Annotated in this window: 54 protein-coding genes, 1 tRNA gene and 1 other RNA gene (1 of these 56 only partly in view); 16 read left to right on the plus strand and 40 right to left on the minus strand. The window is 55.7% G+C overall.

Annotation, left to right across the window (positions count from 1 at the left end):
* From GSQ86_RS22925 to GSQ86_RS03325, 3 genes are all read left to right on the plus strand, one after another.
* On the plus strand, positions 1–192 hold a 192-nt coding region (locus GSQ86_RS22925; RefSeq protein WP_216840994.1), incomplete at its 5' end, for a hypothetical protein.
* Positions 185–706: a hypothetical protein gene (locus GSQ86_RS03315; RefSeq protein ID WP_158748546.1), complete on the plus strand. Its 522-nt coding sequence runs from the start codon at positions 185–187 to the stop codon at positions 704–706. The genes GSQ86_RS22925 and GSQ86_RS03315, both read left to right, overlap by 8 nt.
* Positions 707–1,524: 818 nt before the next feature.
* Positions 1,525–2,556: a hypothetical protein gene (locus GSQ86_RS03325; RefSeq protein ID WP_174239936.1), complete on the plus strand. Its 1,032-nt coding sequence runs from the start codon at positions 1,525–1,527 to the stop codon at positions 2,554–2,556.
* Positions 2,557–3,053: 497 nt separating this feature from the next.
* Here the strand turns inward: GSQ86_RS03325 and GSQ86_RS03330 are convergent, their stop codons facing one another.
* Positions 3,054–3,872 carry a hypothetical protein gene (locus GSQ86_RS03330; RefSeq protein WP_158748549.1) on the minus strand — a complete coding sequence of 273 codons (819 nt, stop codon included), beginning with the start codon at positions 3,870–3,872 and terminating at the stop codon, positions 3,054–3,056.
* A gap of 141 nt (positions 3,873–4,013) precedes the next feature.
* On the opposite strand from GSQ86_RS03330, the gene GSQ86_RS03335 reads away from it, so the two are divergent.
* Positions 4,014–5,231: a glycine C-acetyltransferase gene (locus GSQ86_RS03335; protein WP_158748550.1), complete on the plus strand. Its 1,218-nt coding sequence runs from the start codon at positions 4,014–4,016 to the stop codon at positions 5,229–5,231.
* A gap of 91 nt (positions 5,232–5,322) precedes the next feature.
* On the opposite strand, the gene GSQ86_RS03340 is transcribed toward GSQ86_RS03335, so the two are convergent.
* Complete coding sequence (locus tag GSQ86_RS03340) at positions 5,323–5,694, minus strand: nuclear transport factor 2 family protein (RefSeq protein WP_158748551.1); 372 nt, start codon at positions 5,692–5,694, stop codon at positions 5,323–5,325.
* Positions 5,695–5,869: 175 nt separating this feature from the next.
* Between GSQ86_RS03340 and GSQ86_RS03345 the strand changes: the two genes are divergently transcribed.
* From GSQ86_RS03345 to GSQ86_RS03365, 5 genes are all read left to right on the plus strand, one after another.
* The gene (locus GSQ86_RS03345; RefSeq protein WP_158748552.1) at positions 5,870–6,253 is read left to right on the plus strand and encodes a VOC family protein; all 384 of its coding nucleotides are present in this window, start codon (positions 5,870–5,872) and stop codon (positions 6,251–6,253) included.
* Positions 6,254–6,603: 350 nt separating this feature from the next.
* The gene (locus tag GSQ86_RS03350) at positions 6,604–7,404 is read left to right on the plus strand and encodes a tetratricopeptide repeat protein (RefSeq protein WP_158748553.1); all 801 of its coding nucleotides are present in this window, start codon (positions 6,604–6,606) and stop codon (positions 7,402–7,404) included.
* A gap of 97 nt (positions 7,405–7,501) precedes the next feature.
* Positions 7,502–10,555 (plus strand): sensor histidine kinase, encoded by a 3,054-nt coding sequence (locus GSQ86_RS03355; RefSeq protein ID WP_158748554.1) that lies wholly within the window; start codon positions 7,502–7,504, stop codon positions 10,553–10,555.
* Between the two features lie 11 nt (positions 10,556–10,566).
* Positions 10,567–11,193, plus strand: a complete 627-nt coding sequence (locus GSQ86_RS03360) for a response regulator transcription factor (protein WP_158748555.1) — start codon at positions 10,567–10,569, stop codon at positions 11,191–11,193.
* A 22-nt stretch (positions 11,194–11,215) separates the two neighbouring features.
* A complete protein-coding gene (locus GSQ86_RS03365) occupies positions 11,216–11,722 on the plus strand; it encodes a hypothetical protein (protein ID WP_254062104.1) in 507 nt (168 codons plus the stop codon).
* Positions 11,723–11,766: 44 nt separating this feature from the next.
* Here GSQ86_RS03365 and GSQ86_RS03370 read toward each other — a convergent pair whose 3' ends face one another.
* The 8 genes from GSQ86_RS03370 to trpC all read right to left on the minus strand — a co-directional run bounded on the left by GSQ86_RS03370 (position 11,767) and on the right by trpC (position 19,605).
* Positions 11,767–13,680, minus strand: coding sequence for a CocE/NonD family hydrolase (locus tag GSQ86_RS03370; RefSeq protein WP_158748556.1), 1,914 nt, complete (start codon positions 13,678–13,680; stop codon positions 11,767–11,769).
* Between the two features lie 141 nt (positions 13,681–13,821).
* Positions 13,822–14,703 carry a prephenate dehydrogenase gene (locus GSQ86_RS03375; RefSeq protein WP_158748557.1) on the minus strand — a complete coding sequence of 294 codons (882 nt, stop codon included), beginning with the start codon at positions 14,701–14,703 and terminating at the stop codon, positions 13,822–13,824.
* 2 nt (positions 14,704–14,705) lie between these two features.
* Entirely contained in the window at positions 14,706–15,725 is a 1,020-nt protein-coding gene (aroF, locus tag GSQ86_RS03380; RefSeq protein WP_158748558.1) for a 3-deoxy-7-phosphoheptulonate synthase, read from the minus strand.
* Positions 15,722–16,051: a chorismate mutase gene (pheA, locus tag GSQ86_RS03385; protein ID WP_158748559.1), complete on the minus strand. Its 330-nt coding sequence runs from the start codon at positions 16,049–16,051 to the stop codon at positions 15,722–15,724. Before pheA ends, aroF begins: the two co-directional genes overlap by 4 nt.
* 74 nt (positions 16,052–16,125) lie before the next feature.
* A complete protein-coding gene (gene trpA, locus GSQ86_RS03390; RefSeq protein WP_158748560.1) occupies positions 16,126–16,905 on the minus strand; it encodes a tryptophan synthase subunit alpha in 780 nt (259 codons plus the stop codon).
* A gap of 4 nt (positions 16,906–16,909) precedes the next feature.
* Complete coding sequence (trpB, locus tag GSQ86_RS03395; RefSeq protein ID WP_158748561.1) at positions 16,910–18,118, minus strand: tryptophan synthase subunit beta; 1,209 nt, start codon at positions 18,116–18,118, stop codon at positions 16,910–16,912.
* A gap of 19 nt (positions 18,119–18,137) precedes the next feature.
* Positions 18,138–18,806 (minus strand): phosphoribosylanthranilate isomerase, encoded by a 669-nt coding sequence (locus GSQ86_RS03400; protein ID WP_158748562.1) that lies wholly within the window; start codon positions 18,804–18,806, stop codon positions 18,138–18,140.
* Positions 18,807–18,810: 4 nt separating this feature from the next.
* Positions 18,811–19,605 carry an indole-3-glycerol phosphate synthase TrpC gene (trpC, locus tag GSQ86_RS03405; RefSeq protein WP_174239937.1) on the minus strand — a complete coding sequence of 265 codons (795 nt, stop codon included), beginning with the start codon at positions 19,603–19,605 and terminating at the stop codon, positions 18,811–18,813.
* A 58-nt stretch (positions 19,606–19,663) separates the two neighbouring features.
* Between trpC and GSQ86_RS03410 the strand changes: the two genes are divergently transcribed.
* A complete protein-coding gene (locus GSQ86_RS03410) occupies positions 19,664–21,544 on the plus strand; it encodes a M61 family metallopeptidase (RefSeq protein WP_158748564.1) in 1,881 nt (626 codons plus the stop codon).
* A 20-nt stretch (positions 21,545–21,564) separates the two neighbouring features.
* Here the strand turns inward: GSQ86_RS03410 and GSQ86_RS23790 are convergent, their stop codons facing one another.
* Positions 21,565–22,485, minus strand: coding sequence for a hypothetical protein (locus GSQ86_RS23790; protein WP_158748565.1), 921 nt, complete (start codon positions 22,483–22,485; stop codon positions 21,565–21,567).
* Positions 22,486–22,722: 237 nt separating this feature from the next.
* A tRNA-Leu gene (locus GSQ86_RS03420) sits at positions 22,723–22,809 on the minus strand.
* Between the two features lie 144 nt (positions 22,810–22,953).
* Between GSQ86_RS03420 and GSQ86_RS03425 the strand changes: the two genes are divergently transcribed.
* Positions 22,954–23,202, plus strand: a complete 249-nt coding sequence (locus GSQ86_RS03425) for a hypothetical protein (protein WP_158748566.1) — start codon at positions 22,954–22,956, stop codon at positions 23,200–23,202.
* A 30-nt stretch (positions 23,203–23,232) separates the two neighbouring features.
* Here GSQ86_RS03425 and GSQ86_RS03430 read toward each other — a convergent pair whose 3' ends face one another.
* From GSQ86_RS03430 to GSQ86_RS03505, 17 genes are all read right to left on the minus strand, one after another.
* On the minus strand, positions 23,233–23,661 hold the full coding sequence (locus GSQ86_RS03430) for an OsmC family protein (RefSeq protein WP_158748567.1): 429 nt from the start codon (positions 23,659–23,661) through the stop codon (positions 23,233–23,235).
* A 331-nt stretch (positions 23,662–23,992) separates the two neighbouring features.
* Entirely contained in the window at positions 23,993–24,217 is a 225-nt protein-coding gene (locus GSQ86_RS03435; RefSeq protein ID WP_158748568.1) for a hypothetical protein, read from the minus strand.
* Positions 24,186–24,788 carry a PadR family transcriptional regulator gene (locus tag GSQ86_RS03440; protein WP_158748569.1) on the minus strand — a complete coding sequence of 201 codons (603 nt, stop codon included), beginning with the start codon at positions 24,786–24,788 and terminating at the stop codon, positions 24,186–24,188. The genes GSQ86_RS03435 and GSQ86_RS03440 overlap by 32 nt, the downstream gene beginning before the upstream one ends.
* Positions 24,789–25,129: 341 nt before the next feature.
* On the minus strand, positions 25,130–25,618 hold the full coding sequence (locus GSQ86_RS03445) for a hypothetical protein (protein WP_158748570.1): 489 nt from the start codon (positions 25,616–25,618) through the stop codon (positions 25,130–25,132).
* A 55-nt stretch (positions 25,619–25,673) separates the two neighbouring features.
* Positions 25,674–27,341: a M28 family peptidase gene (locus GSQ86_RS03450; protein ID WP_158748571.1), complete on the minus strand. Its 1,668-nt coding sequence runs from the start codon at positions 27,339–27,341 to the stop codon at positions 25,674–25,676.
* Positions 27,342–27,414: 73 nt separating this feature from the next.
* The gene (locus GSQ86_RS03455) at positions 27,415–28,002 is read right to left on the minus strand and encodes a thioesterase family protein (RefSeq protein ID WP_158748572.1); all 588 of its coding nucleotides are present in this window, start codon (positions 28,000–28,002) and stop codon (positions 27,415–27,417) included.
* A 188-nt stretch (positions 28,003–28,190) separates the two neighbouring features.
* The gene (locus tag GSQ86_RS03460) at positions 28,191–28,340 is read right to left on the minus strand and encodes a hypothetical protein (protein WP_158748573.1); all 150 of its coding nucleotides are present in this window, start codon (positions 28,338–28,340) and stop codon (positions 28,191–28,193) included.
* On the minus strand, positions 28,337–29,134 hold the full coding sequence (locus GSQ86_RS03465) for a prolipoprotein diacylglyceryl transferase (protein WP_158748574.1): 798 nt from the start codon (positions 29,132–29,134) through the stop codon (positions 28,337–28,339). Before GSQ86_RS03465 ends, GSQ86_RS03460 begins: the two co-directional genes overlap by 4 nt.
* 74 nt (positions 29,135–29,208) lie before the next feature.
* A non-coding RNA gene (ssrS, locus tag GSQ86_RS03470) (6S RNA) lies at positions 29,209–29,399 on the minus strand.
* A gap of 81 nt (positions 29,400–29,480) precedes the next feature.
* A complete protein-coding gene (locus GSQ86_RS03475) occupies positions 29,481–29,819 on the minus strand; it encodes a cell division protein ZapA (protein ID WP_158748575.1) in 339 nt (112 codons plus the stop codon).
* Between the two features lie 28 nt (positions 29,820–29,847).
* A complete protein-coding gene (locus GSQ86_RS03480) occupies positions 29,848–30,129 on the minus strand; it encodes a hypothetical protein (protein ID WP_158748576.1) in 282 nt (93 codons plus the stop codon).
* Between the two features lie 257 nt (positions 30,130–30,386).
* A complete protein-coding gene (locus GSQ86_RS03485) occupies positions 30,387–32,552 on the minus strand; it encodes a phenylalanine--tRNA ligase subunit beta (RefSeq protein WP_158748577.1) in 2,166 nt (721 codons plus the stop codon).
* On the minus strand, positions 32,549–33,652 hold the full coding sequence (gene pheS, locus GSQ86_RS03490) for a phenylalanine--tRNA ligase subunit alpha (protein ID WP_158748578.1): 1,104 nt from the start codon (positions 33,650–33,652) through the stop codon (positions 32,549–32,551). Before pheS ends, GSQ86_RS03485 begins: the two co-directional genes overlap by 4 nt.
* Positions 33,653–33,711: 59 nt before the next feature.
* The gene (gene tdh, locus GSQ86_RS03495; RefSeq protein WP_158748579.1) at positions 33,712–34,752 is read right to left on the minus strand and encodes an L-threonine 3-dehydrogenase; all 1,041 of its coding nucleotides are present in this window, start codon (positions 34,750–34,752) and stop codon (positions 33,712–33,714) included.
* A 72-nt stretch (positions 34,753–34,824) separates the two neighbouring features.
* On the minus strand, positions 34,825–35,760 hold the full coding sequence (miaA, locus tag GSQ86_RS03500) for a tRNA (adenosine(37)-N6)-dimethylallyltransferase MiaA (RefSeq protein WP_371720110.1): 936 nt from the start codon (positions 35,758–35,760) through the stop codon (positions 34,825–34,827).
* Positions 35,745–35,879 (minus strand): hypothetical protein, encoded by a 135-nt coding sequence (locus tag GSQ86_RS23645; RefSeq protein WP_256366815.1) that lies wholly within the window; start codon positions 35,877–35,879, stop codon positions 35,745–35,747. Before GSQ86_RS23645 ends, miaA begins: the two co-directional genes overlap by 16 nt.
* Positions 35,872–36,969, minus strand: a complete 1,098-nt coding sequence (locus GSQ86_RS03505) for a cell envelope integrity protein TolA (protein WP_158748581.1) — start codon at positions 36,967–36,969, stop codon at positions 35,872–35,874. The genes GSQ86_RS23645 and GSQ86_RS03505 overlap by 8 nt, the downstream gene beginning before the upstream one ends.
* A 160-nt stretch (positions 36,970–37,129) precedes the next feature.
* On the opposite strand from GSQ86_RS03505, the gene GSQ86_RS03510 reads away from it, so the two are divergent.
* Both GSQ86_RS03510 and GSQ86_RS03515 read left to right on the plus strand, forming a co-directional pair.
* Positions 37,130–37,633: a molybdenum cofactor biosynthesis protein B gene (locus tag GSQ86_RS03510; protein WP_158748582.1), complete on the plus strand. Its 504-nt coding sequence runs from the start codon at positions 37,130–37,132 to the stop codon at positions 37,631–37,633.
* A 31-nt stretch (positions 37,634–37,664) separates the two neighbouring features.
* Positions 37,665–38,300: a YqaA family protein gene (locus GSQ86_RS03515; RefSeq protein ID WP_254062106.1), complete on the plus strand. Its 636-nt coding sequence runs from the start codon at positions 37,665–37,667 to the stop codon at positions 38,298–38,300.
* Between the two features lie 66 nt (positions 38,301–38,366).
* Here GSQ86_RS03515 and GSQ86_RS03520 read toward each other — a convergent pair whose 3' ends face one another.
* A complete protein-coding gene (locus GSQ86_RS03520; RefSeq protein WP_158748583.1) occupies positions 38,367–38,972 on the minus strand; it encodes a TetR/AcrR family transcriptional regulator in 606 nt (201 codons plus the stop codon).
* A gap of 102 nt (positions 38,973–39,074) precedes the next feature.
* On the opposite strand from GSQ86_RS03520, the gene GSQ86_RS03525 reads away from it, so the two are divergent.
* Positions 39,075–40,124 carry a trans-acting enoyl reductase family protein gene (locus GSQ86_RS03525; RefSeq protein ID WP_158748584.1) on the plus strand — a complete coding sequence of 350 codons (1,050 nt, stop codon included), beginning with the start codon at positions 39,075–39,077 and terminating at the stop codon, positions 40,122–40,124.
* Between the two features lie 79 nt (positions 40,125–40,203).
* Here GSQ86_RS03525 and GSQ86_RS03530 read toward each other — a convergent pair whose 3' ends face one another.
* From GSQ86_RS03530 to GSQ86_RS03575, 10 genes are all read right to left on the minus strand, one after another.
* Complete coding sequence (locus GSQ86_RS03530; RefSeq protein WP_158748585.1) at positions 40,204–40,752, minus strand: DUF6580 family putative transport protein; 549 nt, start codon at positions 40,750–40,752, stop codon at positions 40,204–40,206.
* Between the two features lie 57 nt (positions 40,753–40,809).
* Positions 40,810–41,229, minus strand: a complete 420-nt coding sequence (locus GSQ86_RS03535; protein ID WP_158748586.1) for a hypothetical protein — start codon at positions 41,227–41,229, stop codon at positions 40,810–40,812.
* A gap of 86 nt (positions 41,230–41,315) precedes the next feature.
* Complete coding sequence (locus GSQ86_RS03540) at positions 41,316–42,374, minus strand: metal-dependent hydrolase (RefSeq protein WP_158748587.1); 1,059 nt, start codon at positions 42,372–42,374, stop codon at positions 41,316–41,318.
* Positions 42,375–42,510: 136 nt separating this feature from the next.
* Positions 42,511–42,753 (minus strand): hypothetical protein, encoded by a 243-nt coding sequence (locus tag GSQ86_RS03545; protein ID WP_158748588.1) that lies wholly within the window; start codon positions 42,751–42,753, stop codon positions 42,511–42,513.
* A 131-nt stretch (positions 42,754–42,884) separates the two neighbouring features.
* Positions 42,885–44,639, minus strand: coding sequence for an alpha-glucan family phosphorylase (glgP, locus tag GSQ86_RS03550; RefSeq protein ID WP_158748589.1), 1,755 nt, complete (start codon positions 44,637–44,639; stop codon positions 42,885–42,887).
* A 187-nt stretch (positions 44,640–44,826) separates the two neighbouring features.
* Positions 44,827–45,996: a galactokinase gene (gene galK / locus GSQ86_RS03555; RefSeq protein WP_158748590.1), complete on the minus strand. Its 1,170-nt coding sequence runs from the start codon at positions 45,994–45,996 to the stop codon at positions 44,827–44,829.
* A 38-nt stretch (positions 45,997–46,034) separates the two neighbouring features.
* Positions 46,035–47,024 carry an aldose epimerase gene (locus GSQ86_RS03560; RefSeq protein WP_216840996.1) on the minus strand — a complete coding sequence of 330 codons (990 nt, stop codon included), beginning with the start codon at positions 47,022–47,024 and terminating at the stop codon, positions 46,035–46,037.
* A gap of 127 nt (positions 47,025–47,151) precedes the next feature.
* On the minus strand, positions 47,152–47,415 hold the full coding sequence (locus GSQ86_RS03565; RefSeq protein ID WP_158748592.1) for a UBP-type zinc finger domain-containing protein: 264 nt from the start codon (positions 47,413–47,415) through the stop codon (positions 47,152–47,154).
* 20 nt (positions 47,416–47,435) lie between these two features.
* Complete coding sequence (gene mnmG / locus GSQ86_RS03570) at positions 47,436–49,688, minus strand: tRNA uridine-5-carboxymethylaminomethyl(34) synthesis enzyme MnmG (RefSeq protein WP_158748593.1); 2,253 nt, start codon at positions 49,686–49,688, stop codon at positions 47,436–47,438.
* Between the two features lie 606 nt (positions 49,689–50,294).
* A complete protein-coding gene (locus GSQ86_RS03575) occupies positions 50,295–53,678 on the minus strand; it encodes a TonB-dependent receptor (RefSeq protein WP_158748594.1) in 3,384 nt (1,127 codons plus the stop codon).
* A 400-nt stretch (positions 53,679–54,078) separates the two neighbouring features.
* On the opposite strand from GSQ86_RS03575, the gene GSQ86_RS03580 reads away from it, so the two are divergent.
* Together GSQ86_RS03580 and GSQ86_RS03585 are read left to right on the plus strand one after the other, a co-directional pair.
* Positions 54,079–56,568, plus strand: a complete 2,490-nt coding sequence (locus GSQ86_RS03580; RefSeq protein ID WP_158748595.1) for an ABC transporter permease — start codon at positions 54,079–54,081, stop codon at positions 56,566–56,568.
* Between the two features lie 71 nt (positions 56,569–56,639).
* A protein-coding gene (locus tag GSQ86_RS03585; RefSeq protein ID WP_158748596.1) for a PadR family transcriptional regulator crosses the window boundary here: on the plus strand, positions 56,640–56,877 show its 5' portion. Its footprint extends 104 nt past the window's final position; only the first 238 of its 342 coding nucleotides appear in the window; the start codon lies at positions 56,640–56,642; the stop codon falls past the right edge of the window.

The raw sequence follows: 56,877 nt of genomic DNA on the forward strand, positions 1-56,877 counted from the left end.
TTCATGGGAATAGTCTCTCTCCGTTCCGGAAGACCTGCTCATCCACATTTATCAGGACCTGAGAGCCAATATGTTTCAGGTTGCGGCTGCCGCGATCTTGAAATCATTTCTGTGTATGCGAGACAATCGCTGAGGTATCGCGATTGTGATCATACGGGCAATCCGAAAGGCTGGATAACGCAAGATGGATAAAGATGACGCTCTTGCGCTGGTGGAACGCTTGGCAGTTGAAGTGCCAAAGATCGCCAGGGTTTACACGAATGGTGCGTGGACCGAAGCGGTATATCAGAGCCTTACAGACTTCAAGCAAGAGAAGGGATGGAAGATCTTCTCGTCCGTCAAATGTTATCTCGGCGAGTATCACTGTGACTTCATGCTCTTCGAGGATGGCTACGGATGTCGACTCGCCTGCGAGTCTCAGTGGCAAACGTTCAGATCTAATGCCAACGAGTTGAAGTGGGCTTTTGACAAGCTGCGTGGCGTCAAGTCAGATGTGAAGCTGTTCGTTTTCGAGGGACCCGACACGTGGAAAGACGATATCCGCGAGTATCTGGAGGACTACGCGCAACTCGATCCGGTCGAGACCTTCGTGTTCATGCGTTGGAACTACAAACAATGGGAATGCTCTTGGTGGAAACCATCGGTGGCTGGAGTACAGACGGAAGCATTCAATCCCATTGCGTTTTTAGGGCAACGGATACCGTAATGGTGCTTTTGGCACACATTGGTGGTAACAATTCGCTCAAGCACGAAACGAGCTATCGGGAAGTCGGCATATAGGAAGTGGTCATCAGATGATGAGAAGTGCGTTTATGAGGACTACGCGGCATACTCCCCTTTAGGATTTATTGATGCCGCAATCCCCGATCTACGAATTCACATATCTCGGATGCATTCACTGAGCACGATTGGTGACGCCAGCTCGATGCCGAACTTCAAACAAGAGCCGGCTTACCGAGAACTTGACGAACGCGGGCTAACGGCATTCCCGAATCCGGGTGCCTCCGCATTGGGTGAGTTTTTTATTCGGTTAGATCGCAGATGGATGGGGAATCCATTCGAACGTGGATTCCAAGAGCTCATTCCCATTTCCCGAGCCGCAGCTCGACCAGGTTCACTCTCAGCCTTTACGGGTGCGGGTGCCCAACCCATGCATACAGATGCGGCCTACTTCGCGAGCCCTCCACGTTATATAGTTTTCGAGTGTCTTAACCCCGGAGAGGTCTCTTGCAGAACGGAAGTGTGGGTGACAAACCAGGCAAAATTGCTTGAGGAGGCCGCGCCTTCTGACTGATCCTAAATGGGTGTTCCTAGGGGGAGGGCGGTCGAGATTTTACTCTCCCGTGTTGGATACGGTACTAGGGATAGCAAGAATTCGCTTCGATCCGTGCTGCATGTCAGTAGCTTACGGAGACGAAGCAGGGCTAGGTGAGGTTTCCAGACTTCTCGCCAGCTATACCCGACGCGTATCTTTCGAATGGACATTAGGAGCGTTTGTGGTAATCGACAACTGGCGCTGCATGCATGCCCGAGGGAGTGGGGGAGAATCCGCTCCATCACGTCGGCTGCGCCGGTGGTATCTTGGAGCGCAAAATGGATTGGGCATCTGATTCCCTCTACAACAAGGCGAAGTTATTCGCGCAGCGGGCGCATAACGAACCAGTCAACTCTGCGTTGTTTGCTTTCTGGATGAGCTTGTCTCTTGAGCTTCTGGCGCGTTCTGCCCTATCCCAGATCCATCCCGTATTGCTTGCCGATCCTAAGGAGCCCGACAATCTTCAGTATGCCTTCGGAATCGAACCAAAGGGGATACCGAAGTCGATTGCGGCAAAGGCAATTTTTGCGAGATGTAGCGTATTCGTCAAGGACTTCACTGACAAAATGTCCGGTCACTGTCTGATTGTTGCAGACCGGCGAAACTCCGAGCTTCATACAGGTGCAGCGGCATTTGAAGGCATTGACAATGCCAAATGGCTTCCGGCAACTTATGAAGTCATTCAGGTTCTACTCGCTCATCTTGATAGGGATTTCAGAGACTTTCTTGGAGATCATGGTCAAGTTGCGCTCGAAGTTATCAAGGATCGGCGCGACACAATCAAAAAGGAAGTCCACGACAAACTGTCCGCCGCGAAGAAGGCTTACGAAGAGCTCAGTCCTGAAGAAAAACTTGATCGAGACACTATGGCATACGCAGCAATAACTTCCTGGATGCAGGGGACAAAGCTACGTCGCGAATGTTCGTGTCCGGCGTGTCAAAAAGTCGCAGTTTTGGGTGGAGAGACTGTAAGTCGAAGCCCAGTTAAGATCGACGAGGATGATAATGTTATCCGCCGTGAAGTCCGCGTTCTTCCGAATAGGCTCCGGTGCGCCTATTGCGGGCTTTCTCTCGTCAGCTACCAAGAATTGAAGGAGGCTGAGCTAGGCGGAATCTACACCATCGCGGAGGAGGAAGATCCCATAGAGTACTTTGGTATTGAACCGGAGGACTACATTGACGTTGAGGATGTGGTTCGTCGCTATGGCGAAGATATGGAGGCGGGATATCGGAACGAGTAGCGCCTCAGACCAGACGCACGATTCTATCAAACGTCCCGACGTATAAACTCGAGTCAAACAAGGTTCTCGCGGATCGGACTTTTTAGACAACCGCAATCCTCCCAATGGGTCAAGACTGCCAATTAGTGCTGTGAAGTTGCATAGCGGAAGCCACCTGCGATTCTCCCCACGCGCAAGCCACCCCGTTTCAATCTTGTCAAGTAGCAAACTGAATTGAGACTCTGGAAATAGCTGATTTCATTAAACAATCGTGACAACAATGAATGTCAGAGTATTATGCCTCAAAAAGCTAAAATGGAAGTAGGAGCCAAACAATTAAGAGTGAAGCCCGAGCCAAATGAGACCCCCTCGTAAGTGATTGAAAACACTATAAACAGCCTAAACCGCTTCGTTTCAACCACTTAGCGGGGGATGATCCCCCGCTAAGTGGTTGAAAAATAAAGAAACTAGAAGCTACATAGGGAGGAGGGGGAGGGGGGTAGGCCCCGGTAATCCCCTCACCGCAACTGGATGGGAGCAGCCAGCTTGAAGTTCACCACCGATTCCGCCGGAATGGTGATGTCCTTGTTGCCGGTAAAAGCAGCGATTCCGGTCCCGGCGCCCGCGCCAGCCAGTCCGCCCACCAGCAAACCCACTCCGCCCGTGGCAACACCGCCGATCAGCATGCCCAACCCGGCGCCGCCGCCGATAAAGGCTGCGGAGCGCTTGCCTTTGCCTTTTTTCGTGCGCGTCAGGCTGCCGGTATCGATGCGGTAATGCTGCCCATTCAGGTTAAGGCTGGTGAGTGTCAGCTGGATGTAGGACTTGCCTTTGAAGTGGCCGCGTTTGTGCGCGCTCACCACCATGCCCTCAGCCGTCGCGCCGGAAGGAATGACTGTACTTCCATCTACCTGGACCGGATTGACAATCGTACCTGTGAAAGGCTGCCCAGCCTGCGCATGCTTCACGTTGATCGTCTGGCTCATGCGGATACTGAGGACGGTTCCCGCCGGAACCTCAGGCAGCGCCGGAGCGGGCGCGGTAGCATTCGTCGCCTGTTGCGGCGAAACCGGCTGGTCCGGTGTGGGCGTGACCGCTCCGGACGTGGGTGAGGAAGCCGCTGAAGACGGGGCCGGCGTGCCGGCAGGTGCGGGCTGGCTCGGTGCCGTCGACGGATTCGCCGGGGCTGCCGCCGCGCTTTGCGCCTGGTCAGGCGAGGCAGGCTGGGTCGAAGCCGAAGTCGATGCGGGCGGTTTCTCCGCGTCCGAAGGATTTTTGTGGCATCCCGCAATCAACGAAACTGCCAGCAAAAGTGCGATCTGCGCATGATTTTTCATCTTTATCGTTCTCCTTACGCTGCTCGAATGCCCTCATTCAGATGCAATGCCCGGACAATCAGGCGGTCCGGCTTGCCTCCTCCGCGCCTCTCCACGATACGATGTTTAGTTACGTATTTTCATTCAGTGAGGCAAGTTTTTATGTCGACAACGCTCTCCCAGCGTCCGCAGCTCAGGCACTTAACCGCTCAACTCGACGACCTGAAACAGCGCGGCACCTACTTCAGGCTCCGCGTGCTCGACGATGCGCAGGCCCCCGTCTGCACCTACGACGGCAAGAAAGTCATCAACCTCGCCTCCAATAACTACCTCGGCCTCTGCGATCACCCCAAGCTGCGCGAAGCCGCCATCGAAGCGACGAAAACGTACGGAGTCGGCTCCGGCGCGGTGCGCACCATCGCCGGAACCATGAAGATCCATATGGAGCTGGAAGAGAAGATCGCCGCCTTCAAGAATGTCGAAGCTTGCGTCGTCTTCCAGAGCGGATTCACCGCCAACGCCGGAACCGTCTCGTCGATCCTCGGCAAGGAAGACTTCATCATCTCCGACGAGCTGAACCACGCCAGCATCATCGACGGCGCGCGTCTTTCCCGCGCGAAGATCAAGGTCTTCCGCCACAAGGATGTAGCCCACGCCGAGGAGATATTGAAGGAGATCGCAAATGAGCCCGGACACAAGCTCATCATCACCGATGGCGTCTTCTCCATGGATGGCGACATCGGCCCGGTCGACAAGCTCAGCGACCTCGCCGACAAATACGGCGCCATCATGATGGTCGACGACGCCCACGCCTCCGGCGTACTCGGACGCAACGGACGAGGCTCCATCGACCACTTCAACTGCCACGGCCGCGTCGACATTCAGGTTGGCACGCTCTCAAAGGCCATCGGTGCCCTCGGCGGCTACGTCTGCGGAAGCCGCGACCTCATCGACTACCTCTACCACCGCGCCCGCCCATTCCTCTTCTCGACATCCCATCCGCCATCTGTCACGGCCACCTGCATTGCAGCCTTCGACCTGCTGGAGAATGAGCCGGAGCGTATCGAGCGCCTATGGGACAACACCCGCTACTTCAAGTCTGAGCTGGGCCGTGTTGGCTTCGACATCGGCGGCGTAACAACGCCCGCGAGCGAAACCCCCATCACCCCCATCATCATCGGTGACGGCAAGAAGACCATGGAGTTCTCGAAGGCGCTCTTCGACGCAGGCGTGATGGCCACCGGCATCGCCTTCCCCACCGTTGCCGAGGGCAAAGCACGCATCCGCACCATCATGACGAGCGAACACACGAAGGAGCAGTTAGATCAGGCGCTGCAGACACTGGAAACAGTAGCGAAGAAATTGGGGATTCTGGGATAGCGCAATCAGAAATGAATTTTTGCTCTGCTGAATCGCGCGGATTTGCAGCTATCTCTTTTTAAGCAAATCCGCGCACACAATGTGAGGCCGATTAAGCCCCTGGATTGTAGTAGAAGTGCTCGTGCACAATTTTGCCGTCCTTAACGGTATACAGTCCCATTTCAGCCAATTTGAAACGTTTGCCGGAAGGCTTGTGGGTAACGTCATATTTGAATTCGACGGCAAACTGGTCTTCACCGATGAACGGCCCGTTGGCGTCTCCGCTGTGGACCTCGTGATTATCCATCCACCACTTGTTCTTGCCGCGAATCGCTTCGATGCCTTTCGTTTCGGCAGGCATCTCCGGGCCGCTGGCTGACTCGACACTGACGATATCGTCGGCGTAATACTTATCAACGGCTTCCAGGTTTTTGCCTTCGCGGCACAGCTTGACCAGGTCATTGGCAATATCGGCAATCGACATATTTCCTCTTTGCATCCGGAAGTATCCGGCGAACCGCTGAAGTCTAGCACACGCATGTGAAATTCAGAGGTGCGGATCGACGCGACGCGCTGCGCGCTGGAGAGCTTTAGCCGCTATCTGGATCAACGATGATGTTTGCATTCCTTATCGTGCCTGTCGCAGTTCATAATGCAGCATGGCTTTTTCCGTAGAGCAGCTGGACCACATCGTCCTGACCGTTGCCAATATTCATGCCACCACTGACTTCTATACAGAAGTCCTCGGCATGGATATAGCAACTTTCAACGGTCGCACCGCCCTCAAATTTGGCGACCAGAAAATCAATCTTCATCAGCGTGGACACGAATTCGACCCGAAAGCAGCCCGCCCGACGCCCGGCTCGGCCGACCTATGCTTCGTCACGCTCACGCCACTCGAAGAGGTTATGGAATATCTGGACGCACTGAAGGTACACGTTGAAGAAGGTCCGGTCGAGCGCACGGGAGCAATTGGCAAGCTATCTTCGATATACATACGAGATCCAGACCACAACCTGATCGAGATTTCGAATTACATCTAACCGCTATTGGTATAGTGAAACGGAATCTGCCTGAAATTCCCGGATTGGCGCGGAATATCGTTGCAGTTAAGCGAATGACTGTCTCGATTCGCCGCCCCATTGAACCGCCTTATGCCCGAATTCCAGCGGTTTGGCTCAATTATTTTGACGATCAAGTTGCACTGAAGCCTTTCCTTTCTCGATAAGCCTATAATGTTGGGCCAAAGGCCGTCCGGTCTGGACACCGCCCTGTGTGGCATGCCAATGCTGACGGATGAACTGGCTGCGAGTCACGAAACTCCCAGGCGCCCGGCCCCAATGCCTGATGGTCCGTCCCATCCATCTGGACTTAGTTCCAGGAGGAGGCCGTTATGAATCGACGCCGCTTGTTTTCCCTTCCGGCGCTCGTTACTCTCACCGGCGCGTTCACTCTGGGAGCACTGGCGCAAACACCGAATTCATTCCTAGCTGCTATTGGAAGCTATGCTCAACAGTCTCCAGTGCGAGGCATGGAGGACCAACCGCACTTTTCTGTCGGACCGGAGATGCAGGGAGACATCATGATGGCGCACCAGCGCTACGTCGCTGCGTTGGACGCTTATCGCCAATGTCCGCCAGATTCAGCCGTGCTGTGGAACAAGATGGGAATAGCAAATCACCATATGTTTAACCTGCGCGAAGCCGAGAAAGATTATGAGAAGGCCCTCAAGCTGAATCCCAGCTATCCCGAAGCATGGAATAACCTCGGCGCCGTCTACTATGGGCAAAAACTCTATCACGATGCAGAGAAGGCCTATAAGAAAGCAATCAAGCTCAATACCAAATCAGCGATGTTCTACAGCAACTTAGGCACGGCTTACCTCGCCGAGCATAAGTATAAGAAAGGCGCAGAGTCTTATCGCACGGCACTGTCTCTCGACCCGAATGTCTTCGAAGCTGATCCTGCCAGCCGTATCTCTGAGATGGGGCCGACGCATGAAATGGCAACCCTCAACTATCTTCTGGCAAAAACCTATGCAGAGGCAGGCCGCAAAAACGAGGCTCTGATTTATCTGCGCAAGGCTATTGATGAAGGGTATGCCGACCGCAAGAAGATACAGGAAGAGAAAGAGTTCGCCATCTTGCGCGATGTGCCGGAGTTTCAGCGCATGATGTCAGACAAGCGTGAATAACGAGGCCCGTATAGAGCTTAAAGTGCCGAAATCTCCACCTTTTGGTGGAGTATGCACTCGTGCGATGGATGTGTAGTATTCGTGGTAGTCCCCAAGGATGCCCATTCATCGCCATTTCTGGTGCGCAGCTCTTCTTCTGCTGGCCACACTCCACGCAGTTGCGCTGGACCCGCATTATCCGTTGCAGCATTACGGCTTCCAATCATGGCAAGCCGATGACGGGCTCCCGCAGAACACAGTACATACAGTGCTGCAGACACGAGACGGCTATATCTGGCTTGGGACCGAAGCTGGACTGGTCCGCTTCGATGGTGTGCAGTTTACCGTTTTCGACAAGAAAAGCTCGCCCCTGCTCGGCAGCGATCTGATCAGCAGCTTGCTGGAAGATCGAAACGGCACACTGTGGATTGGCACTTCCGGTGGTCTTACGCGTCTCGAACGGGGTGAGTTTCATACTTTCACCGCGCATGACGGATTACCCGCTGTCTCTGTCCTGTCACTCCATTTGAGTCGCGACGGAAGCTTGTGGGCTTTGACGGCTGCGGGGCTTGCGAAATACGCTGAAGGGCGTTTTCAGCCAGTCGCCGTGCCGCAGGGGTTGTCAGATGACAGCGCGGTTGCAGAAACACCAGATGGCTCGCTGTGGGTGAACTCAGGCAATAGCCTCATGAGAGTGGATGTGCAAAAACTGTCTGCACAGACCGTGTCTACTTTCACTGATCAGATCGAGACGCTGGCCGCTGATTCGCACGGGACGTTCTGGATTGGGCTTTCTGGCGGTTTGAAACGTGTTTCGCAAAATGGGAAGCCGATCTATGTTCCTTCGTTAGAAACGCTGAGAACGGATGTCACCGCACTTTTGAGTGCGACCGATGGGCGCCTCTGGATTGGCACAGCAAACGGAGTCGCTGTATTTGACGGTAATAACGCGCATTTCTTTACGCAGCGCGATGGCCTGCCTGGCAATCGCGTTCTCAAGCTATTTGAAGATCGTGAACATGCTATCTGGACTGCTACAAATCACGGAATTGCGCGCGTTGCGGACGGACGTGTCTCTGCACTGGCTTCGAAAGAAGGACTCTCCACCGATCAAGTGTTGTCTTTCTTTGAAGATCGCGAAGGAAGCCTCTGGCTGGGAACAGAATCGGGCGGCCTTTCCATTCTGCGCGACCGCAAATTTACCACCTACACAACCGACGACGGACTGACAGATGAACTCGTACGGTCAGTATTTCAGGAGCGCAATGGCGCGATGCTGATCGGCACGAATGGCGGTGGGGTCAATCAATGGATGTCGAGCCGGTTTTCCAGTCTTGCACCCTCTGGTCATCTATCGAGCAACGTGGTGCTTGCGCTGACCGATGATCCGGACGGAAATCTCTGGATCGGTACACCTGATGGATTGAATCGCGTAAAAGGTAACCAGACGACTGTGTTTACCTCGGCGGATGGGCTTGCTGATGATTTTGTACGGTCGCTCTATACCGATCGCAGCGGAGCCGTTTGGATAGGAACACGTCGTGGTTTGTCTCGCTATAAAGACGGGGCATTTACCTCCTATGCGGCAACAGATGGATTAGGCAATGATCTGGTGGGCGCGATCCTTCAGGACAAAGACGGAAGTATGTGGATCGGTACACTCGGTGGGTTATCTCACTTCACACACGGGAAGTTCCAAAACTTTTCTACACAGCAGGGGCTTTCAAGTGACATTATTACCGCTCTTCATCAGGATGCGGATGGAAATCTCTGGATTGGGACGAGCGGCGGCGGCCTCAGCGTGCGGCATAACGGGAAATTCGTCAGCTTGCCTCCAGATAAAACCGGCCTGCCGGAAGATATCTACGGGATTCTCGACGATGGACAAGGAAACCTCTGGCTCGGATCCAAGAAAGGCATTTTCCGAGCGAGCAAGAATAAATTACTTATGCTGGCGACAGGAAATATCGACACGATCTCGCCTGATGTGTTCGGCACCGCAGATGGTATGCGCATCAGTGAATGCAGTAGCGGTGGTCATCCAGCGGCGTGGAGGGCAAAAGATGGCTCTCTGTGGTTTGCGACATTGCGCGGTGTTTCCACCGTCGACCCGGCGCACATGCCGGTGAATCGTGTAGCTCCTCTGGTCGCGATGGAACAGGTGTCTGTGGATGAGACTGCAATACCGCTGCAACGCGATGCGAAGTTCGGACCCGGTCACACTCGATTTGCATTCCAGTATGCGGGATTAAGTTTTGTAGTTCCGCAAAAGGTTCGCTTCCGCTACAAGCTGGAAGGACTGGACCGCGAATGGGTGGATGCCGGCACGCGTCGGATAGCTTATTACACAAATATTCCGCCGGGGCGGCACACCTTTCGCGTGATGGCGTGCAACAACGATGGGGTATGGAGCGAGCAGGCTGCTGCATTTAGTTTTCAGCTGAAGCCGCGGTTCTATCAAACTTATTGGTTCTATATTGCCGTGCTGCTCTGTCTGGCCGTGTTGACATATGAAGCGTACCGATGGAGAGTGCGTAGCGTGGAATCACGGTTCAGCGCCGTGCTTGCAGAACGCAATCGGATTGCGCGCGAAATTCACGACACGTTGGCACAGGGCTTTGTAGCTGTATCCGTACAGATTGAGGTTGTGTCCCGTCTGCTGAATACGTCAACAGATGCTGCACGCATCCACCTCGAACAGGCACGAAAATTAACTCAGGAATCGCTGGCAGAAGCGCGCAGCTCGATCTGGAATTTGCGCTCGCAGCCTGCGGCGCAGAATGATCTGCCAGCCAGACTGACAGACGCGGTTGCGCGCATTACAGCCAATACCGATGTTCAGGCTCGCGTGCAAGTGAGCGGAACCTTCAGGCCGCTTAATCCGAACATGGAAGCTGAACTTCTACGCATAGGGCAGGAGGCCATGACAAATATTGTCCGGCATGCGGAGGCTCGTCATGCCGACGTGACGTTGCTGTTTCAAGAGAATCGGCTACGCATGACGATTCAGGATGATGGTCGCGGCTTTGAAGGCAGCCCCGAAGAATATCGGAAGAATGGACACTTTGGAATCACCGGAATGCGGGAGCGTGCAGAGCAAATCGGAGCGCGCTTTACCGTGACTAGCAAGCAAGATGAAGGAACTGCAATCCAAGTCGAAGTACCGTTGTAAGAAGGAAGAACATGTCTGAATCGATCCAAATTATGGTGGTCGACGATCACCACATCGTGCGACAGGGCTTAGTGGCTCTTATCGCAACCATGCCGGACATGAAGGTAGTTGCTGAAGCTGCCGATGGCATGCAAGCGATCGAGTTGCATCGTAGGTACCGTCCTGACATTACACTCATGGATCTGCGTCTACCGCATAAGAATGGCGTGGAAGCCATCGCACAAATCCGCACAGAGTTTCCGACGGCCCGCATCATTGTGCTGACAACTTTCGACGGAGATGAAGATATTTATCGCGCGTTGCAGGCGGGCGCCAAAGGCTATCTGTTGAAGGGCATGACCGCCGATGAGCTGACACAAGCCATTCGCACAGTTCATTCCGGCAAATCACGCATTCCTGCTGTCGTGGCGGAGCGTCTCGCTGAGCGCATGGGTGGACCTTCACTCACGAGCCGTGAGCTGGACGTATTGAAACGCATTGTTGGCGGACGCAGCAACAAAGAGATTGCCAGCGATCTCTTCATCTCAGAAGCGACAGTCAAGACTCATATCAACAGCATTCTTAGCAAGTTGGGCGTGAGCGACCGAACGCAGGCTGCAACCACGGCGCTACAACGGGGGATCGTTCACCTTGACTAAAATCTCAGCTCGAAAAAATCTGTTGCTTGCTTTTTGTGTATCGCTTGCTGTCCTCTGCCCATTGGTTGCGCAGGAAGCCAAATCCGGAGCCTGGCGGTCCGCAACGGACGCGGAATTGAAATCGCTCATTCCGGCACGCGCCCCCGTAATACAGGAGCGCATTGAAACAGAGTTGCGTACCGCATCCGGGATTACCAACAGCAAAGGAAAATTCGTGGCGGGAGTGGTCCTGATTACCGCAGGCTACTCGGCAGAAGGCAAGTATTCCCACTTCTTCATCGCACAGGTCCCCTTAAAGATCGGTACCATGCGGCTGAATGCAGGCGAATATCTGATTGGCTGGAAGCACAACGAAGACTCGTTAACGGTGAATTTCTACGAAGCTATGAGCGGGAAATTTCTGGGAAGTGTTGAGGCAGTGAAGAACGAAAGCGTTACGCGAGTAGAGTCATTCCGGATATGGCCCCCGGGGGACAAATCCGTCATACAAATTGGACGTTTTACGTTTTCTTATCAGTTAGAGAACTAAGAGATCGAGGCCGGATATATAAGCATCCGGCCTCGATCTTCTCGCTATGGCTGAGGGAGGACCAGCACTTCCACTCCAGATGCGGCATCGTGGTTGTGAAAGACCATCTCAGTGGCCTTCTTGAAGTCTTCCGGTTTTGCGTTGGGAATGTCGGTGAAAGTCTGCGGGTTGCGATCTGTAAGCGGAAACCACGAGCTCTGCACCTGCACCATGATGCGGTGTCCTTTGCGGAAGGTGTGATTGAGATCAGGCATGGTGAAGTCCACTTCCGCCATCTTTCCCGGCGTAAAGGCTTCTGGCTTCTCCCAGCTATTGCGGAATTTGCCTCGCATCGGCTCGCCGCGAAGCAATTGCTGATAGCCGCCCATATGAAGCGGGGGCGCATCCAGAACGCGCTTTCCTGCATGATTATCCTCTTCAGGATCGGGATAGTCAGCGGGATAAACGTCAATCAGTTTCACAACGAAATCTGAATCCGTGCCTGTGGTTGCTACTTTTAGCTTGGGCGAGATCGGGCCGGCAATGGTTACATCTTCCGTCAGTGGATCTGTTTGATAAGTGAGAACGTCCGTGCGGGTGGATGCGAACCGCTGATCATCGACCATATACCGCTGAGGAACGGTGTCTGTTGTGTATCCGACAAAAGGCACGGGATGCGCGGGATCGCTGACGTATTCATCCGAGCCTTCTTTTTCAGAAGGAGGATCGAATGAGAGCTTCCCACCAGCGTGAAGATAGAGCGTCTTCGCTTTTGCGGGCGCGGGAGGCCATGTGTCATAGGTGCGCCATGCGTTCGTACCAGTTTCGAAGACATAGGCCTTTGGCATCGGCGAGCCCTTGCCTTTCAGGTAATACTCGAAGAACGGGAACTGAATGCTTCTGCGAAAAAATTCGCCGGTCTTCGCGTTGAACTGCGCATCGCCAAGATGATCCCCACTGCCGCGGGCCCAGCCGCCATGCACCCACGGACCTTCGACCAGGGTCGTCGTAGTTCCGGGATTGAATTTATTAATTGCGTAGAAGGTCTTGTAGGGTCCGGATAGATCCTCCGCGTCGAACCATCCACCGACAACCAGCACCGCACATTTCACATTTTTCATGTGCTGGGAGAGATCGCGTGCCTTCCAGTAATCGTCGTAAGTGGTGTGATACATCTGATCGTTATAAAGCGGATTGGAACCCTTCAGATATAGCTTGTCGAGGTTCGAGGTAGGCCCGGCATGCAGATAAAAATCGTACACATTCGGTGTGCCCATATCGAAGGGCACTTCATGCTTCGGCAGCGATGGCTCATCAAATGGCTTGAAAAAGGTGTAGAAGCCGAAATTCGCATCCAGCATAAACGCCCCGCCATGGTAGGCGTCGTCACCCATAAAGAGATCTGTCATCGGCGCTTGCGGTGACGCGGCCTTGATGGACGGATGCGAATCGATAATGCTGGCCGAAGTGTAGAAGCCTGGATAGGATATGCCCCATATTCCTGCTTTGCCGTTGTTGTTGGCCACATGCTTCAGCAGGAATTCCATCGTGTCGTACATGTCAGAGCTGTCGTCTACATCTTGCGGCGATTTTTTATCGTCAATGTGGGGGTGCATCTCGACGAACTTACCCTCGGAAAGATACCGTCCGCGCACATCCTGATAGACGAAGATGTACCCCGACTTCTCAAATTCGTCAGAGGGGCCGAGGGCTTTCTTATACTGGTCTTCACCGTAAGGAGCGACACTGTAGGGCGTCCGGTCAACCATGAACGGATACTGCTGCGAAGTGTCTTTGGGAACATACACCGATGTGAAGAGGTGAACACCGTCGCGCATGGGAATGCGATATTCGTACTTTGTGTAATGCGCCTTGACGTAATCTTCTTCAGGTGCGGGCTTTTCCTGCGCAAAAGAACCAGTCGCGAATGCGCCAGTACAGGCGCACAACAGTATTCCGAGTAGACTGCCTTTCCTCATAAAACCTCGATTGAAAGAGTGGAGAAAAACAGTCTACTTGATCACCGCTTAAATAGCTTTCTTTATATCGATACGCTTATTCGGCCCTCTGCCCGGGGGTGACCTTTCCAGAACGCCAACGCCTTACTATTTGCACAGATTTCAGGGTTTCTGTGCCGTTCCAAGACGGAAGCGGTTCGCCAGTTCAAACTCGTTTCGGAGTTCCGGGGTCTTGAGATGTTCACGCAGATGCGTCAATCGTTGCTCAAGCGCGAGCAGCGTAGCTGCTACTGCTTCTGAGTTGGTATGCGCAATGTCACGCCACATGGAATACGGACTCGCTCCCAGCCTTGTCATCTCCCGCAAGGCGCGGCCGCCTATGGCGCGTAAATCTTCGTCATCTGGAAATTTGTCTTCGAGCAGCGCGCTCAGAGCGGTTGAAACAAACTGCGGAAGATGGCTCACCCAGGCACAAAGCTCATCATGCCGTGCGGGTTCAAGGTCGAGTGCCCTACACCCGAATCTCTGTACCCACTTTCGCCACTCGGATACATTCTCGCGTGCCACGGGCGACATGTTACTGCTGTCAGGACACTCGGTGAACAGCCATACCGCATCACGAAACAAATTCGCATCGGCATGAGCCGCACCGCTTACTTCCTTGCCCGCCATTGGATGCCCGGGGAGGAAGCCGGGCTTATCCGGCTCGTTGTAACACCCAGCAGCTTGGCGGCATAGAACAGCCTTCACGCTGCCTACGTCAGTGACAAGCTGGTTCGCTTTGAGAATCGGGGCGAGCTGAGCCAACCATTCCAGGATGCTGAAGACCGGGCCACTGAGTATCACCAGATCGCACTCGACAGCGGCGGTCAGCGGCTCTTCAGCAATGACGTGGACGGCACCACGGCTCAAAGCAATCGCCGCCTGCGCCGGATCTCGATCCCATCCGACAATCGTTCCTTCAAAGCCCTTCTCGCACAGCGCCATTCCCACCGAGCTGCCAATCAGCCCTGTACCGAGAATGGCGATGCGTTCGATTGGCATATTTACCCGATAGTCCTCTCAACAGCCGAGGCTATCATGCGCAGCTCCTGCATCAACTTTGCGAACTGCTCCGGAAAGAGTGTCTGCGCGCCATCGGAAACTGCTTTATCCGGGTTTGGGTGCACTTCGATCAATAAGCCGTCAGCGCCCGCGGCCACCGCTGCGCGCGCCATCGCCGGAACCTTGTCGCGTAAACCCACGCCATGCGAAGGATCGCCGAGCATTGGCAGATGCGAGAGCTTCTTGATTACCGGAATGGCTGAAATATCCATGGTGTTCCGCGTATACGTTTCAAAAGTTCGGATGCCGCGTTCGCACAACATCACTTCGTAATTGCCGCCGGAAAGAATGTACTCAGCCGAGAGCAGCAGCTCTTCAATGGTAGCTGCAATACCGCGTTTCAGCAGCACAGGTTTGCGGATGGCCCCAAGTTCGCGCAGCAGGTTGAAGTTCTGCATGTTGCGCGCACCAACCTGGAAAACATCGACATATGGCAGCATCAACTCTATCTGCGAAATTTCCATCACTTCGCTGATGATGAGTAGTCCCGTGGCATCGCCGACTTCGCGCAACAGTTTGAGCCCATCAAGACCCATGCCCTGAAAGGAATACGGCGAACTGCGTGGCTTGAAAGCACCGCCGCGAAGGAATTTAGCGCCTGCTGCCTTTACTTTTTCTGCGGCGGCGAAGATCTGCTCGCGGCCTTCCACTGAGCAAGGCCCAGCCATTACAACTACTTCGTTTCCGCCTACAGTAACTCCATTGGGGAAACGAATGATCGTGCCCTCAGGGCGAAAACCGCGGCCAGCCAGCTTGTAGGGAGACGAGATGCGATAGGCCTCGGCAACTCCGGAGAGCACCTCGAAATCTTTTACATCGAAAGCAGCCGGCGTTCCAACACCGGCAAGAATAGTTTGAATGGCGCCCGTAGTGCGATGAACTTTGAAGCCAAGCTCTAAAAGTCGTTCCGTAATGTTTTGTATCTGCTCTTCTGTAGCATGCTCCTGCATGGCAACGATCATGATTGCTTTCCTGTCTCCCCTGTTGCTGCGTCCTGCTTCTGAGCAGACGCGGATTTCTGTGAGGCTAACTCATCTGACTGCAGCGCTCGCATCACGTCGATAATGCGTTCATAGATATGCACCAGCTCAATGTCGGGCAGGGGTCCCTTATTGGCTGCGCGCACTCGCTCGAAGATCGTGCGCTCACGGTTGGGCTCATACACAGGCAGACTTGTGGCCTCTTTCAGCTTGCCAATGGCTTGCGCCGCAACGGCGCGCTCGCTCAGAAGCGCCACAATCTGAAGGTCGATAGCATCAATTTTCTTACGCCAGTCTGCAATGTCCATGTATGTCCCTTCCACCGAGCGCGTGAATGCAAGTCTACGCCGGAGTTGAATTTGCCTGGAATCTTGTAACGGAATTAACGGGCCAGCGCCACAGGTTGACGCAGGCCCTTGATAAATCGCGCAATCGAGCTCGGCGCTTCTTCGCGCGTTGACTGTTCGATCAAGGATACGATTGCGCTACCGATGACGGCCGCGTCCGCGAATTCTCCCACGGCGGCGAAATGTTCAGCGTTCGATACGCCAAAGCCGACAGCTATGGGAAGATCGGTAAACTTGCGCAGGCGTTGAACTAGTTGCTCAGCGTCAGATGCAAGCTTTTGCTGTGTGCCCGTGATGCCTGTACGCGAAATGGCGTAAACGAAGCCTTGGGATGCCTGCGCAATGCGCTGGAGGCGATCATCCGGACTGGTTGGCGCAGCAAGGAAAATTGGCGCAAGCTGATAACGGTGCAGATGCACGAGATAATCATCAGCCTCTTCGACGATCATGTCAGTAATCAACACGCCATCGACACCTGCTTCTTTTGCCGCAGCGCAGAAGCGATCAAGCCCGAAACGCAACACAGGATTGAAGTAGGAAAAAATCACGAGGCCAGCATCCGGCCGCTCGCGGCGCAGGTCAGCCGCCAGGGCGAGCACATCAGAGAGGGTCGTTCCACCCTTCACGGCTCGCTCGCTGGCTCGTTGAATCACGGGGCCATCTGCCAGCGGATCGCTGAAGGGCACGCCTAGTTCGAGCACATCTGCGCCCGCGTCAATAGCTGCCAGCGCAATCTCGCGAGTTGTCGGCAGATCGGGATCGCCAGCCGTGAAATAGGCCACCAGTCCCGGCTTGCTCTGAAAACGAATCGGCATAACTCTAAGCGCCCTTAAGATTCAGTTCGCGCGAGAGGATGCCCATGTCTTTATCACCGCGCCCTGAGATATTGATTATTAGTATGTCATGACGTGAAAGTGTTGGCGCAAGCTTGATGCATTCGGCTACCGCGTGCGCGCTCTCAAGTGCAGGCAGAATTCCTTCTGTGCGCGCCAGAGTTACAGTTGCCTTCAACGCTTCGTCATCGGTCGCAGAGGTGTATGTGGCCCGGCCGGAATCATGCAGCATAGCGTGTTCGGGACCAATCGAAGCGTAGTCGAGTCCGGCTGACACGGAATGTGTCAAAGCTATTTGCCCGGCGTCGTCCTGCAGTACATAAGAAAAAGTTCCCTGCAGCACGCCCGGCGAGCCGCCCTGGAAACGCGCCGCATGCTCACCAAGCACCGCCCCGCGGCCACCCGCTTCAACCCCAATCAGACGGACATCTTTGTCTTGGATAAATTCATAAAAAGCACCAATGGCATTCGAGCCTCCACCAACGCAGGCAATTACAGTGTCTGGCAGCCGGCCTTCTTTTTCGAGAATTTGCGCCCTTGCCTCTTTACTGATGACACGATGAAAATCGCGCACCATCATCGGATAAGGATGCGCGCCGAGCACACTGCCTAACAAATAATGCGTGGTGCGAACATTCGTGACCCAGTCTCGCATCGCCTCGTTAATCGCGTCTTTCAATGTGCGCGAACCAGAGCTGACGCCATGCACCTCGGCACCTAACAGCCGCATGCGATAGACATTCAACTCCTGCCGCCGCATGTCTTCTTCGCCCATGTAGACGACGCACTCGAAACCAAAGAGAGCACAGACCGTTGCCGTTGCTACGCCATGTTGGCCAGCTCCGGTTTCGGCAATAATACGCTTCTTGCCCATGCGCTTGGCCAACAGTCCTTGGCCGATGCAGTTGTTGATCTTGTGCGCACCGGTGTGAAGCAGATCTTCACGCTTGAGATAAATCTTCGCGCCACCAAGCTGCTCTGTCAGGCGCGAGGCAAAGTAAAGTGGCGTGGGACGGCCGACATAATCACGCAGCAGAGAGTCCAGCTCCGCATGAAAAGCAGGATCGGCCTGAGCCTGATCGTAGGCCAGCTCTAGCTCCTGAAGCGCAGCCATCAGCGTCTCAGGCACGTAGCGCCCACCATAGGCACCAAATCGGCCGGTTGCGTTTATCGCTGGATGTGTCGCCGTGCTCATATCGATTACCCTTGTCCTTTCAGCTTACGCCCTCAACCTTATAGGATGCGATTCTAGCCGCCTGAACAAATGCTCGCACGCGTTGAGGGTCTTTCTTTCCGGGCACAGATTCAACGCCGCTGGCTACATCCACGCCCCAGGGCTCCAGCGTGCGAATGGCTTCCGCAACGTTATCCGGACTCAAGCCGCCGGCCGCGATCAGTCGTAGCTGTGACGCTGCATCGAGAAAGCTGCTGCGCGCTGCCTGCCAATCGAAGCGCATGCCCGTGCCGCCAACGGCGGTCGCCGTGCGCGAATCAATCAGCACACCATCAACGACGTCGTCTTTCGGCAACGTTTGCAGTTGGGTTTCCAGATTCTGCGCGTAGTGAATCACGCGCAGAATTCGAAGCGTCGACCCAAAATGCTCGCGCAATTTTGCTGCAAGCAGCGCGTCGTTCCCAGCGTGCAGTTGCACGCCGCTCAGACCGCCCTCTTTTACACTGTGCACGATTTCTTCAAAACTCGCATCGACAAATACGCCAATTTTCTCGACAGCATTGGGAAGGTGTTTCGTAATGCTGGTCACCTGTGCAACGTTGACCCTTCGCGGACTCGCAGCAAAAACAAAGCCGACAGCATCCGCTCCGGCATCTACCGCAAGCAACGCGTCTTCAAGGTTGGTGTTGGCGCAAATTTTGACCCACATGGTCTTATACCCGAGTCGCAAATGGTTGCAGTAGATTGGCCAGGGCCTCGCCCGGTGAGGGTTGGCGCATCAACGATTCACCGACTAGAAATGCGTGAAATCCAGCGGACCGCAGCCGTTGAATGTCCTCGGCTGTATGGATTCCGCTCTCCGCCACACGGACCGCATCGCGAGGCAGGCTCGCAGCAAGATCGACGGAATTTTCCAGTCTGACTTCAAATGTCTTAAGGTTGCGGTTGTTCACACCATAGGCATCGCAGCCCAGATCAAGCACGCGCTCCAGTTCTTCTGCCGAATGCACCTCGCACAGTACATTGAGTTCATAACGATGGGCAGCGTCATTCAGACTTTTCAGTTCGGCATCAGTCAGCGCCGCAACAATCAACAAAATTGCATCTGCACAATGTGCTCGCGCCTCGGCGATCTGGTACTCGTCCACCATAAAATCTTTGCGCAAGCAGGGAATCGTAACCGAGGCTGAAGCAATTTCCAGATTCTCGAGGCTACCCTGGAAGAACGGCTCGTCTGTCAGCACAGACAAAGCGGTTGCACCCGCGCCAGCCAGCTCCGAGGCGAGGCTCCGCACATGAAATTCAGGCCGAATGAGCCCTTTCGAAGGCGAAGCCTTCTTGAGTTCAGCAATGATGGCAGGCGCCTCCTGAGCCCTCGCATGCAATGCGCGAGCAAACCCGCGCGGTTTATGCTGCGCGGCACGCTGCTCCAGTTCGCGGAGAGGCACACGCCGCTTTCGTTCAACGACTGTCTCTCGAGTTTTGGCAAGAATGCGTTCTAGATGCACGAAAATTCCAGTCAAAATAGCTACATATAGTATAGCTTTCAGAAAAGGACTCACCGCTATGCCCTGGTTCTCCTGCAAGGCTTCGTTGCCTCTATTCCTCCTTGCCACATCGATCTCTGCTTTTGCTGCAACGCCAATCACGATTACAGCCGATCTGTCTGAGGCACCGAGAAAACTATGGCATGCGGACATCACAATTCCAGTGCAGCCAGGCCCCCTCACGCTGACAGCGGTCAAGTGGGTACCCGGCAACCATCGTCCCACGGGACCGATTTCCGATCTAACCGGGATCGTCTTCCGCGCGAACGGGCAAGTACTCACCTGGCGGCGGGATGATGTTGATCTCTATGCCTTCCATCTCACCGTGCCCCAGGGAGTTTCGACATTGCAGGTGCATGTCGATGCGATCGTAACGGCCCGGGTCTCCGACAAGCTCGCCATGCTGGAGTGGGAAAAGTTTCTGCTCTATCCCACCGGCGTTCCGGTGCGTGAGATTCAGATTCAGCCTTCCGTCAAAGTTCCCTCCGGCTGGGGTGTGGGTACGGCGCTTACGCCTACCGGAACGGAGGGAAGCACTACGCATTTCGCTCCTGTCACCGTGGAAATGCTCGAAGATTCACCTGTCCTTACAGGACAATACTTCAAAGAAATTCCTCTGGCTGCAGATGTCACGCCAAAGCACTTTCTAGACGTGGCCGGCGATGCGCCGGAAGATGTTGAACTGCGCCCGCAATTCCTCGCTTCGCTCAACAATCTCGTTCACGAAGCAGGAGCGATGTACAGTTCGCATCATTACAACAGTTACCATTTCCTGCTGACGCTATCGGATTATGCGGGCGGCGAGGGACTGGAACATCACCAGTCATCCGACAATGGCGTCGGCGAAAAAGGCTTTGCTAACGATCAGCACGCCATGTTGGATGGAGACCTGCTGGCACATGAGTTCACGCACTCCTGGAACGGCAAATATCGCCGTCCGGCAGGATTAGCAACGCCTGATTACGCCACGCCAATGCAGGGCCAGTTGCTGTGGGTGTATGAAGGCATGACGCAGTATCTTGGCAACGTTCTCGCTGCTCGTTCCGGCTTGCTTACTCCCGCGCAGTACCGCGAGGCGCTCGCATATTCTGCGGCAAACCTGGATAACAAACCTGGTCGGACCTGGCGTAACACTGAAGATACAGCCGTCGCCGCTTCTATTCTTCGCGGTGGAAACCCGGCATGGTCAAACTGGCGTCGCGGTCAGGATTATTACGACGAAGGCGAGCTTCTCTGGCTGGATGTTGATACTACAATCCGCCAGCTTACACACGATCAGAAATCATTGCACGACTTCCTCGTATTGTTCGTGGGCAATGGCCTCGACACAGGGCCGATAGTTGTCCCATATACCTTTGATGATGTGGCGAAAACGCTCAACAAAGTCGTCCCAAATGACTGGGCTGCTTTTCTTCACGAGCGCATTACGACCCTCAACCCTCACGCCAATCTCGCCGGCATTGAACGTGGCGGCTATAAGCTGATCTACACAGACAAACCCACCAGCTACGAACAAGCGATGCTCTCAATCAGCGGCAACATTGATGCCTGGTTCTCAGCCGGCCTGCGCCTGCGTCACGACGGAACAATCGCTGACGTACGCATCTACTCCGCAGCGGATGAAGCGAAGCTCGCTCCCGGCGAAAAGATCATTGCAGTAAACGGACGAGCCTTCTCTCCGGAAATACTCCACGATGCCATCAAAAGCGCAAAAGGAAGCACCGAACCGATTCACCTGATCGTTCAGTCGGATACATATATCTATCAAATCAGCCTGAATTACCATGAAGGCGACAAGTATCCGGCGTTCCAACGGGTTGAGGGAACACCAGCAGTCCTGGATGAGATTATTCAATCCATGATTTCGAATAAGACAGCTCCAGCCGGCAGAAAGCCTTAAAGAGGAGTTGTTGCACGCGATCAATGCGGCTCAAGGCATTGGCCGATTCCGTACTTGTCGGCCAAGAACCTTCGCAAAGCGATAGGAAGAACCGCAGCTAGCTCCTGCCACGTCAGGAGGTTCAATCTGCACCTCAGTTCCATCGGCCTCACAGCCCGAATGATGTCATACCAGGCTTCTATTAAATCAGGCCGGCGATGATCACAAAAAACACAGAATGAACGCCCTTCTCCATAGGCAGCGAGAACATTTCGTAATAATTGACAGGACAGGAGCAAGCCGCTCGACGAAGGTAATAGATCTTCATCGAATACTTCTCTGAAATCGCGATAACGCTCCATGCAAGAGAAAGCGCATTTCTGGAAATCTGCTTCGGTGAGCTTCGCTTCGACCAGGAGGTCTCCAAGTTTCATATCGACCTCCGTTCGGTCGAATTTACCCGTTTTGAGAGGAATGCGAGGCTTATAGCCAAATATTGCCCTTACGCCGTCGTCCACCCCGAGCAGCGCCAGGACTCCTCGATTTGCTGCCAATTCGGGATAACAAAAAATATTCATCAGGAGTGCATCCGAACTGGTGGCGCAATCGAGCTCCCGCCAGCGTCGATCCATCTTCGGTAACGAAGTTCGCGCAGTCGTATGGACCTTATTCAGCCTCCGGCTCCAGCTTGGATCCGCACAAATTGCGTTATAGGACTCTGAAATAAAATTTCCGTGACGATTATCTTCGTCGGGCGGATACACAATCGATGGCATCTGGCCGTACGAGAGTTCATGCGACAGCCGGTTTTCCGTCGCATATCTCCGATTGCTCTCATTGAGTTCCCGACGAAGAGCTGCAGCATAGCAACGCATGTGAGTAACGCTGTTGACTGGATCGCTGACGCTGTCTGCGTCATCCGATTCGATTTCCTGAGAAAAACCTCTGACTACTCGTCTCATGGGACTTATGCGACTGAACTTCAAGCTGGCTGTGGGCTTGAGCGAGGCATCTTCGCCTTATGTTCGCTATAAAATTACACGCGTCATTCCCTCGCGTCAATGCCCACCCTGAGCGCTCTAAAAATCCGTACTCTTGGAGGTAGTCCCACCACAATCCCGCTAAGCCCGCTATCCTGGCGTTGCAGATAAACGCTACGTGGTCAGCTTCAGATGAAAATCTTGGATTTGTTTCTGATTTGGTGCCGAAGAAGGGACTCGAACCCCCACACCCTTGCGAGTACATGGACCTGAACCATGCGCGTCTGCCAATTCCGCCACTTCGGCACGGGAAGAAGTCCAGCGCGAACGGCTGGACGAGCAGTAATTCCTAGGGTACTTTGTCGTTAAAATTGTGTCAACGCAGCGACTCAACTTCGCACCCGATAGAATTGAGCCTGCACAGGACATCCCCTCAGGACAAATGCATTCATGACTCAACAAAATAATGCAACGCTCATTCCCGCCGATACTGCAACTCAACTTCGCCGTCTTTCACACGACCTGAGCAACGCACTCGAGGTCATTCTGCAGACCAGCTACCTGCTTGGCACAGTAAATCTGGATGACAACGGGCGGCAGTGGCACCAGATGCTCGATCAGGGAGTGCAGCAGGCGACGAGCATCAATCGCGACCTTCGCGAATTTCTTCGCGCTCACAGTGAAAACGCCGCCGGGTAAGATCCCGACGGCGTTGTATAGAAGAAAATATTAGGCCAGCTTTGCGTCCAGAGTGACCTCGGTATTTCCTTTGAAGAGCCGCGAAATCGGGCAGCCGTTCTTGGCATTCTGCGCTGCCGTCTCAAAAGCAGATTCAGTTGCGCCCGGAACCTTCGCCCGCGTTGTCAGGTGGATGGCCGTAATCGTAAACCCGGCATCCGTCTTTTCGAATTTGACCGACGCTGTTGTTTCCAGCGATTCGGGCGTCAGATTCGCATTTCCCAGCTGTGCGCTTAATGCCATGGTGAAACATCCAGCATGTGCAGCGGCAATCAGTTCTTCCGGATTCGTTCCGATTCCATCTTCGAATCGTGTGCTGAAAGAGTATTGTGTCTCCTTCAAAACTCCGCTCTGCGAGGAAATGGTGCCTTTGCCTTCCTTCAAGCCGCCCTTCCAGACGGCGCTTGCCGTACGCTCCATAATTGCTCCTTTCGGGGAAAAGTCTCCGCGTTGCTACGTGCGCCTTTTCTTCAGTGCAGCTTCGAGCATATCAATCCAACTCAGCCGAGTCGAATGAGTATCCCGGGAGCACAATGCCGTGAAAGGGAGTGCCTTAGTTCTTGAAAATTTGATTTAATGTTCTGGTGTACATGCAAGCGCCAAACGCGGATGAAACTCCTGCCGGGCTGCAGGGCGACAGTGAACCGAAGCATCATTCCGTATACTGCCCTAACTGCTCGACGCAGTTGAGCAGCCACCGCTGTAAGCTGGTATGCAATCATTGCGGTTATTACCTCAGTTGCGCAGACTATTACTGATCCAAGGTCTGCTTCTCCGCCGCAACTTTACGTCGTAGTTGTTCGTTTTTATCCAGAAGCTCTACTACCAGCGATTGAAGGTACAAATTACTGGCCTCAAGCTCGTTGACTCGTTCCTGCATGTCCACAGCATTCTCTCCCTTCGCCGCAAGCCTCCGGTAGTCAGAATTTTCCGCGGACGTCGGCTCAAATGGATTCAATTCCCTTGGCGGCAGCATCGATAATCTCCGCAATTTTGCTCACCTGTTCTTTCGTAAGGTCCCCCTGGGCAAACCGCAGCTTCAGGGCAAGTTTGAAATTGTGCATTGCGCGCATGATCTGAGGCGAGCGGCCACGGCCAAACGCTGATCCGATCTGCTCAATCCGCGAAAAAATCGCTTCGACCTGCGCCTTATGTGCCTTCAGCTCCTCCATCCCAGCTTCGGTAATGGCATACAGCTTCTTGGCGCCATCCGTTGTGCTGACAGTGGCAAAGCCTTCCTCTTCCAGCATCGTCAGCGTCGGATAAACTACGCCGGGGCTGGGGGCATAAACGCCGGATAGCTTTTCTCCGATAGCCTTGATGATCTCGTAGCCATAACTCGGCTTCTCTGTAATCAGTTGCAGAATCACAAAGCGCAGCTCACCATTATCAAAAAGGCGTCCACTCATCTCTCCGCCAAAGCGATGTCCCTGTCGGCCCCAGAGGTCGCCCATTTCCGCAAAAAAACCATGCCGGCCGCCGCGGAAGTGCTTTCCATAGTGCGATCTACCCCCGCACCCCTCATCATTGTTTCTGTGTCCGAACATATTTAATTCCTTTCATGGACTTATTTAGATATATCTAAAAATATATCTAATATCTAAAGGGGTCAAACTATTTTAGATATATCTTAGTAAATTAAAGGCAACCGCTTATTCCACTAACCCGTCTTACATGAAATGATTCAACGTATCGATTATTGGAGAGGATTCACTGGCGGGTTCCTGGCCGGAGTAGCGATCGGGACACTGATCTATTTATCTCAAGACCTGACGAGCAAAATCACAGAGGAAGATGCCGATTTTTTCGCGGCAGAGTCGGCTGGACCAAGCGGCGTTCCGGCAGAAGTTGAGGAATTTCAGCTTCCCCTCCGCAAACGCGCTTAGTTTTAGCTGAATTGGCGACCCGATTTTAGGCTCACGGAGCGGCGTATTTCCGTCTTTTCTACGGCATTATGCTGCACTAATTCGCCCTCCAGCAGATAATAGCCTTCATCCTCTTTCGTTTTTCCGGGACCACGCACAATGGTCCCTTGAAACGAATACCAGATTCCATGTATCTGGCGGGTTGCAAAACGAAGTTCCTGGCCATGCATGGATGTCTGGTCGAAGAAGAAGGTCAGGGGAGTTCCGCTGTCGCTTTCGCCGTCTCCCTGACGTGAGATATAACCGCTCAAGTCGCCAAACTGCATCGTAATCTCGACCGCTTCGCCCGGATGGCCAAGCATATATTCGCCGGACGCGTCCTCGGGGATGAGCGAATTCGTTCTGGCCTTTTTCACCACAATGGGACGATCCGAAGTATCCGGATCGCCTCTGTGGTGCAGTGCCGGCTCGGTACTACTCTGGCCTATCAGGGGCGGCCAGGAAAGGAGCATTAGGAGAGCCACTCCTTCCCATAACGTCCGCTGCCTCATCTCATCTCCTGAATTTTCACTGGCTCTTTTTTCGAGCGGCCTCAAATTCATCGCCAGGCTGCCAGCCGACGCTCTTCGGCGACGACGACGCTTCCCACCCAAGTATGAACCCGAACTGCGCCATTCTGGCATTGCCTCGAAAATCCATTCCGGCGTTATATTCATCCGAAGGCTGGTGGTATCGGTGAGCGACGAAATCTTCCATCTGCTGCTTTCCCCACTCCGGCGTATGCCCTTCGAAAGTGGTGCCTTGGCCAATGGAGAAGGCTGGAACGCCGACGCGCGCGAAACTGAAGTGATCGGAACGATAGTAGTGCCCTGCTCCGGGAAATTGATCCGTCTCAATCGTCAGCTGGAACGCCTGGGCCATCTTCTCCACTTCGGGATAAAACGTCGTACGCTCGGCTCCATTTACATCGGTCGCAGTGGGAATACCGATGGGATTCAACATGTCATAGTTCAAATCGAGAGCGATCTGCGAAGCCGCTACCGGTGGATGCATGCCGAGCCATTGCGATCCCAATAGTCCCTGCTCCTCTGCCGTGACCGCAGAAAAATAGACGCTATGGGGAGGATGCACTTGCGACCATGCTCGCGCCATCTCAAGCAATATGCCGCAACCGGTGCCATTGTCGGCGGCTCCGTTATAAATCTGATCGCCCTTCGCGTCATGATCGATGCCGAGATGATCGTAATGCGCGGAATAAAGCACCGCCTGCCCCGGCTGCGCTCCCGGCACTTCCGCGATCACGTTGTCTGACTGGTAGCGGCGAACTTTGCTGACAATGTGCGCCTTGAAACGTACTGGCAGCTCTACGGCATGGAAGCCGGGTTTGCCGGCGGCTTCAATCATGGCATCCACATTGCCCTGTCCGGCGGCGGTGAGCAGCTTCTGCGCTACATCGTGCTGGATCCAGCTCGCGGCCTTCAATGTTGCCGTGGGATCACCCTGCAGGTACGACTTCTCGATCGCCTGAGAATCGCGCACAACGTGCCACGGATAACTGGCGAGATCGGTCCGATGGATAATGAGCACACCTAAAGCACCCTGTCGCGATGCTTCCTCGTATTTGTAGGTCCAGCGGCCGTAATACGTCATTGTCTTGCCTTTGAAGAAGCTCTCGTCGGTCGAAGGCGGCTCATTCACAATGACCAGCAGTATCTTCCCCTTTACATCGACACCGGCGTAGTCATTCCAGTGGTATTCCGGAGCATTAATGCCATACCCGACAAAAACGATGGGAGCGTCTATCTCTGCCGATTCCAGTCCAGTCTGATCCTTGGCGACAAAGTCTTCTCCATAAGCAATTGAAATGGGCTGGCCGCTTTTCGGAACGAATGCGGCTGTGGTCTGGTCTTCCACAGTATGCACAGCATAGAGCGGAACCTTTTGGAAATAGCTGCCGTTGTCACCTGCGGGCTTCAAACCCTCAAGCGCAAATTGCGTCGCAATGTAATCCGCAGCAATTTCAGCTCCGCGTTGTCCAGGACCGCGCCCTTCCAGCAGGTCGCTCGATAGAAAGCGCACATGGGCTCGTATCCTCTCCGCATCAATGCTCGACGCCGCCCGCTGGGCGTCCTGCGGCACGCCGGCGATGGCGGGAACCTGCGTCTGGCTGAAAATGGCAGTGGCAGAACAGAGGACAATGAGAGAAACCCCGGCGAGGCGAAACGGTCGAAACATTCCTGCTCCTGAAATCGATGTAGTTTCCTATTTTGCTACAGAGGCTGTCGAAGTTCGTCAGTAAAAACTTGCTTCACAAGCTCTCAGCATCATCCAGCCTGAATTTTGTGGTTTCATTCCACCGCGCTACCGCCTCAGAGATGGGTGGCGAAGCGAATCCCGGCGAAACCAGATCGACGATCGACTGCGGCGGAATATTCCCATTTCTGCTGCGAAAGAGCCCCTTTACCCACGCCAAAGCGGCAAGACCGTGCTTCGAGTGAAATCTCTGCTCCATGTAGAACCACTTCTCGTCCCAGCAAAGGGTGCGGGTTCTCAGCTCGAAGACTGCAAAAAGATCCAGGGATCGGCGATAGGTGATATCCACAGACCCGACGAGCGGTATCCAGCGGGCTTTCAACGCATGGGTGAGAAGTCCGTTGACCGCCAGCATATGGATACGGCCGTAATCCATACAGCTGAGATATCTCGAATTGTTGAGATGAAAATTGAAGTCGATGTCGTTCGGCCAAACGCGCATACGGACGCAATCCTCGTCGAGAAGGCCAATACGCGGAAGCGGACGAATGCGCTGACGCACGGTCAACAGCGGAATGCGGACGAAGCTATTGATGTGCGCCATCAGTGTCTTGGGAGAGTCTATCGTGTCCAAGGTTGGCACACCGAATCGACCTCCGGTAACTGAAAACGATTACCAGTTTGTACCTCTTTAGAAACGAATCGGGGATTGGCGGCCCTAAGGGATGAGGTTAGAGTCTAAACATTGAGTAGCACTTGGGGGAGGGCTACACAGTTGTAACGCCCGTGGACATAACGGTCCACGGGCGTTTTACATTTTGCGCTCTATTTTTAGTGCTTCTTGAAATACTGCACTTCCCGCTCGTGCTGCTTTGCCTTTTCCAACGAAGCAAAGGTGCCCAGATTGCGCCGCTTGCCAGTGGACGCATCCTTTTTGCGGGAATAGAGCCTGTATTCACCGGATTTGAGTTTGCGAATCATATCTGCATGGATGCCGGTGAGGCCAATGTGGGTTTTCGCCCTAACCAGAGTGCTCCCCCGACAAGAATCAGGCCGGTTGCCAGCAGCTGTGCGCTGGAGATGGCTCCTCCGAACAAAAACGTGCGATCTCCGCGATAAAAATCCAGAAAAAACAGCATGACCCCGTAGACGAAGAAAAACCCGCCTGCTAGATCGCCGTCCTGACGCCTGCGAGGAAGCCACACGAGCAAGAAAACAAAGAGCAGACTGAGAAAAAGCGCTTCATAAATCTGCACCGGGTGTAGGCGCACTCCAATCGGGGTGCCGGACCAAAGTGTCGCAAGCCGGTGCCTGTAAATCACGCCCCAGGGCTTTATAGTGGAAACGCCATAGTCCGACCCGGCCAGGAAAGCTCCAAGACTGTGGATTGCGAGAAAAAGCGCGGCCGCAGGGACCACGCAATCGAGCGTGCGAAGAATCGGCAATCCAGCGGAAAGCATGTATACGAGACACACCAAGGCCGCCATCAGCACACCGCCATAAAAGACCCCGTGGCTTCGGATCGTCACCAGACCCAATATCCAGAACGGATGAGCCAGAAAATCTTGCAGGTGAAAGAGTGCCAGCAACAGTCGTGAGCCAAGCAGTGCGGTGAAAATTCCCAGCAGGCTCAGATTCCAGATTTTATTTGGATCAAGATTCAGGCGCCGCGCCGTGTCCGAGGCCAGCACAAGAGCTGCGACCAATGCAATGGCCGCGAAAACTCCGTAAGTAGGAATGGCAACATGGCCGAACTGGAAAAGGCGTGGATACAAGCGGATTCTTGCTTTATTGCGTGCTGGCTCACGATTCAGCCCTCAGCCAGAGTAACGATTCGTTTGCAAAGCAAAACCGACCCGCGGGGCCGTGGAACGATGCGTCGGTGAACCCGTCCTAAGACGGTGGGAACTCTCCGCGGCTCTTTAGGCATTCCGAACTGGCGGACACTGCACACCGAGCCGATTTGTCGAGTCGAGCTCCCTGTTCAATGAATGTAGGTTCAACCGACGATTATCGCATCCACCTGCTTTGCAGGCCGGTTCTATTTTGGATGCTAGCGGCAGATGGCGAGGATTGCAAGTCGCGTCCGGAAGCACATTGTAACCAGAAGACTTAAGTCGCTTAACTGATCTTCCGTTCTTCGCTCAGCACAGCATCCAGCAGGCCGTTGAGACGGCTGGCACGGTCACGCACGTTTTCCTTCTGCGCCCCCATCAGCGAGTTATAGCGCTGTTCGAGCGAGGCCAGCTCGTCGGCGATATTCAGCGCGGCCAGCACGGCAACACGCAGCGAATCCACGGACTTGCCCTGCACCGCCACCGCGCGCATCTTCGTATCGACAACATCGGCGAGCTGGTGGATATACTCCGGGTCCTGTCCACGCAGCCGATAGGTCTGGTCGTAGATGTCTACCGTGACAAACTGCGTGGCGTCGATGTTTTCATTCTGAGAATCGGCCATAGGTACTGCTTCTCCTGTTCGATAAATCTCAGGCAGAAATTTCGTCCAGCTGGTTCAACAGGCGCTCTACGCGCTGACGTACGGCTTCGCGCTCCTGCTCAAAGGTCTTGACCTGCTCCTGCACTGCCGTCAGTTGTGCGGATTGCTCGTCAAGAAGTTGCTGCAAGGTTGCAGAATTCTGCTCGGCGGTGGCGCGCGCTTCGCGCTCTTTTTTGAGCAGCTCGACCGTGCGCAATACCCGTTGTTCGAGTGCGCTGAGATCATCGGCAGCAAGATTCAGTTCAGCATCATGGAGTGCTAGGGTGGACATCGAAATACCTCATTTACCGGAGAAAATTCAAGCGTTCTTCGCGCAGTATAGCTGGTTTCGCATAGAGGAAAATGCCAGAAAACCCGAGAATACAAGAAAGCGCAACCAGTTTGTTACACAGAGCGCGTTTGTCTTGAGTGGATAGCTTTGAAATGTGTAAGTTGCTTTGCCGGTCTCACAAGAAAGATGACCACGAAAAGAGTGAGCCGCCATTTCAGAATAACGGCGACTCATAACAAGAAAAAGTAAGAGAGCGATCAGCCGCGCAATTTTCCACCCAGCTTTTCCACGGCCGTCACCACCCGCTGCGCATAATTTTGCAATTCTTCTTCCTGCAGCGTGCGATCCGTAGCCTGAAAGACCGTTCGCAGCAAAAGAGAAATATGACCGGCAGGAACGAGCTTCGAGTCCTTGTCGCTGAGAATTTCCCCGACTTCAAAGTTCTGTAGCTCAGGAATTCCCAGCGCGCTAAGCGCTTCGGCTACCCGCGCCCATGGTGTGGTCTCGCTGAGGATGAAGGAGAAATCACGCCGCACAGCCTGGAAGCGCGACAACTCGCGTACGACAGGCTGCCGCAGATTCTGCCGGTATAGACGATCAACGTAAATTTCACCAACAAAAACTAACTGCTTCAGCTTGCGCCGTTGAGCCTCCGCCGGATGAAGCTGGCCAAAGTATCCAACAGTGGCACCATCGATCACTGCGCGGGCCGAGCGGCCAGGATGCAGCCATGCCGGCATCAGTCCCGAGTCCGACGGAAAGCGGTCGAAATAGATCGACTTCGAAGAGAATTTGCCTAGTAGTGCTTCGATGCTGCCCTTCATGTCGTAGAAGTCGAGCTCACGCGATGGCTGGTGCGGCCCTTCAAGTGGCAGCTTGCCAGTGGCGCCAATCGAGAGTGACGGCTTTTCCTCAACTCTGTCTGTGGAACCGTGGAATACCGTACCCAATTCGAAGAGCATCACGTCTTCCATGTCACGGTTCAGGTTGAGCGCAAGCATCCCGAGCATTCCCGAGGCCAGGGAAGGCCGCAGCATGCCAGCCTCTTCGCTCAGCGGATTGCCAAGCGGGACTGCAGAGTTCGGCTGAGGTGCAAATGCGGCTGCGTCTGCTGCGGAGCAGAACGTGCTGGAAACAGCCTCTGTCCAGCCAAGACCGCGCAACGTGGTGCGGATGGTCGATTCTTTTTCTGCCCACGGCAGCTCGACAACTGCGCCTTCAAATGACGGCAGCGTGTTCTGAAAACGGTTATAGCCGTAGACGCGCGCGATCTCTTCAATCAGATCGATCTCGCGTTCCAGGTCAAGACGCCAGCTGGGCAGTTTGACCGGGTATTCCACAACGTTCGCAATGGGCGAAGAAACCGCGCGCGATGGATCGAGATTCTTTTCCACGGATGAAGTAACCACCGTTGCGTCTGCGCTCACCTCGCAGCCAAGCCCAGTGAGAATGGCTTTGGCGGCCGAAGCGGTGATCCCTTTCCTATCTTCGGTCGCACCCAGAATGCGCTGCGCTTCACTTACCGCAAAGGCGATTGCCGGACGCTTCGCCGTTCGACGTTCCGCCTCTGGAATGACGATATCCACAAAGTCGCCTCCGATTTCGCCGCCAGCTTCGAGAATGATACTGCTGACCAACGCCGATGCTACTGGTGGCGCATTGAAATCCGCTCCTCGTTCAAAGCGGTGCGAGGCATCAGTATGCAGCAGATGGCGCTTCGAGCTGCGACGCACGGTGCCAGGATCGAACCATGCCGCTTCAACGAGAATGTTCGTCGTCTCGGGCGTAATCATCGTGTCCCAGCCGCCCATCACACCGGCGATGGCGAGCGCCTTCTTTTCGTCAGCTACAACGAGATCGTCGGGATCAAGCGTGCGGTCTATTCCGTCGAGAGTCTTGAGCTTTTCACCCTTGCGCGCGCGGCGCAGCAGGATGCCGCCTTCTACCTTATCCAGATCAAACGCATGCGTCGGATGGCCCATTGCCATGGTGACGAAGTTTGTAGCGTCCACAGCGTTAGAAATGAGCTTCTGTTCGAGCAGGTGGAAGCGCTCCGCCACAATGCCGGTCGATTGCGTGATCTTCACGTTGCGCAGCACGCGGGCGGTGAAGCGCCCGCAAAGCTCAGGAGCTTCAATCTTGATCGGATACGGCTTTAGTGCTGGCGTCGCTTGCGGGAGTGTCGGATGAAGCGGGTTCAACTTCAGGCCATAGATCGTCGCCGCTTCACGCGCAATGCCGTAATGATTCATCGCATCTACGCGATTCGTCGTGATGTCCATCTCAAAGAGCGAGCCATCCGCTCCAAGATCAAACACACCTTCAACAGCAATGCCGCGCAGGGTCAAATCATCAGCGAGCTGGCGATCGGTGACATTAAATTGCGGCAGATACGAGCGGAGCCATTTGGAAAGAATCTTCATGCGAACTGCTCCAGAAAGCGCGCATCACCGGAATACAACAAGCTGATGTCACTGATGCCATACTTCATCATGGCAATGCGATCGACACCCATGCCGAAGGCGAAGCCACTAATCTTCTTCGGATCGTAGGCAGGCTGTTTCTGCTGCACAAATCCAAAGACCGCAGGGTCGACCATGCCACAGCCCAGCAGCTCAATCCAGCCCGAGTGCTTACACTTGCGACAGCCCTTGCCGCCGCAGAAAGGACAGCTGATCTGCACGTCGGCGCTCGGCTCGGTGAAAGGGAAAAACGACGGAAAGAAACGCGTCTTCACGCTGGAGCCGAAAAACTCCTTCATGGCATGATCGAGCGTGCCCTTCAGGTCAGAGAATGTGACATCGATATCGACGCAGAGACCTTCAATCTGATGAAAGATCGGCGAGTGCGTGGCATCGGCTGCATCGTTGCGATGCACCTTGCCCGGGATGACGATGCGCACCGGAGGCGGCTGTTGTTCCATCGTCCGGATCTGCACAGGCGAGGTATGCGTGCGCATCAACAGGCGGTCACGCAACGGCTTGCGCTCCTGATTAGCCACGACCAGCGTGTCTTGCGTGTCGCGTGCTGGATGCCCCGGCGGAAAGTTCAGCGATTCGAAGTTGTAGAAATCCGTCTCAACCTCAGGTCCGACGCCGACCGAGTAGCCCATGCGCTGGAAGACCGCGACCATTTCGTGCATTGTCTTGATCAGCGGGTGTTCGGCGCCAAGAGCGCGATGTGTGCCCGGCAGCGTAATGTCGATGGCTTCAGCGTCGAGCGCATTCTGGCTACTTGCGCCGGTGGCGCTTTCGAGACGCGATTCAATCTGTGCCTTGAGCTGATTGAATCGCTGCCCGATAAGCTTTTTCGCCTCAACGGGCGCGGATTTAAGCCACGCATCGCTAATCGACTTGAGACGGCCCTGCTTGCGGCCCAGCCAGTGCAGGCGAAATGCCTCAACGGCTTCGGCAGACGTAAGCGATTGCGCTGAGGCCTCTACCTCATGCGCCAATGCGGCAAACGCCTGGTCTAATGCGGCTTCGCTATAGCCGCCTAAGGATGGAATGGCTTCTTGCGACATGATCTCTTTGAGGATAAATCAGGCGAAGGCACGAGTATGTCCGCGCCTCCGATTCAGCTCTAGGGAAACAGCACGATCTTGCTGGCCTCGCCGCTCTTGAGCAGGTCCATGCCTTTGGCAAAATCCTTCATCGGAAGGCGGTGTGTAATCACCGGCGACAGATCGAGCTTGCCCGTCTTCAATAGAGCTTCCATCTGATACCAGGTCTCGTACATCTTTCGTCCATTAATACCTTGAACAATCGCGCCCTTGAAGATGATGTCATTGGCAAAGTCGATTTCAACCGGCTTCGACGGAATACCCAGCAGTGAAACTCGACCTCCCGTGCGCAGAATGCGAAAGCCCTGGCGCATGGCATCCGGATGACCCGACATCTCAAGCACCACATCGACACCAACGCCATTCGTCTGTTCTTGAATCAATGTCAGCACGTCATCCTTTGCAGGATTCAGAGCTTCATTTGCTCCCATTTGTTTCGCAAGAGCACGACGATGCTCATTGACTTCGAGCGCATAGACGGAAGCTGCACCACAGGCCTGCGCCACGGCGATGGCAAATAACCCGATAGGTCCGCAGCCGATCACGGCGACGGTCTTCGCCGCAATGTCTCCTGCGAGAACCGTGTGAACCGCATTTCCCAGCGGATCAAGGATCGATGCGTACTCGCACGGGAGTGCTGGATCAAGCTTCCAGATATTCGTCTCTGGGATGGTTACAAATTCAGCGAATGCGCCGTCGGCATCGACGCCGATGATCTTCACATACTGACAGATATGCGCCTGCCCGGTTCGGCACTGCAGACATTTACCGCAGGCCACATGCATTTCCGCGGAGACGAAATCGCCTTCTTTCACTGTGGTTACATCCTTGCCCACAGCGGCGACTACGCCGCAGAACTCGTGGCCGGGAATAAGCGGCGGCTGAATGCGTCCCTGCGCCCACTGGTCCCAGTTATAGATATGCAGATCGGTGCCGCACACAGAGGCAGCTTCCACTTTCACCAGTACATCAGAAGGTCCAAAAGTGGGTACCGGTACCTCCCGCATTTCGATTCCGGCTTTCGCCTCAGGCTTTACGATCGCCTGCATCGTTTGTGACATGCTTTCACTCCATCTCGCAAAACATTTCAGTGTACCAAGCTATTGGTGAAACAGCCTGGATTGCATTGGCAATCAACAGACCGCTTCTTCCACCATCCCGATAGCCTTTTGTCTGATCCGCTGCTCATCGCCAAAGCCATGCAGCCAGTACATTTCCGGCTCCCGTCGAAACCAAGTCAGCTGGCGCTTGGCATAGTTGCGGTGCCCTTGCTGCGCGAGCGCAATCGCGTCGGTCTCGCGCAGATCTCCGCTTAATAACGATCGCGCCTGTTTATATCCCAACGAGTCGAAGGGTCGCGCCTCGCCATACTTTTCCAGCAGCAAGCGCGTCTCCTCCACCAGCCCATTCTGGAACATTTCCGCAGCACGCCTATTAATGCGCTGATACAGACAGTCGCGGTCCGGCTCAAGTCCGACGCGCAGAATGCGAAAGCCCTTGAGCGCATCGCGCCCCTGCTCCCATACCTGCGACATTGGCTGTTTGGCAGCAATACAAACCTCAAGCGCGCGGATTAGCTTAGGCTTGTCGTTCGGATGAATACGCTCAGCGGATTTCGGATCGAGCCGCATCAGGACTTTGTAGAGCCAACCGGGACCGCGCCGCTTGTCGCTTAACTTCAGCCGCTCGCGCAGTGATTCGGATCTCTGCGGTCCGGCGAAGAGTCCATCGACGAGAGCACGGAGATAAAGCCCCGTTCCTCCAGTAATGATCGGTAGGTGCCCTCGCGCAACGATCGCCGAGAGCGCAGCACGGGCGTCGCGGCTATAGTCGCCTGCGGTGTAGTTCTCCGTCGGATCGACAACATCGATCAGGTGGTGGGGCAGCCGCTCACGATCCGCCTTATCCGGCTTAGCGGTGCCGATCTCCATATCGCGATACACAGCGACCGAATCGCAGCTTACGATTTCCCCGCCAAAGCGCTCTGCCAGATGCAACGACAGCGATGTCTTGCCGCTGGCTGTCGGTCCGGCCAGCACGATCACAAGAGGTTCTACCAAACGTGCCACCATCCCTGAGGAAAGATGGTATGCGCCGGGGCGCGCAGCAGTGCGATGCCCAGCAGCACGGCGGCAATCAGAAGCAGGCCGACGATCTGCCGCTTGCGGTATGCGTGCGCGTTACTCATCCCCGGGCTTGATGTTGTAAAGGAAATAGAACCGCAGTTCGAGATATGGACCTTTGAACTGCTTGGGCAGCGGAGGATAAGGCGACGCTCCTGTGATGCCGCCCCATGCGGCGTGATCGAGCGCTACATCTCCTGAAGGGAATTCAAGAATCATCTGCTTCACGCTGCCGTCGGCCAGGATGCGGAAACGAATACCGACCTTGCCCTGTTTCATCAGCGGAGGCCGCGCCGACTCAGGAATAATCGGCCACCAGGAGCGCTCTGTATCGTAGATCACGCGACGGATATAGGGGCCGAAATCGACGCCCATCGTGTCGCTGAGAATATCGACGGCGCCACTCGTACCTGGATGCTGCGAGGGCGCGTTCTGTCCCATATCGCCGCCCCCGCCAATCGGGCCCGGCTGCATTGCATTTCGTGCTGCCTGCTGGATTGCCTGAGCCGCTGTTGTTGCTCCCGTATTAAAGTTCGGCTGCGTGGGTGCGGGCTTTGGAGCTTCCATTTGCGCTTGCTGCTGCGTCTGCAACGGCTGTGTGGGCCGCTGCTGCGGCATGGGCTGCGGTGGGGGTGGTGTCTGCTGCGCCTGTTGTGGCGCCGCAGGTTGCGGGGCCTGTCCTATTTGCGGCGCCGGCTGTGGAGCCGGAGCAGGCGGTCCGGCACGCTTCATGGCTTCAAGTTCCCGCAGAGTCTTCTTATCCAGTGTTGGATTTTTCGACTGAGCTGTGCGGTTTTTGTCCGAAATAACGTCCGATTGCTTCGGTTTTGCCTGCTTTAATGCATCTGGCGGCAGATCGAGATAGGTCAGCTCTTTTTCACGCTGCTTCAGAATTGAAGATGGATCGACGACGCGGACATGGCGGTTCCAGACATATTTCGGTCCATAAAGCAGGAGCCAGAAAATGATCATGTGGACAATGATCGAAATCCAGAAAAACTCGCGGCGCCGTGCGCGCGAACGCTCGTCCTCCAGATCGTCCATGACCTGCAACAATTCGTGGCGTTCAAGGGTTTCGTATCTTGCGCGTTTCGGATTCCGCGGCGGCTCGGGTGGCGCGCCAACAGGACTGGTTGGGACTTCAGTGATGGGCATTCGAGGACGGTTTCAGACCGCTGACGCTGGCTCTGGGACAGCTTTTATTCTCTCACAGACGGGGGAAACCTTATGTATTCAGACGTTCCCGGGAAGAAAAAGTTCTGCCTTCTGATTCATTTGCATTGCCTTTGTCGTGCCGACATTACAATCAAAAGTAATGTTTACGGCAGCCGTCATTACAGTCAGCGACTCCTGTTATCAGGGCAAACGCGTCGATCTTTCCGGGCCGGCCGTAGAGAAAATCCTTGCCGCCAGCGGCTTCGAAGTTGTTGAAAGGCTGACGATTCCGGACGATCAGCCGGCCATCGAAGATGCTTTACGGGACTGCGCCAGCCGTCATGATTTTGTCGTCACAACCGGTGGCACCGGTATTGCTCCGCGTGACGTCACTCCTGAATCTACACGGAATGTGTGCGAACGGCTGCTCGACGGCATTCCTGAAGTCATGCGGGCCGAAGGCCGCCGAGAGACAGAATACGCTGCGCTGAGCCGGGCTCTGTGCGGCACCGTGGGGCGGTCTCTCATTCTGAACCTGCCGGGAAGTCCGCGTGGCGCTGCCACTTCCCTTACCGCAGTCCTTCCGCTGATCTCACACGCTCTGACGCTGCTCGGCGGGACGGAGACGCCGCATCTGGAGCCGGAAGAAAAGACGGCCGGATGAGACACTGGAAACAGGAAAGTACACAAAGATCTTGAAACATCTCTCAGCCCTATTTCTGAAATTCAGCACCTGGCTTTTCGCCTTTCTCAAGCCGCTCGGCTTCTGGGGCGCGGGCGCTATCGCTCTGCTCGATTCGAGCAGCATCCCGATGCCAATGGACATCCTCATCTCGGGATATGTATGGGAGGACCGGCATCACTTTTTCCTTTACTGCCTCATGGCCGCTGTCGGCTCCTCCATTGGAGGGCTTCTACCCTTTTACCTGGGACGCGCCGGTGGCGAACTGTTTCTCCTGAAGCGTGTGGACCGCGCGCGTTATGAGCAGCTTAGAGACCGTTTTGAACGACAGGAATTCATCGCCTTATTCATTCCGTCGATGATGCCTCCGCCGACTCCGTGGAAGCTCTTTGTCTTCGGAGCCGGAGTCTTTGAGATGAAGGTCCGGGATTTTCTTGCCGCCGTCTTTCTCGGCAGATTGGTACGATTCACCGTCGAAGGACTGCTGGTTCTCTACTACGGTCCAGAGATTGTCACCGTCGTTCATGACCTGATGAAACGGCACCTGGTGATGTTGCTGGTTGGTATTGGAGCGGCGCTGGGACTGTTGGTTTTCTTTGCCGTCCGCAAGGGAATGAGCAAGCGGCGGACGGGCGAATTCGAGAACTAGCCCTCCGTCTAAATCCTGAATCCGGAGAAGTTGCCTCGTCAACAAGGCATGGATGCACAGCAGTCGTCACGCTCGGGCAGACGTGATTAACGCGTGCGACGCCGCCAGAAGGACGGGAGTCGCTTCATCCGCCGAGAACATCTGTGAACTGACGAAGGCGCCGTTGATGAGCAGCGACAACTGCGCTGACAGTTCATCGGGACGCTTCGCGCGAAGACGTTCGGCAAGAGATCTCAGCCGTCGCCTCAATTCTTTTTTGTGCGCAGTTGCGACCGCGCGAGCGGGATGATCCAGGGCAGGAAACTCCGCGGCGACATTGAGCTGCGGGCACCCGCGATAGTTTGGCCGGCTAACGCGTTCTCCGATCCATTTTAGTTGCGCTTCGAGTTCGGCCTCGGGGTCGGAAAGATGGCCCTGCGTCGTGTTGTCCCAGCACCGCCAGAAGTCCTCGTCTTCACGATGAAGAAACGCGGCAATCAGGTCATCCTTGGTTCGAAAATGACGATAGAGGCTGGTTTTGGCAACGCCGGCTTCTTCCACGATGAGGTCAACGCCTACAGCACGCACGCCGTGGCGATAAAAGAGAGCGGATGCTGTTTCGAGGATGCGTTCTCTTACATCCACCGCGCTGTGGAGCGGACTGGCTGTGTCGGCCACTGCACTATTTCGCATTCGAGAACCCTCCTGATCGGATTCTTTAGCAGATATTCTTTCACGCTACAGACCTGTTTGTATTATATAAGAAACAGACAGGTCTGTATCGCTGGAAGATAGATGACTGTACGAAATAGAATAAGCTCTGAATCGGGGCGTTTCGTCACTGTATTTGGAGCTTCGGGTCACACAGGGCGTTTCGTCGTGGCGGAGCTGCGGCGGCGCGGATTCACACCAATCCCAATTGGCCGCGATGCGGGGCGGCTGGCCGCGTCTGGTTTTCAAGAGCTGGGCATGGAGAGCAGGACCGCGAATATTGAAGACCCGGCATCGCTCGATCGGGCTCTCGTAGGCGGGGCTGCGGTGATCAATTGCGCAGGGCCGTTTCTCGACACGGCGCAGCCCCTGATTGAGGCGGCGCTGCGTGCGGGCATGCACTATCTGGATGTAACTGCCGAACAGCCCAGCGCGCTTGCCACCTTCGAGCGATTTGCCGCATCGGCGCGGGAGGCCAAAATCGTTGTTGTCCCCGCGATGGGCTTTTATGGCGGTCTTGGCGACCTTCTGGCCACGGCTGCCATGGGAGACTGGAAGTCGGCCGATGAAATCCGCATTGGGATCGCTCTGGATAGCTGGCGGCCAACGTTGGGGACGCGGCTCACCGGGCAGCGGAACACCGCTCCACGGCTTGTCATCACCGATGGCAAACTGACACCGCTCGGCAATCCGGCGCCGACATCCTCATGGGCGTTTCCTGAACCATTCGGCGCTCAGGATGTGATGGAACTGCCATTGACGGAAAGTATCGTGATCGGCCGCCACCTGCGGGTGTCTCATCTCCATAACTACATCAACCTGGCGCCGCTCCGCGATCTTCGCGATTCCACCACACCTCCGCCCGAAGCGGCTGACGAGACGGGACGCTCGGCCCAGATCTTTTTGGTAGACGTGATCGTTCGAAATGGAATGGAGACACGCCGCGCGATTGCGCGGGGCCGCGACATTTATGCCTTCACGGCACCGCTGGTCGTCGAAGCCACTCAGCGCATACTCGATGGCAGTGCTAAGGGCGTCGGAGTACTCGCACCGGGTGAGATGTTCGATGCGCCAAGTTTCTTACGCGCCCTTGCTCCGGAGCTGACCTTCGAAAGGTTGGGCGCCAAGCGATAACGGCAGTGGGCTGATACAGGTTCCGTATGCCGGATCGTGGAAGATGATCAGGGCGATTCTTGCGTATCGCCCTGATCATTTAGGCTGCTTTGTCGCTATGCATTTCCCCATTATGACCGCGGAACTGGCGTACCAGCGCGGGCAAACCGAAGGCCAATCCGGCAACGAGGCCGGTGGAGATCAGGTCATTGCGGTAGAAGGGTAATCCGGCTGCGTAAGCGGTCATGAGGCCGCTGAAGGTGTGGGGATAGAAGCCGCGCAGCAGCGTCCAGCTGGCGAAGTTGCTTGCCAGGAAAAACGACGTCGATGAGAGCAAGACGGCTGCGGCGACACGTCCGACGGAGCGGTGATCACGCAGGAGCAGATGGCCGAGGACGACCACGGCTGCATACCATGCCCAGGTGATGAGGTAGTCCTGCGCCGCGAAGGGATAGCTGTAGACGTAAACGGTCATGTAGTAGTCGAGCGCTGCAAGAGCGATGACTGGCAGAGCAGCCTGACGCAGCGAACGGCGCGCGCCGAAGAAGAGCAGTGAGCCCCCGATGGCGGTAAAGTTCAGCCAGCTGTGATGCGAGGCCACGGTGACGCGGCTCAGAATTGCAAACAGGACCAGAAGATACGCAGACATCTTTCTCACCTCGGCAGGACTTGAGAAAGCTATTATTTCACGTTCACGTCCCAACCATCATCGTACAGGGCGGTAAATCAATCCGATAGAAATGCCCACAGCAATCCACTCGATCAAATAAGCTACGGCCTGTTCGACTGTAAGTTTGAGGCCGATGTTCAGGTTGACGTAATTGTGGATGACGAAAGCGCAGACGGCAAAGATGCCGATGAGCAGACCAAAACGCGCGCCTTCGATGAAGCCTGATCCGCCTTGATAGATCATTGCGTAGAGAATGGCCAGGACAAGGATTCCGACAAAGATGGCGACCATGCCGTAGGGCATCACGCTCTTGATACCTTCCTCTGAGCGATATACGGCAGGGTATTTGCGGAACTCGCGAACCAGGAACGGCATAACGGCAAAGGTAAGAAAGCCGATGACGAAGTAAGCGGCGGTCGCGCCCAAGGCCGCAAGAACAATACGTGAGTAGTTCATGAGCGGTACCTCCCCAGCTCTTGCTGGCAGGAAGAGATTTTAATCAGAACCAGCGGAGCATGGCACCTGAAATATCTCGTGCTAATTTATTTCTGCTCCTTTCCGCTCATGAACATGCCTTCGATCTCCTGCTGAGGGCCGACGTACACCCAGCCCGAGAGGACGGATTCACTCGGTTTCTGGGAAAAGATTGGATAGTCGAATCGCAGATCGCGGAATTGCACAGTGTGCCAGTCCTGATTGGGTGGATCGATGTTGTAGCCGGGAGGCGTGATCGGACCCTTATCTTCGACGACGGGCCAGCTTGCCCAATCGAGATAGACCCGGCCCAGCCAGGAGCACTTGGCGGCGAGGGTAGCCATGGTCACTGGCGGCTTGTAGAAGACATCTCCCTCAGAGTCGGTCTCGACCTGATCGGAGCGGGTATGCACGGTGGCACTCTGGTAGTAGTCAGGCGTCTCTATGACGGCATGCCATAAAAATGGGTTGATCGGCTCGGGCTCGGCGGCGACACGCAGAATGGGTGCGCTGGTTACGCCCGTATTTCGGACGAGGCTGAGGGCATGGGCGTGTTCGGCATTGCGCACCGCATAGAGAAGCGCCACGAAGACAAGCGCGCCGATGGCCCATCCCCGACCGCGAAACTGGACGCGTTTGGCTCCGATCTCACGGTCGGCGAGACCGAAGAGCCAGGGCATGACGAGGGCGAGCAATAGCGCGACAAGAAGCAGAGGCTCGATAATGAAGACGATATCCCACGAGTACCAGCGCGGATTAAACGGAAAGAACGGCCGGATACCATAGTTATTGGTGAAGTCGAGCAGGAGATGACTGAGATCCGCGATGAGAGCGAAGCACCAGAGCAGCTGCCATCGAATGGGAGCTTTGGTTGGCTTGCCCCTGGCTTTATGGATGAGCCAGACGACAATGACCGTGACCAGCGCGATGACAGGAGCTGCGATGAAAGTGTGCGTGATGCCGCGATGATGCTGGAAACCCGCGACGGGGCCGCGAAAGGCTCCTACAACATCAAGGTCGGGCGCTTCGGCGGCCAAGGTCATGGCCAGCGTGGCATAGGCGGTTTTTCGATTGAAGCCAGCGCGACCGAGGCAAGCTCCGGTAAGGAAGTGGGTGACGGGATCCATAGGCTCGAAGCCAACGTAACATATCGAGCTGGACGTCTTAGCGGAGAGCTTATCGAGCGCGAAAAAAAGCAGGCGTCAGGCCAGGCAGCTGCGAATATCCTCTCTGAGCTGAAGAACGACGGGGCTTTTTTATTCGTTACATGACGAGCGCCACGCGTTCCAGCTGAGACTGCATGCAATCGACAGAGCAGCCGGAGCCTTCGAGGCGCAGAAGAACCTCGGAGACCAGGTCCGATTTAACACCGTATCCGTGCGCGGAAAGGAAGGCTGTGACCATTTCCGCGGACTGCCAGGAGTCGAGGCCCGACTGCATCAGTTCCTGGCGCAAACGGGTCAGTTCTGCCGTGGAAAACTTTTCGATTCTTTCCGGATTCGGCATGATTGCTCCTCTGGCTGTTTAGAGATGGAAACGCTACCAAGCGAGTTGTATCACAGCCTTTTTCGATATCAACCTGTCTCTTTGGTAATGAAAGCACGGAAGCAATAAACACTTCCGTGCCACGAATTTCATTACCGCGCGAGAACTGCGTCGGGCTTCTCGACCGTCTGCTGGACCCGCTCTTCCGGAAAGTAGGCGTTGACCACGTACTGCTCGAGCATGCGCTGCGTGTTGAAGAACGAACCGTTGAGGGCAATGGTGGAACGCATGATGCGTCTCCACTGCTGCGGCTGGCTATAAAAGAGCGGTAGCAGGACACGTTCAAGGTGATCGTAGAGCGAACCGGCTTCATCGGCCTCGTCATCGTTGTCTTCGATAGCCCATCCGGTGACGCCCTCGATCCAGCCTTCGATCCACCAGCCATCAAGAATGCTGAGGCTAGGTACTCCGTTGAGCGCTGCCTTCATGCCACTGGTTCCAGAGGCTTCATAGGGCCGCTTGGGGGTATTGAGCCAGACGTCAACGCCGCTGGTCAGCAGCGCACCCAGCTCCCATTCGTAATTTTCGAGATAGATAATGCGAATCGCATCGGAATTGAGCTCTTTCGCCAGCTCGATGACGTGGCGAATCTTTGCCTTGCCAGGCTCGTCGGCGGGATGAGCCTTACCGCTGTAGAGAATCTGCAGGCCGCCCTGTTCGTGGGCGCAACGGACGAGGCGTTCAGGGTCTGTGAAGAGGAGATCTGCACGCTTGTACGTCGCGGCACGGCGGGCAAAGCCGATGGTGAAGACGTCGGCCTTCAAAGTGATTCCGGTGCGCTGCGCGACCGTGTCGATGAGGAGTTGCTTTGCCTGGGTATGAGCGCTTTCGATCTCCTCCTCGGAAATGTCGATGGCATAGCGAAGGGTGACGTTATCCTGCCGCCAGCGGGGCATGTGGCGGTCGAAGATGCTCTGGAAAGGTGCGGAAGTCCAGGTCGCTGCGTGTACGCCGTTGGTGATGGCGCTGATGTTGTACTCCGGAAACATTTCCCGGGAGACCTTGCCGTGCTGCATGGCTACGCCGTTCACAAATCGCGAGAAACGGAGGGCGATGTAAGTCATATTCAGCAGGCCTTCGTGCGTGCAGTCTTTCTTCTCAAGAAAAGAGGTGCGCTTATCGCCCAGAATACGGTGGGCCTGTTCGAGCGAGAAGCGATCGTGGCCGGCAGGCACGGGCGTATGCGTAGTGAAGACGCACTTCTGGCGGACGACGGCGATATCCTGATCGTTGGCTGTGGCCAGCGGCTGACCCTGTAACTGGTCTTCAAGCAGCGCCAGTGTAAGCAACGCGGCGTGACCCTCGTTCATGTGATAGACGGCAGCCTTGTAGTCCAGAGCGTCAAGGATTCGCACGCCGCCAATACCGAGGATGATTTCCTGACGGAGGCGATAGTCGCTATCGCCACCGTAAAGCCGATCCGTGAGGACGCGGTCGCGGGGGTCATTCTGGTCGAGGTCGGCATCGAGAAAATAGATCGCGATGCTGTGGCCGGTGACGCCGTGAAGGTCATAACGCCAGGCCCGAACTGCTACCGGGCGGCCTTCGATTTCGATGGTGATGACAGGCGCTTCCGGTGAGAGCCTCTCCTCGATATTCCAAGGCTGCGGCTCTTCGGTCTGAACGCCATTTGCATCGAGGTACTGGCGGAAATAGCCTTTGCGATGTGCCAGGGTTACAGCTGCCAGAGGCAGCCCCATGTCGGCAGCAGAACGCAGTGTGTCGCCGGCGAGGACGCCCAGTCCACCGCTGTAGGTAGGCATGTCCGGAGCTACTGCAATTTCCATGGAAAAGTAAGCAATGCGAGAGTTCTCGCTACAGGAAGAGATAGTAGTCAACAGGCTCATTCAACTCATTTCCCTGCGCACGCAACGGCCGATGAAAAGCCCGCTGACCGACAAGGGCGGCGCAGATGCAGTTGCCTTCGCCGGTCTTCTGAAGATAATTCGGCGTGGCAACCATGGGGATAGTGAAATCTTAACGGCGCACTTGCAATCTGAGTGAGGGAAATTTCCTCAGCTTATTACTTCGGGTTCAATTCGTGCCTGAATGTTCCACTTTGTGTGCGCCTGCCGACGCGCGGCTCATATAGATTTCGGGGCGGATACTTGTTTCTTTTTCATAGCCCTCCGCGATCCGGGAAGCAAACTGTTCGGCATAAATGGACTCCACCAGATTGACCGTGCAACCTCCAAATCCTCCGCCGGTGAGACGAGCGCCAATACAGCCTTCCAGTGGCAGGGCGAGCTGCACCATGATGTCGGCTTCGGGGCAGCTTGCCTCGAAATCGTCGCGATAGCTGGCGTGGGCTTCGGCCATCAGGCGGCCCAGTGTCTTCAGATCGCCGGCTTCAAGAGCATCGGCTGCGGCTACGGTGCGGACGTTTTCGGTCACGATGTGGCGGCAGCGCTTGAGCACGTTCGCGGGCATCTCGTGACCCCAGCGGTCAAGGTCTTCCATAGTAGCGTCCCGCAGAAAACGAATCTCGGGGCGGTGGCTATGGAGAATTGCTGTGCCTTCTTCCACTTCGGCGCGGCGGATTCCGTATTCGCCGCCGGCGTGCGAATGCTTGACCATGGTGTTGCAGATGACCAGGCTGAGGTGCTTTGGGATGGGAGCGAGGCGGAAATCGAGGCTGCGGCAATCGAGCAGCAGGGCTGAATCGGCGGCACCGCAGCAGGAGACGAACTGATCCATAATGCCGCAGGGCGCGCCGACGTAGTCGTTTTCAGCACGCTGGCAGAGCAGGGCGATCTTCGGCAACGGCAGGGTGGTTCGGGCAAGGTGCAGCATGGCCAGCATAGTGGCTACTTCAATCGATGCCGAAGAGCTGAGGCCAGCACCCAGGGGAACATTGCCTTCGAGCGTCAGGTGAAAGCCGGGAACGTTAATACCTTCCTGCTGCAGGATGGAAACGACGCCGAAGGGATAATCGCTCCAATGATGTGAACCCTGAGTGCCGATGTCTTGCATCTTGCGCTCGATTGTCTGGCCAAAATTTCTGGACAAAATTGTGCCATTCGCATCGTTGCTGGGCGAGATGGCAGCGACGGTGGCAAAGTCGATCGCTGCAGGCATGACGAAACCGTCTGCATAATCGGTATGCTCGCCGATGAGATTGACGCGACCCGGCGCGATGAAGACCGCGGGCTCATGGCCAAACCTTTCCTTATGGATTTTTCTGATACCGTTTACATCCAACATTCGCGCCAATCCCTTGCCAAAAAATTAAAAACCCGTGTTTACGATACACCACTTACCTGCAATTCGAGCGTCCAGTTATCTTCTGACTGTGGAGAAAGCCGGCGGGCACGGCCTTCCTGCATGGCTGTGGCGAGAGAATCGCCCTGAGCGGTGCATGGCTCAAGGGCAACGCAGTGCTGACGAACGCTCTGGTGCTCGGGCCAGCCGCCATAACAGAGCCATAATCCCAGATACGGAAGCTGCTTCGGATCGAATTGGAAGGCCACGCGGCGATTCAGGCGCTTGCGCTCAATCGCGCACCAGCCTTCGGCTGGAGAGTGCGTGAACAGCTTGTCTCCGATGCCATCTTCCGCGCCGCCAGCGATGCTGAGGTCGATGGCTTGTCTTGGGATCGTTGTTTGCGGCCATGTATGCTGCGTTCCCTGCTGGCCGAGGCGATTCTGGCCTGAGCCTTCGACTATGACGTCGGTCACGGAAGAAGGGAGAACGATGAGGTCGCCCTTCTCGACAGCAAATCCGGGGTGGGCTGACCAGAGATATTCCACCGAATCAGAGCCGCGGTTGCACACGCTGTAAGAGACACGGAGACGATTGTCGTCCAGCCGCAGGGTTTTGCGAAAGCTGAGCGGCAGGCTGAAGCCTTCGGCTGAAAGCGTGACTTCGCTGCCGCTTTGCGAGTCCACTACCCAGGGCACTTGCCAGAAATCGCCGTGATCAGGGACTACGACTTTGCCGGATGCGGTTTGCACTTCACAGCCTGCGACGGAAGGCAGGCATTCGTCCCATCCGCTGGCGTCGCCTGCGTCGAAATTCAAGTATCGAGTGCGCGGAGCATAGGGGCGGAGAGGTTGCTGCAGCAGTTCTTCGTTTTCGGGCAGGATTTGGATCGATCCGATTTTACCGCCAAGCGATGGCAGGACGGTCACGCGCAGAGCATGGCTTTCAAGTATCAGCTGCTCTATCGACGGATGGGATGACGCGCTGTCTCTCAACTTGTCCGATCCTGATTTTGCTGCCGCCGCTGTCATTTCCACCGGATATGACTCCTTCCGAATGTATGCGCTTTCATCAGGGATAACAGAAACTCCCTGCCAACAGCAATAGTCTGTTCAGCCTGTGCGCCGTATTCTTCAAATCTTTACGAGACCGGATTGATTAAACGTAAGTCTCGTCGATGTAACACCAGCGCCAGTCTTCGCCGCGCTCGGCCGATTGCATGATGGGGTGCTGGGTGGCATGGAAATGCGCTGTCGCGTGGCGATTCTTCGACGAGTCGCAGCAGCCGACGTGGCCGCATTCGAGGCACATACGCAGGTGCACCCAGCTGTCGCCTGTCTTCAGGCACTCTTCGCAGCCCTTGCTGCCGGGCTTTACCTTCTTTACGTGGTCTTTGACGTGAGTACAGGCTGTTTGCGGCATTTCATCTCCATGATTTGCGATTAGACGCTCTTTGCTAATCCACGCTTCGCCTGGATTTCAATGTACACGTTGATGAGGGAGAGCGCAGCCGGGGTGACGCCGGGGATGCGGCTCGCCTGCCCGATGGTCTGGGGACGGACGCGCAGGAGCTTCTCCTGCATCTCGCGGGAGAGGCCGCTGACGTTCTTGTAGTCGAACCAGTCGGGGATGGCACGCTCTTCGGCCTTCTTGAGCTTCTCGATGGCCTTCTTCTGTTGGTCGAGATAGCCGGAGTATTTGATCTCGGTTTCGACGGATTTGAGCTCGTTGCGGACTTGCGCGGATAAGACCGGGCCTGAAGGCCCTTTTTCGGTGGCCGCTGGATTCACCGGCCTAAAGGCCGGTGCTTCTATCGAGCCTTGCTGCGCAAGACTTACGGAAACTGCAGGTTCCTCGACTGCGCCGCTATACGGCTTCGCTCGGAATGACAATTCGTCAGCGTTTGCGAGCCAAGCGGCGAAGAGCGTGCTCTCGGAGGCGGTCAGTTCTTCGCGGATCACCGGGAAGAGCAGATCGATGGTCACTTCAGGGCGCTTGAGCAGTTGCGCATAGGTCTGCCCGGCGATGTTGCCTAGTTGCCCGGCAAGTTCAGGCAGGAGCGCTTGCAGGCGTTCGACGTTGGTCTTCTTCGTAGCGAGAAGCTTTTCCAGCGCTACGGCGCGGGCTTGCTTCTGCTCGTAGTCGGTCCAGGCTTCATCGGCGATGAGGCCGAGGCGGCGGCCGTGCGGCGTGAGGCGGCGGTCGGCGTTGTCGATGCGGAGATGGAGGCGGAACTCTGCGCGCGAGGTGAACATGCGGTAGGGCTCGTTGGTGCCCTTGCTGATGAGGTCGTCGATGAGGATGCCGGTGTAGGCTTCGGTGCGGTCGAGGGTGAATGGCGCTTCGCCCTTGACATAAAGGGCGGCGTTGATTCCGGCCATCAGGCCCTGGCAGGCGGCTTCTTCATAGCCGGAGGTTCCGTTGATCTGTCCGGCAAGATAGAGGCCTTGGAACTGCTTTACGCGCAGGCTCCGGTCGAGTTCGGTAGGGTCGATGGCGTCGTACTCAATGGCGTAGCCGGGGCGCAGCATCTCGGCGTTCTCGAGGCCGGGAATGGAGTGGACGATCTCCCACTGGACTTCCATCGGCAGCGAGGTGGACATGCCGTTGACGTAGACTTCGTGCGTGTTGAGGCCTTCGGGTTCGAGGAAGAACTGGTGCTGCTCCTTGTCGGGGAACTTGACGACTTTGTCCTCGATCGAGGGGCAGTAGCGCGGGCCGGTCGCGGTGATCTGGCCGGAGTACATGGGCGAACGCATGACGTTCTCGCGGATCAAACGTAGCGTTTCCGGCGTTGTGTGCGCGATATGGCAGGAGATCTGGCGCTGCTTGATCTCTTTGGTGCGGAAGCTGAAGGGCGTCGGATCTTTGTCTCCAGGCTGCTCTTCGAACTGCTTCCAGTTAATCGTGCGGCCGTCGAGACGCGGCGGTGTTCCGGTCTTCAGGCGGCAGCCGCGCAGGCCGAGGCGCTTCAGTGCTTCGCCTAACAGGACCGATGGCGGTTCGCCGCTTCGGCCTGCGGGGTAGTTCTCTTCGCCGCAGTGGATGAGGCCGTTGAGGAATGTTCCGGTGGTGATCACGACTGCGCCTGCGTGCACGATGCGGTTGTCGCGGAGTTTTACGCCGATGATGCGGAGTGAAGGATGCGCTTCGCGCAACTGAGACGCAGCTTGCGCTGCGGGTCCTTCGACTGCGACGCGCTCATGCGCGTCTCCGCTCAGGATGACATCGGTTGGTGGAACTGCAGGTCCCTCCGCTTCGGTCGGGATGACAATTCCGTTTATTCCATCTGCATTTGCGGGAGCGAAAACAACATCCGCGACTTCGGCTTGTTTGATGAACAAATTTGGCTGCGATTCGAGCATTTCGCGCATTTTTACGCGGTATTGCTGCTTGTCGCATTGCGCTCGGGGCGACCATACGGCCGGGCCGCGGGAGGTGTTCAGCAGGCGGAACTGGATGCCGACCGCATCCGCCATTTCGCCCATGATGCCGCCCAAAGCGTCGACTTCGCGGACGAGATGGCCTTTGGCAATGCCGCCGATGGCGGGGTTGCAGGACATCTGCGCGATGAGGTCGAGGTTCAGCGTGAACAGGGCTGTGCGCAGGCCCATGCGGGCCGCCGCCATGGCCGCTTCGCAGCCGGCGTGTCCGGCTCCGACGACGACTACATCGTACTGTTCGGTGAATGGCATAACTGTCCAGCTTTATTCTAGCTGGTTGGTGGTGTCGGCGGGGTGACTACCCCCTCCCCCTCCGGGGGATCTATCTTTTGTGTATTTTCAAACACTTAGCGGGGCATCATCCCCCGCTATCCCACTGATATGACGTGGTTTAGATGGTTTCTAGTGTTTTCAATCACTTAGCGGGGGTCTGCGTCCCAAATATTCCCGGGCCTGAAGGCCCTTTTGAAATTGTCTTGGTCACCGGGCTAAAGCCCGGTGCTTCTACCCGGTCTTGCCTTCGTCACCAAACTAACGCCCGTGCTTCTCACTAGACCAAAGCCCAAGTGTTTCCACCTGTTCTTACGTTTGTTGCCGGGCTAAAGGCCGATGCTTCCACCCTGTTTATTGGTCCTATATTCAGGATATCAATTTTGTGCGAAATACTCTGCCAAGTTTTTTACGGCGGTAAGTGATTTTATGCGTTTCACTTAGGCGATTTATGAGGCGCACAGGGGGCTTGACAAGAAATTTCACAAATCTGCCCGGACCTAACTTCGTGGAGGCGATGCCGGGATTTTTATTGCAAAGAAAATGCGGCAGCCGAAGCTGCCGCATGGTTGGAGAGCGTTTCAGCGACTAGAACTCAAAGCGCACGGCTACCTGCACCTGACGCGGGCTGTATGCGTAGTTGCTGTTTACGTTTGTTACCGATGCAAACGATGGGTTGTAGGTCAGCGGAGTGGTGTAAGTCTGCGGACCGGTGTAACCCTTGGCCGAGACGGCCGGCGTGGAGCTGCCGAACGTGTAACCAAGAGTGTTCACGCTGGTCGTATTCTCGTGATTGAAGACGTTGAAGCACTCCGCGATGAGCTGCAGGGTGTACTTTTCGTGGAATTGGATATCCTTCTGACCGCGAAGGTCGAAGACCTCGGCACGGCGATAGTTGAAGGTATTTCTGCCTAAGACAGGGATATAGGCCGGGCTTCCACCCGCTCCATTCCATCCGGTACTGGGTGAAGTGCCGTTGGGGTAGCTGCTGGTCGTCAGGCTGTAAGGAAGTCCATTCTGCAACTGAACGAGCGGATTGAGTCTCCAACCATCGAGCAGATAGCTCTCCCAACCCTGGAACTGGTTCGGATACTTTACGACAGCGTAAGCCACGAAACGATTGGGAACGTTGAAGTTGGAGTTTCCATATTGCGAGGCTTCGCTGGAGTTGGGATCGAGCGGCTGATTCGCGGATGCCTGCGTGGACTGGTTCTGGTTGAAGTCCAGTGAGTGCGACCAGGTGTAGCTGGCATCGAAGGTCACGTAGCGCGAGGTCTGGTTGTTGATCTCGGCCACGAGAGCGTTGTAGCTGGCGTTAATGTTGCTGACCACGTCTGTAATTGCGGCGAAGTTCGGATTGGCATAGCCGTTGTAGACCTTTGCCGCATAGGTGCTTCCACAAGCCAGAGGTCCGCAGCTGCCATTGCTGGCGGCCTGAATCGTGTAATTGACCGTGGTGTAGCCATCGCCATTGTTGGTGTTGTTGTCAGGGGCAGCCGTGTTGACCAGATTGGTGTTCACGAAGTTGGTCAGCTCGCGGCTCTGCGTGCCGAGATAGCTCAGTGAGAATACCGTCTGCGGCCCGAACTGCTGCTGCAGGGTCAGGTCATACTCCATGGCCTGCGGATTCTGCAGATGCTTGTCGAGATACTGAACGCTGGCTGCGGCGAGGGCCGTCGGCGAGTAGTTGGAAGGAAGAATCGATGGGAACTGCGGGCCAGCCTGGTAGTTTCTGAAGCTCGAAGAGAACTGAGCGTTCGGTGAGCCTGTCTGAGAGTAGGCGGTGAGCAGGATCGCGTTGGGGATGCGGCCGTAGTACATGCCGAAGCCACCGCGTAGTACGGTTGTGCCTTTTCCGTAGACGTTCCAAGCGAAGCCGGCACGCGGGCCGAAGTTATTTTTGTCATCCGGATGCTGGAGCATCTCCGGAATCGAAGTATAGGACCCGACGGGTTGCTGCAGGTTTTTGTAAGGACCCGGGATGCTCTGGAAGTCATAACGCAACCCGAGGTTAAGCGTGAGGTTCGGCAGAATCTTCCAGTCATCCTGCCCGAAGAAGCCGTAATCGACGGTGCTCAGGTTGAAGGTGGACTGGCCGAAGTTCTGACTGAAGGACGAGTAGCAAGGCAGCGTTCCGACGTTGTACTCGTTGGCGCTCGATCCGCAGGTGCCGCTCGGCTTGGCCTGGTCGGCAAAGAAGTTGCCCAGATATGTATAGGTGAAATCGCCGTTCGGGCTGCTTGCGGCAAGACCCAGACTGTTAATGAGATCGAAATTGTGGACGACGTCGACACCGAACTTGAGCGAGTGCTGATTACGAATCCAGCTCACAGTGTCGGCAATCTGCCACTTGCGCTCGTCAGGATACGCGGGACGGAACGCGTAGTACTGGACGCCGCTGCTGAAGCCGTTCGAGCTTTGCAGAGAGATGGTGGGAGGCAAGCCCTGGAAGGAGGTTGAGTTCACGAACTGTGCATCATAGGCGCTGACAGGCTGTGAGTTTTCATCGTTCAACTCGCGGCCATACTGATAGCGAAGCTCGTTAGCGATGGTTGGAGTCAGCACCGAATCAAGCTTAGCCAGACCGTAGTCGAGCTTTACGAAGTCGTTGCCGAAACCATCGATGCCGTAGGTGTTTGTGGCCTGGGTCTGCACGCCGCCGGGTGAATCCCAGCGCAAGCGGTTGTAGATGAAGCTGGCGTGATTCTTTCCGTTGATCTGCCAGTCAATCTTCGGCATGTTGATGGTCTGGTCGCCGGTGCGGTGCACGGGGCCGAGGTTTGTGGCGACTGCGGCGAGGTCAGTGTTGTAGAGGCTGACGGCGGCCGAGTAGCTCGACAGGCCAAGACGCGCCTGGAGTACGCAAGCCTGTGCATCGACGGGGTTCGAAGGAGCAGTCTTGCCTTGCGAGGAGATGATGGTGGCGCAGTCATAGCCGCCGGGAATATTTGGATCGGGCGCCTGAAAGAATGCGCCGGGATTGGAAGCTACTGCAGTGCCGGGGAAGTTACGGCGATAGCCGTCATAGGCGTAGAACCAGAAGAGCTTGTCCTTGATGAGCGGACCGCCCACGCCAAGGCCCCACTGCTTACGCCAGTCTTTCGGCTTGTACTGAATGGTGTTGGTGGTGCCGCTAGCTGCGTCGAAAGTGGTCAGCTTGGTGAAGGGGTTCTTCGCGCCCCAGTCATTGTCGCGGTCATAGAAGTAAAGCTGACCGTGAATCTGGTTTGTGCCGCTCTTGGTGACGGAGTTGATGACACCGCCGAGGGCGCGTCCATATTCGGCGGAGTAGACGCCGGTGTTTACCTGGAACTCCTGCACGGCAACCTGCGGCGTGGAGTAGCCTTCACGGGTGCGGCCACGCTCTTCAGAGAAGTAAGCCTGATTGTCGTCGGCGCCATCGATCTGGACATTATTCAGCAACGGGCTGATGCCGCGAATGCTGAGAAGTCCGAAGCCGTTTGAATCGGCTACGACACCCGGCGTCAACAGCGTGAGATCGGACCAGCGGCGGCCGTTGATGGGCAGGTTGTTGATGGTGGTCAGAGACAGATTGGAAGAAAAGTCAGGCGATTCGGTGTTGATGATGGGCGCTGCGCCGGAGACGGTGACGGTGCTCGAAACAGCGCCTACGGTCAGATGCGGCTGCAGGGTGGTGAGCTGGCCGACACCTACGACGACCGAAGTCAGGCGGAGATCATTGAATCCTGACGCGGAAACGGAGACGGTGTAGGTGCCGGGCGGCAGAAGCGGGGCCTTGAAGTAGCCGCTTTCATCTGCGGTTACGTCGAATTCGGCATTGGTGCCGTCGTTGTGAATCTTGACGGCGGCATTGCTGACGACTGAGCTGTTGGCATCGAGGACTGTGCCTGCGATTGCGCCTTCTGTGGTGCTTTGCGCTGAGACCGCGATGGTTGCGGCGAAGGCAAGGCAGAGCACAAGGGTGAGGCGACGCCAGAAACGTTGCATCATGTCTGACACTCCTTAAAAAGTAAAACTTTTGCGTTCTTGAACGCCCTTCTGAGAAGGCGTACCTGTGTGCCGCATTCCGACGCTCAAAGGGGAGAAGGTTGAGCATAATAAGCCGGGAGCAGCCAGTATTAGATTCCCATGGATACGTTACAACTTTATAAACGGGTCTCTTCTTTGTTCTTTGTTCCATAAAGATAGCAAGCTTTCGTACATGCAGGTAAAGCAGGATTTATTTCTTCGCGCATTTTCGGGCTGTTCACTTATGGACATCGCTCTGCATTTCCAGACAACCGGTTCGCTGGATTCTCGAAAAAGAACTGTTAATCGACTGAAAAGAATACGGTAAGATCGCATCAACTGCGGCGTTCAGCTGCAGATTCCGCCATTCATCGAGTGCTCTATGGGAACCCTTTCTCTTGATTTGAAATTTGCTCTTCGCCAGCTGCGCAAGAGTCCCGGCTTTACCGTAACGGCTGTGCTCATGCTGGCCTTCGGTATTGGGGCGACGACGGCGATCTTTTCGATTGTGAATGGCGTGCTGCTGCGGCCGCTGCCCTTTCCGGAGCCGGACCGCCTGGTGGTGCTCGCCGATAAGCTTCAGGGCTTCCACGTAAATAATGGCAACAGTGAAGTGGGAGTGACCGCTCCGGATATTCGTGCGTACACGCGCGATACACATTCATTCGAGAGCATGGGCGGATACCAGTTTGCGTCCTATGAGTTGTCGGGCTCGGGCGAACCGGCTTTCCTGACCGGTGCCCGCATGACGGCGGGCGTCTTTCCGGCCTTGCGCGTGGCGCCTTTGATGGGCCGTTTTTTTACGGTGCAGGAGGATGAGCAGAACCAGCAGGTGGTGATGCTGAGCTATTCCGTGTGGCAGGAGCGTTTCCATGGGGATCCGCATATTCTGGGCACGAAAGTTCTGCTGGATCGAAAGCCATATGTGGTGATTGGCGTAATGCCGCGGAATTTTGAGTTTCCGCTACAGGCCGGTCAGTTGAACCGTGTACAGCTCTGGGTGCCGATGAGCTTTCAGCAGGACGAACTTACGCGCGGAGCTGCTTCATGGAGCTACCAGACGGTAGGGCGGCTGCGGCATGGGGTCACTGCGGCGCAGGCACAGAGCGATGCGGAGCGGGTGGCGCAGGACATTATGCGGAGCTATCCGGCGTTTATGGCGAGTCTGCGTATCAGTTCGTCGGTGCGTCCGTTGCATGAAGAGACGATAGAAGACGCTAAACCGCTGGTGCGGACATTATTTCTGGCGGTCGCGGTGGTGCTGCTGATTGCATGCGCGAACCTGGCAGGGTTGCTGCTTGTGCGGGCGATTCGCAGGCAGCGCGAGATGGCGGTGCGGCAGGCGCTGGGCGCTCCGGCATCGGCGCTGGTGCGGCAGACTTTGATGGAGAGCCTGCTGTTGAGCGTGAGCGGTGGCGTGCTGGGAGTTGTGCTGGCAGGAGTGGCGCTGCAGCTGGGCAAAGGATTGCTGCCGGAGAGTCTGCCGCGCATCGATGAGATCGGGTTGGACTGGATGGTGGTTGTATTTGCGCTCGGCCTGGCGATTTTGACGGGAGTGCTGTGCGGGCTGGCTCCGGCATTTGCGGCGTTGCGCACGAATGTAAACGAGACGCTGAAAGAGGGCGGACGCAGCGGATCGGCGGGCGGCGTCCATGCGCGTTTGCGCTCGGCACTGGTGGTGGCGGAGATTGCAGTTGCGCTGGTGCTGCTTACCGCGTCCGGGCTGCTGTTGCGCAGCTTTGAGAAGATGCGCGCGGTGAATCTTGGCTACGATCCTGAGCATGTGACGACTGCTTCGTATTCCCTGCCGCAGAAACAGTATTCGACGCAGGCGCAGGTGGACACTTTCGATAAGGAGTTGCTGCGGAGGATGCGGCAGATTCCGGGGGCGAAATATGCGGCGCTGGTCAGCATGCTACCCGCGTCGAACCACAATAACAATCAGGCTTTTATTCCCGAAGGATATGTGCCGCAGGGCAATAATCTGAATCTGGCCACGAGCGCGGTGGTAGTGGGCGATTACTTCGAGAGTATGGGCATTCCGCTGGTGCGGGGGAGGTTCTTTACCGAAGCGGACCAAGCGACGACGCAGCTGGTGGTCATTGTGAACCGTAAACTTGCCGACCATTACTGGCCGGGGCAAAGCCCCGTCGGCAAGCGGCTGCACATTGGCACGCAGGATATGCAGATGCCGTGGCTGACGATTGTGGGCGAGGTGGACGATGTGAAGCTGAGCTCGCCGGACGAAGAGACGAAGGCCCAGTTTTATTTTCCGGTGACACAAATGGAAACGGATATTGGCTCGCTTGCTTCACCCAATGATCTCAATGGCAATGGCGGTTACCTCGTACTGCGCAGCATGCTTCCGCCGGAGCACATGGAGAATGCACTGCGGCAGACGGTGCAGTCGATCGATCCGCAACTACCCCTGACAGAAGTGCAGACGATGGTGCAGGCGGTTTCGGAAAGCGAAGCGCCGCGACGCTTCAACACTGCGGTGATCACGAGCTTTGCCTTTGCGGCGGTGGTGCTGGCGGTGCTCGGCATCTACAGCGTAATCGCCTTCTCTGTGGCCTCGCGTGTATCGGAGATGGCTATTCGGATGGCGCTTGGATCGCAGCGTTCAGGGATTATCCAGCTGGTGCTCATTTCTGCCGGAAAGCTGGCTGCGATTGGCTGCGTGATTGGATTGTTGGGCGCTGCGGGGGCTTCAGGACTGCTGAGGTCTTTCCTCTTCAATGTCAGCCCGTTCGATCCGATGGTGATGATCCTGGCTGCGTTGTGCGTGCTGGTGCTTGCGCTGGCGGCATCGGCATTACCAGCGATGCGGGCGGCGGCCATCGATCCGATGAAGGCTCTGCGCTCGGAGTAAAAGTCATCTCCTCTTGCATTCCCATAGGAGTCGTGCCATGATTCCTATGGCGAACCAAGAGGAGTAGAAGCATGGGCGAAAAAGCCGACGTCTGGCAAGGCACGCTGGCGTTGATGGTTTTGAAGACGCTGGAGACGATGGGCGCGCAGCACGGATATGGCATTGCGCGACGCATTGAGCAGGTGAGCGACAATCAGCTGTCGTTGAATTATGGAACCCTATACCCGGCGCTGTTGAAGCTGGAGCAGGAGGGAGCCATCGCCTCGGAGTGGGGCGTCTCAGAAAACAACCGTAAGGCAAAGTTCTACA

Source organism: Acidobacterium sp. S8, from assembly GCF_009765985.1.
In the GTDB taxonomy this organism is placed as follows: Bacteria; Acidobacteriota; Terriglobia; order Terriglobales; family Acidobacteriaceae; genus Alloacidobacterium.

Excerpts from the sequence above, each read along its gene's own strand:
- GSQ86_RS03315 (WP_158748546.1), top strand. The coding sequence starts at position 185 with ATGGATAAAGATGACGCTCTTGCGCTGGTGGAACGCTTGGCAGTTGAA.
- GSQ86_RS03325 (WP_174239936.1), top strand. The coding sequence starts at position 1,525 with ATGCCCGAGGGAGTGGGGGAGAATCCGCTCCATCACGTCGGCTGCGCC.
- GSQ86_RS03330 (WP_158748549.1), bottom strand. The coding sequence starts at position 3,872 with ATGAAAAATCATGCGCAGATCGCACTTTTGCTGGCAGTTTCGTTGATT.
- GSQ86_RS03335 (WP_158748550.1), top strand. The coding sequence starts at position 4,014 with ATGTCGACAACGCTCTCCCAGCGTCCGCAGCTCAGGCACTTAACCGCT.
- GSQ86_RS03340 (WP_158748551.1), bottom strand. The coding sequence starts at position 5,694 with ATGTCGATTGCCGATATTGCCAATGACCTGGTCAAGCTGTGCCGCGAA.
- GSQ86_RS03345 (WP_158748552.1), top strand. The coding sequence starts at position 5,870 with ATGGCTTTTTCCGTAGAGCAGCTGGACCACATCGTCCTGACCGTTGCC.
- GSQ86_RS03350 (WP_158748553.1), top strand. The coding sequence starts at position 6,604 with ATGAATCGACGCCGCTTGTTTTCCCTTCCGGCGCTCGTTACTCTCACC.
- GSQ86_RS03355 (WP_158748554.1), top strand. The coding sequence starts at position 7,502 with ATGCCCATTCATCGCCATTTCTGGTGCGCAGCTCTTCTTCTGCTGGCC.
- GSQ86_RS03360 (WP_158748555.1), top strand. The coding sequence starts at position 10,567 with ATGTCTGAATCGATCCAAATTATGGTGGTCGACGATCACCACATCGTG.
- GSQ86_RS03370 (WP_158748556.1), bottom strand. The coding sequence starts at position 13,680 with ATGAGGAAAGGCAGTCTACTCGGAATACTGTTGTGCGCCTGTACTGGC.
- GSQ86_RS03375 (WP_158748557.1), bottom strand. The coding sequence starts at position 14,703 with ATGCCAATCGAACGCATCGCCATTCTCGGTACAGGGCTGATTGGCAGC.
- aroF (WP_158748558.1), bottom strand. The coding sequence starts at position 15,725 with ATGATCGTTGCCATGCAGGAGCATGCTACAGAAGAGCAGATACAAAAC.
- pheA (WP_158748559.1), bottom strand. The coding sequence starts at position 16,051 with ATGGACATTGCAGACTGGCGTAAGAAAATTGATGCTATCGACCTTCAG.
- trpA (WP_158748560.1), bottom strand. The coding sequence starts at position 16,905 with ATGCCGATTCGTTTTCAGAGCAAGCCGGGACTGGTGGCCTATTTCACG.
- trpB (WP_158748561.1), bottom strand. The coding sequence starts at position 18,118 with ATGAGCACGGCGACACATCCAGCGATAAACGCAACCGGCCGATTTGGT.
- GSQ86_RS03400 (WP_158748562.1), bottom strand. The coding sequence starts at position 18,806 with ATGTGGGTCAAAATTTGCGCCAACACCAACCTTGAAGACGCGTTGCTT.
- GSQ86_RS03410 (WP_158748564.1), top strand. The coding sequence starts at position 19,664 with ATGCCCTGGTTCTCCTGCAAGGCTTCGTTGCCTCTATTCCTCCTTGCC.
- GSQ86_RS23790 (WP_158748565.1), bottom strand. The coding sequence starts at position 22,485 with ATGAGACGAGTAGTCAGAGGTTTTTCTCAGGAAATCGAATCGGATGAC.
- GSQ86_RS03425 (WP_158748566.1), top strand. The coding sequence starts at position 22,954 with ATGACTCAACAAAATAATGCAACGCTCATTCCCGCCGATACTGCAACT.
- GSQ86_RS03430 (WP_158748567.1), bottom strand. The coding sequence starts at position 23,661 with ATGGAGCGTACGGCAAGCGCCGTCTGGAAGGGCGGCTTGAAGGAAGGC.
- GSQ86_RS03435 (WP_158748568.1), bottom strand. The coding sequence starts at position 24,217 with ATGCTGCCGCCAAGGGAATTGAATCCATTTGAGCCGACGTCCGCGGAA.
- GSQ86_RS03440 (WP_158748569.1), bottom strand. The coding sequence starts at position 24,788 with ATGTTCGGACACAGAAACAATGATGAGGGGTGCGGGGGTAGATCGCAC.
- GSQ86_RS03445 (WP_158748570.1), bottom strand. The coding sequence starts at position 25,618 with ATGCTCCTTTCCTGGCCGCCCCTGATAGGCCAGAGTAGTACCGAGCCG.
- GSQ86_RS03450 (WP_158748571.1), bottom strand. The coding sequence starts at position 27,341 with ATGTTTCGACCGTTTCGCCTCGCCGGGGTTTCTCTCATTGTCCTCTGT.
- GSQ86_RS03460 (WP_158748573.1), bottom strand. The coding sequence starts at position 28,340 with ATGATTCGCAAACTCAAATCCGGTGAATACAGGCTCTATTCCCGCAAA.
- GSQ86_RS03475 (WP_158748575.1), bottom strand. The coding sequence starts at position 29,819 with ATGGCCGATTCTCAGAATGAAAACATCGACGCCACGCAGTTTGTCACG.
- GSQ86_RS03480 (WP_158748576.1), bottom strand. The coding sequence starts at position 30,129 with ATGTCCACCCTAGCACTCCATGATGCTGAACTGAATCTTGCTGCCGAT.
- GSQ86_RS03485 (WP_158748577.1), bottom strand. The coding sequence starts at position 32,552 with ATGAAGATTCTTTCCAAATGGCTCCGCTCGTATCTGCCGCAATTTAAT.
- pheS (WP_158748578.1), bottom strand. The coding sequence starts at position 33,652 with ATGTCGCAAGAAGCCATTCCATCCTTAGGCGGCTATAGCGAAGCCGCA.
- tdh (WP_158748579.1), bottom strand. The coding sequence starts at position 34,752 with ATGTCACAAACGATGCAGGCGATCGTAAAGCCTGAGGCGAAAGCCGGA.
- GSQ86_RS23645 (WP_256366815.1), bottom strand. The coding sequence starts at position 35,879 with ATGAGTAACGCGCACGCATACCGCAAGCGGCAGATCGTCGGCCTGCTT.
- GSQ86_RS03505 (WP_158748581.1), bottom strand. The coding sequence starts at position 36,969 with ATGCCCATCACTGAAGTCCCAACCAGTCCTGTTGGCGCGCCACCCGAG.
- GSQ86_RS03510 (WP_158748582.1), top strand. The coding sequence starts at position 37,130 with ATGTTTACGGCAGCCGTCATTACAGTCAGCGACTCCTGTTATCAGGGC.
- GSQ86_RS03520 (WP_158748583.1), bottom strand. The coding sequence starts at position 38,972 with ATGCGAAATAGTGCAGTGGCCGACACAGCCAGTCCGCTCCACAGCGCG.
- GSQ86_RS03525 (WP_158748584.1), top strand. The coding sequence starts at position 39,075 with ATGACTGTACGAAATAGAATAAGCTCTGAATCGGGGCGTTTCGTCACT.
- GSQ86_RS03530 (WP_158748585.1), bottom strand. The coding sequence starts at position 40,752 with ATGTCTGCGTATCTTCTGGTCCTGTTTGCAATTCTGAGCCGCGTCACC.
- GSQ86_RS03535 (WP_158748586.1), bottom strand. The coding sequence starts at position 41,229 with ATGAACTACTCACGTATTGTTCTTGCGGCCTTGGGCGCGACCGCCGCT.
- GSQ86_RS03540 (WP_158748587.1), bottom strand. The coding sequence starts at position 42,374 with ATGGATCCCGTCACCCACTTCCTTACCGGAGCTTGCCTCGGTCGCGCT.
- GSQ86_RS03545 (WP_158748588.1), bottom strand. The coding sequence starts at position 42,753 with ATGCCGAATCCGGAAAGAATCGAAAAGTTTTCCACGGCAGAACTGACC.
- glgP (WP_158748589.1), bottom strand. The coding sequence starts at position 44,639 with ATGAGCCTGTTGACTACTATCTCTTCCTGTAGCGAGAACTCTCGCATT.
- galK (WP_158748590.1), bottom strand. The coding sequence starts at position 45,996 with ATGTTGGATGTAAACGGTATCAGAAAAATCCATAAGGAAAGGTTTGGC.
- GSQ86_RS03560 (WP_216840996.1), bottom strand. The coding sequence starts at position 47,024 with ATGACAGCGGCGGCAGCAAAATCAGGATCGGACAAGTTGAGAGACAGC.
- GSQ86_RS03565 (WP_158748592.1), bottom strand. The coding sequence starts at position 47,415 with ATGCCGCAAACAGCCTGTACTCACGTCAAAGACCACGTAAAGAAGGTA.
- mnmG (WP_158748593.1), bottom strand. The coding sequence starts at position 49,688 with ATGCCATTCACCGAACAGTACGATGTAGTCGTCGTCGGAGCCGGACAC.
- GSQ86_RS03575 (WP_158748594.1), bottom strand. The coding sequence starts at position 53,678 with ATGATGCAACGTTTCTGGCGTCGCCTCACCCTTGTGCTCTGCCTTGCC.
- GSQ86_RS03580 (WP_158748595.1), top strand. The coding sequence starts at position 54,079 with ATGGGAACCCTTTCTCTTGATTTGAAATTTGCTCTTCGCCAGCTGCGC.